At 59.7% G+C, this 54,534-nt stretch carries 59 protein-coding genes and 6 tRNA genes (2 of these 65 running past the window's edge); 27 read left to right on the forward strand and 38 right to left on the reverse strand.

Annotated elements, in window-relative coordinates:
• Window positions 1-214: the 5' portion of a DUF2790 domain-containing protein gene (locus CAF92_RS20065; protein ID WP_158090608.1), read on the reverse strand. The gene continues 47 nt to the left of window position 1, outside the view; only the first 214 of its 261 coding nucleotides appear in the window; its start codon is at window positions 212-214; its stop codon lies beyond the left edge, outside the window.
• Window positions 215-495: 281 nt separating this feature from the next.
• Here CAF92_RS20065 and CAF92_RS20070 point away from each other — a divergent pair, with 281 nt between their 5' ends.
• A complete protein-coding gene (locus CAF92_RS20070; protein ID WP_085601724.1) occupies window positions 496-1,314 on the forward strand; it encodes an alpha/beta fold hydrolase in 819 nt (272 codons plus the stop codon).
• A gap of 40 nt (window positions 1,315-1,354) precedes the next feature.
• Here CAF92_RS20070 and CAF92_RS20075 read toward each other — a convergent pair whose 3' ends face one another.
• The 5 genes from CAF92_RS20075 to CAF92_RS20095 form a co-directional block, all read right to left on the reverse strand.
• Window positions 1,355-2,860, reverse strand: a complete 1,506-nt coding sequence (locus CAF92_RS20075; protein WP_085601767.1) for a DHA2 family efflux MFS transporter permease subunit — start codon at window positions 2,858-2,860, stop codon at window positions 1,355-1,357.
• Between the two features lie 53 nt (window positions 2,861-2,913).
• Complete coding sequence (locus CAF92_RS20080; protein ID WP_085601725.1) at window positions 2,914-4,062, reverse strand: HlyD family secretion protein; 1,149 nt, start codon at window positions 4,060-4,062, stop codon at window positions 2,914-2,916.
• The gene (locus tag CAF92_RS20085) at window positions 4,059-4,607 is read right to left on the reverse strand and encodes a helix-turn-helix domain-containing protein (RefSeq protein WP_085601726.1); all 549 of its coding nucleotides are present in this window, start codon (window positions 4,605-4,607) and stop codon (window positions 4,059-4,061) included. The genes CAF92_RS20080 and CAF92_RS20085 overlap by 4 nt, the downstream gene beginning before the upstream one ends.
• A gap of 165 nt (window positions 4,608-4,772) precedes the next feature.
• Window positions 4,773-5,240, reverse strand: a complete 468-nt coding sequence (locus CAF92_RS20090; protein ID WP_085601727.1) for a heme-binding protein — start codon at window positions 5,238-5,240, stop codon at window positions 4,773-4,775.
• 58 nt (window positions 5,241-5,298) lie between these two features.
• On the reverse strand, window positions 5,299-6,861 hold the full coding sequence (locus CAF92_RS20095) for an MFS transporter (protein WP_085601728.1): 1,563 nt from the start codon (window positions 6,859-6,861) through the stop codon (window positions 5,299-5,301).
• Window positions 6,862-7,100: 239 nt separating this feature from the next.
• Here CAF92_RS20095 and CAF92_RS20100 point away from each other — a divergent pair, with 239 nt between their 5' ends.
• Window positions 7,101-7,451 carry a putative quinol monooxygenase gene (locus CAF92_RS20100; RefSeq protein ID WP_085601729.1) on the forward strand — a complete coding sequence of 117 codons (351 nt, stop codon included), beginning with the start codon at window positions 7,101-7,103 and terminating at the stop codon, window positions 7,449-7,451.
• 38 nt (window positions 7,452-7,489) lie between these two features.
• Complete coding sequence (locus CAF92_RS20105; RefSeq protein ID WP_346641731.1) at window positions 7,490-8,380, forward strand: LysR substrate-binding domain-containing protein; 891 nt, start codon at window positions 7,490-7,492, stop codon at window positions 8,378-8,380.
• Window positions 8,381-8,402: 22 nt separating this feature from the next.
• Here the strand turns inward: CAF92_RS20105 and CAF92_RS20110 are convergent, their stop codons facing one another.
• Complete coding sequence (locus CAF92_RS20110; protein ID WP_085601731.1) at window positions 8,403-8,906, reverse strand: Lrp/AsnC family transcriptional regulator; 504 nt, start codon at window positions 8,904-8,906, stop codon at window positions 8,403-8,405.
• Between the two features lie 138 nt (window positions 8,907-9,044).
• Here CAF92_RS20110 and CAF92_RS20115 point away from each other — a divergent pair, with 138 nt between their 5' ends.
• Window positions 9,045-9,980, forward strand: coding sequence for a DMT family transporter (locus CAF92_RS20115; protein WP_085601732.1), 936 nt, complete (start codon window positions 9,045-9,047; stop codon window positions 9,978-9,980).
• 88 nt (window positions 9,981-10,068) lie between these two features.
• On the opposite strand, the gene CAF92_RS20120 is transcribed toward CAF92_RS20115, so the two are convergent.
• On the reverse strand, window positions 10,069-11,154 hold the full coding sequence (locus tag CAF92_RS20120) for an L-dopachrome tautomerase-related protein (protein ID WP_085601733.1): 1,086 nt from the start codon (window positions 11,152-11,154) through the stop codon (window positions 10,069-10,071).
• Between the two features lie 96 nt (window positions 11,155-11,250).
• Between CAF92_RS20120 and CAF92_RS20125 the strand changes: the two genes are divergently transcribed.
• On the forward strand, window positions 11,251-12,141 hold the full coding sequence (locus CAF92_RS20125) for a LysR family transcriptional regulator (protein ID WP_085601768.1): 891 nt from the start codon (window positions 11,251-11,253) through the stop codon (window positions 12,139-12,141).
• A 36-nt stretch (window positions 12,142-12,177) separates the two neighbouring features.
• Here the strand turns inward: CAF92_RS20125 and CAF92_RS20130 are convergent, their stop codons facing one another.
• The 6 genes from CAF92_RS20130 to CAF92_RS20155 form a co-directional block, all read right to left on the reverse strand.
• On the reverse strand, window positions 12,178-12,966 hold the full coding sequence (locus tag CAF92_RS20130; protein ID WP_085601734.1) for a glycine betaine ABC transporter substrate-binding protein: 789 nt from the start codon (window positions 12,964-12,966) through the stop codon (window positions 12,178-12,180).
• Window positions 12,967-12,977: 11 nt separating this feature from the next.
• The gene (locus CAF92_RS20135) at window positions 12,978-14,075 is read right to left on the reverse strand and encodes a major royal jelly family protein (RefSeq protein WP_244155261.1); all 1,098 of its coding nucleotides are present in this window, start codon (window positions 14,073-14,075) and stop codon (window positions 12,978-12,980) included.
• 81 nt (window positions 14,076-14,156) lie between these two features.
• Window positions 14,157-15,164, reverse strand: coding sequence for a zinc-binding alcohol dehydrogenase family protein (locus CAF92_RS20140; RefSeq protein ID WP_085601736.1), 1,008 nt, complete (start codon window positions 15,162-15,164; stop codon window positions 14,157-14,159).
• A gap of 181 nt (window positions 15,165-15,345) precedes the next feature.
• Entirely contained in the window at window positions 15,346-15,864 is a 519-nt protein-coding gene (locus CAF92_RS20145) for a carboxymuconolactone decarboxylase family protein (RefSeq protein WP_085601737.1), read from the reverse strand.
• 38 nt (window positions 15,865-15,902) lie between these two features.
• On the reverse strand, window positions 15,903-16,667 hold the full coding sequence (locus tag CAF92_RS20150; protein ID WP_085601738.1) for an SDR family oxidoreductase: 765 nt from the start codon (window positions 16,665-16,667) through the stop codon (window positions 15,903-15,905).
• A 25-nt stretch (window positions 16,668-16,692) separates the two neighbouring features.
• The gene (locus CAF92_RS20155; protein WP_085601739.1) at window positions 16,693-17,487 is read right to left on the reverse strand and encodes an SDR family oxidoreductase; all 795 of its coding nucleotides are present in this window, start codon (window positions 17,485-17,487) and stop codon (window positions 16,693-16,695) included.
• 105 nt (window positions 17,488-17,592) lie between these two features.
• On the opposite strand from CAF92_RS20155, the gene CAF92_RS20160 reads away from it, so the two are divergent.
• From CAF92_RS20160 to CAF92_RS20175, 4 genes are all read left to right on the forward strand, one after another.
• Entirely contained in the window at window positions 17,593-18,537 is a 945-nt protein-coding gene (locus CAF92_RS20160; protein WP_085601740.1) for a GlxA family transcriptional regulator, read from the forward strand.
• A 66-nt stretch (window positions 18,538-18,603) separates the two neighbouring features.
• Window positions 18,604-19,152: a TetR/AcrR family transcriptional regulator gene (locus tag CAF92_RS20165; protein ID WP_085601741.1), complete on the forward strand. Its 549-nt coding sequence runs from the start codon at window positions 18,604-18,606 to the stop codon at window positions 19,150-19,152.
• A 165-nt stretch (window positions 19,153-19,317) separates the two neighbouring features.
• A complete protein-coding gene (locus CAF92_RS20170; protein ID WP_085601742.1) occupies window positions 19,318-20,178 on the forward strand; it encodes an N-acyl homoserine lactonase family protein in 861 nt (286 codons plus the stop codon).
• Window positions 20,179-20,301: 123 nt separating this feature from the next.
• Complete coding sequence (locus tag CAF92_RS20175) at window positions 20,302-21,522, forward strand: MFS transporter (RefSeq protein ID WP_085601743.1); 1,221 nt, start codon at window positions 20,302-20,304, stop codon at window positions 21,520-21,522.
• Between the two features lie 63 nt (window positions 21,523-21,585).
• On the opposite strand, the gene CAF92_RS20180 is transcribed toward CAF92_RS20175, so the two are convergent.
• From CAF92_RS20180 to CAF92_RS20210, 6 genes are all read right to left on the reverse strand, one after another.
• The gene (locus tag CAF92_RS20180) at window positions 21,586-22,431 is read right to left on the reverse strand and encodes an alpha/beta fold hydrolase (RefSeq protein WP_085601744.1); all 846 of its coding nucleotides are present in this window, start codon (window positions 22,429-22,431) and stop codon (window positions 21,586-21,588) included.
• A gap of 163 nt (window positions 22,432-22,594) precedes the next feature.
• The gene (locus tag CAF92_RS20185) at window positions 22,595-22,882 is read right to left on the reverse strand and encodes a hypothetical protein (protein WP_085601745.1); all 288 of its coding nucleotides are present in this window, start codon (window positions 22,880-22,882) and stop codon (window positions 22,595-22,597) included.
• Entirely contained in the window at window positions 22,879-23,859 is a 981-nt protein-coding gene (locus CAF92_RS20190) for an integrase domain-containing protein (RefSeq protein WP_085601746.1), read from the reverse strand. The genes CAF92_RS20185 and CAF92_RS20190 overlap by 4 nt, the downstream gene beginning before the upstream one ends.
• Before the next feature lie 896 nt (window positions 23,860-24,755).
• Window positions 24,756-26,078, reverse strand: a complete 1,323-nt coding sequence (locus CAF92_RS20200; RefSeq protein WP_085601747.1) for an integrase arm-type DNA-binding domain-containing protein — start codon at window positions 26,076-26,078, stop codon at window positions 24,756-24,758.
• A 160-nt stretch (window positions 26,079-26,238) separates the two neighbouring features.
• Window positions 26,239-26,314 (reverse strand) — tRNA-Thr (locus CAF92_RS20205).
• A gap of 71 nt (window positions 26,315-26,385) precedes the next feature.
• Window positions 26,386-26,796: a pilin gene (locus tag CAF92_RS20210; protein WP_085601748.1), complete on the reverse strand. Its 411-nt coding sequence runs from the start codon at window positions 26,794-26,796 to the stop codon at window positions 26,386-26,388.
• 216 nt (window positions 26,797-27,012) lie between these two features.
• On the opposite strand from CAF92_RS20210, the gene CAF92_RS20215 reads away from it, so the two are divergent.
• The 4 genes from CAF92_RS20215 to yacG are packed head-to-tail and all read left to right on the forward strand — an operon-like array spanning window position 27,013 to window position 29,910.
• A complete protein-coding gene (locus CAF92_RS20215; protein ID WP_085601749.1) occupies window positions 27,013-28,221 on the forward strand; it encodes a type II secretion system F family protein in 1,209 nt (402 codons plus the stop codon).
• A 2-nt stretch (window positions 28,222-28,223) separates the two neighbouring features.
• Window positions 28,224-29,090, forward strand: a complete 867-nt coding sequence (locus tag CAF92_RS20220) for an A24 family peptidase (protein ID WP_085601750.1) — start codon at window positions 28,224-28,226, stop codon at window positions 29,088-29,090.
• The gene (gene coaE / locus CAF92_RS20225; RefSeq protein WP_046616198.1) at window positions 29,090-29,713 is read left to right on the forward strand and encodes a dephospho-CoA kinase; all 624 of its coding nucleotides are present in this window, start codon (window positions 29,090-29,092) and stop codon (window positions 29,711-29,713) included. The genes CAF92_RS20220 and coaE overlap by 1 nt, the downstream gene beginning before the upstream one ends.
• Entirely contained in the window at window positions 29,710-29,910 is a 201-nt protein-coding gene (yacG, locus tag CAF92_RS20230; protein ID WP_046616199.1) for a DNA gyrase inhibitor YacG, read from the forward strand. The genes coaE and yacG overlap by 4 nt, the downstream gene beginning before the upstream one ends.
• A gap of 248 nt (window positions 29,911-30,158) precedes the next feature.
• Here the strand turns inward: yacG and CAF92_RS20235 are convergent, their stop codons facing one another.
• Window positions 30,159-30,866 (reverse strand): energy-coupling factor ABC transporter permease, encoded by a 708-nt coding sequence (locus CAF92_RS20235; protein WP_046616200.1) that lies wholly within the window; start codon window positions 30,864-30,866, stop codon window positions 30,159-30,161.
• A 133-nt stretch (window positions 30,867-30,999) separates the two neighbouring features.
• On the opposite strand from CAF92_RS20235, the gene CAF92_RS20240 reads away from it, so the two are divergent.
• From CAF92_RS20240 to CAF92_RS20250, 3 genes are all read left to right on the forward strand, one after another.
• Window positions 31,000-31,629, forward strand: a complete 630-nt coding sequence (locus CAF92_RS20240) for a DUF1780 domain-containing protein (protein WP_013970766.1) — start codon at window positions 31,000-31,002, stop codon at window positions 31,627-31,629.
• A 133-nt stretch (window positions 31,630-31,762) separates the two neighbouring features.
• On the forward strand, window positions 31,763-31,936 hold the full coding sequence (locus CAF92_RS20245; RefSeq protein WP_013970765.1) for a DUF3094 family protein: 174 nt from the start codon (window positions 31,763-31,765) through the stop codon (window positions 31,934-31,936).
• Between the two features lie 84 nt (window positions 31,937-32,020).
• On the forward strand, window positions 32,021-33,316 hold the full coding sequence (locus CAF92_RS20250) for an NAD(P)/FAD-dependent oxidoreductase (protein ID WP_085601751.1): 1,296 nt from the start codon (window positions 32,021-32,023) through the stop codon (window positions 33,314-33,316).
• Between the two features lie 177 nt (window positions 33,317-33,493).
• On the opposite strand, the gene CAF92_RS20255 is transcribed toward CAF92_RS20250, so the two are convergent.
• The 8 genes from CAF92_RS20255 to rluD all read right to left on the reverse strand — a co-directional run bounded on the left by CAF92_RS20255 (window position 33,494) and on the right by rluD (window position 38,849).
• A tRNA-Lys gene (locus tag CAF92_RS20255) sits at window positions 33,494-33,569 on the reverse strand.
• Window positions 33,570-33,574: 5 nt separating this feature from the next.
• Window positions 33,575-33,651: transfer RNA gene (locus CAF92_RS20260), tRNA-Pro, on the reverse strand.
• A 47-nt stretch (window positions 33,652-33,698) separates the two neighbouring features.
• Window positions 33,699-33,774, reverse strand: a tRNA-Lys gene (locus CAF92_RS20265).
• Window positions 33,775-33,780: 6 nt separating this feature from the next.
• Window positions 33,781-33,857, reverse strand: a tRNA-Pro gene (locus tag CAF92_RS20270).
• 4 nt (window positions 33,858-33,861) lie between these two features.
• Window positions 33,862-33,937: transfer RNA gene (locus CAF92_RS20275), tRNA-Asn, on the reverse strand.
• A gap of 396 nt (window positions 33,938-34,333) precedes the next feature.
• The gene (gene clpB / locus CAF92_RS20280) at window positions 34,334-36,898 is read right to left on the reverse strand and encodes an ATP-dependent chaperone ClpB (RefSeq protein ID WP_085601752.1); all 2,565 of its coding nucleotides are present in this window, start codon (window positions 36,896-36,898) and stop codon (window positions 34,334-34,336) included.
• Window positions 36,899-37,149: 251 nt separating this feature from the next.
• Entirely contained in the window at window positions 37,150-37,890 is a 741-nt protein-coding gene (pgeF, locus tag CAF92_RS20290; RefSeq protein WP_046617025.1) for a peptidoglycan editing factor PgeF, read from the reverse strand.
• Entirely contained in the window at window positions 37,887-38,849 is a 963-nt protein-coding gene (gene rluD, locus CAF92_RS20295; protein ID WP_046617027.1) for a 23S rRNA pseudouridine(1911/1915/1917) synthase RluD, read from the reverse strand. Before rluD ends, pgeF begins: the two co-directional genes overlap by 4 nt.
• Before the next feature lie 147 nt (window positions 38,850-38,996).
• On the opposite strand from rluD, the gene CAF92_RS20300 reads away from it, so the two are divergent.
• The 10 genes from CAF92_RS20300 to CAF92_RS20345 all read left to right on the forward strand — a co-directional run bounded on the left by CAF92_RS20300 (window position 38,997) and on the right by CAF92_RS20345 (window position 48,864).
• Window positions 38,997-40,016, forward strand: a complete 1,020-nt coding sequence (locus CAF92_RS20300; RefSeq protein ID WP_015268855.1) for an outer membrane protein assembly factor BamD — start codon at window positions 38,997-38,999, stop codon at window positions 40,014-40,016.
• Window positions 40,017-40,110: 94 nt separating this feature from the next.
• Entirely contained in the window at window positions 40,111-40,341 is a 231-nt protein-coding gene (locus CAF92_RS20305) for a PP0621 family protein (RefSeq protein WP_046617024.1), read from the forward strand.
• 242 nt (window positions 40,342-40,583) lie between these two features.
• Entirely contained in the window at window positions 40,584-41,348 is a 765-nt protein-coding gene (locus CAF92_RS20310; protein WP_085601754.1) for a FadR/GntR family transcriptional regulator, read from the forward strand.
• 90 nt (window positions 41,349-41,438) lie between these two features.
• Window positions 41,439-42,641, forward strand: coding sequence for an ABC transporter substrate-binding protein (locus CAF92_RS20315; protein WP_046617022.1), 1,203 nt, complete (start codon window positions 41,439-41,441; stop codon window positions 42,639-42,641).
• 65 nt (window positions 42,642-42,706) lie between these two features.
• A complete protein-coding gene (locus CAF92_RS20320; protein WP_039614952.1) occupies window positions 42,707-43,567 on the forward strand; it encodes a branched-chain amino acid ABC transporter permease in 861 nt (286 codons plus the stop codon).
• Window position 43,568: 1 nt separating this feature from the next.
• Window positions 43,569-44,588, forward strand: coding sequence for a branched-chain amino acid ABC transporter permease (locus tag CAF92_RS20325; protein WP_085601755.1), 1,020 nt, complete (start codon window positions 43,569-43,571; stop codon window positions 44,586-44,588).
• Window positions 44,588-45,340 (forward strand): ABC transporter ATP-binding protein, encoded by a 753-nt coding sequence (locus CAF92_RS20330; protein ID WP_085601756.1) that lies wholly within the window; start codon window positions 44,588-44,590, stop codon window positions 45,338-45,340. The genes CAF92_RS20325 and CAF92_RS20330 overlap by 1 nt, the downstream gene beginning before the upstream one ends.
• The gene (locus CAF92_RS20335) at window positions 45,340-46,035 is read left to right on the forward strand and encodes an ABC transporter ATP-binding protein (protein ID WP_085601757.1); all 696 of its coding nucleotides are present in this window, start codon (window positions 45,340-45,342) and stop codon (window positions 46,033-46,035) included. The genes CAF92_RS20330 and CAF92_RS20335 overlap by 1 nt, the downstream gene beginning before the upstream one ends.
• A gap of 140 nt (window positions 46,036-46,175) precedes the next feature.
• The gene (locus CAF92_RS20340; RefSeq protein WP_085601758.1) at window positions 46,176-47,453 is read left to right on the forward strand and encodes a Zn-dependent hydrolase; all 1,278 of its coding nucleotides are present in this window, start codon (window positions 46,176-46,178) and stop codon (window positions 47,451-47,453) included.
• A 1-nt stretch (window position 47,454) separates the two neighbouring features.
• On the forward strand, window positions 47,455-48,864 hold the full coding sequence (locus tag CAF92_RS20345) for an amidase (RefSeq protein WP_085601759.1): 1,410 nt from the start codon (window positions 47,455-47,457) through the stop codon (window positions 48,862-48,864).
• Between the two features lie 114 nt (window positions 48,865-48,978).
• On the opposite strand, the gene thiO is transcribed toward CAF92_RS20345, so the two are convergent.
• The 5 genes from thiO to CAF92_RS20370 are packed head-to-tail and all read right to left on the reverse strand — an operon-like array spanning window position 48,979 to window position 51,806.
• Window positions 48,979-50,076: a glycine oxidase ThiO gene (thiO, locus tag CAF92_RS20350; RefSeq protein ID WP_085601760.1), complete on the reverse strand. Its 1,098-nt coding sequence runs from the start codon at window positions 50,074-50,076 to the stop codon at window positions 48,979-48,981.
• A 54-nt stretch (window positions 50,077-50,130) separates the two neighbouring features.
• Entirely contained in the window at window positions 50,131-50,520 is a 390-nt protein-coding gene (locus CAF92_RS20355; protein ID WP_085601761.1) for a type IV pilin protein, read from the reverse strand.
• A gap of 1 nt (window position 50,521) precedes the next feature.
• Complete coding sequence (locus CAF92_RS20360) at window positions 50,522-50,986, reverse strand: hypothetical protein (protein WP_046617014.1); 465 nt, start codon at window positions 50,984-50,986, stop codon at window positions 50,522-50,524.
• Window positions 50,983-51,627: a PilW family protein gene (locus CAF92_RS20365; RefSeq protein ID WP_085601762.1), complete on the reverse strand. Its 645-nt coding sequence runs from the start codon at window positions 51,625-51,627 to the stop codon at window positions 50,983-50,985. Before CAF92_RS20365 ends, CAF92_RS20360 begins: the two co-directional genes overlap by 4 nt.
• Window positions 51,624-51,806 carry a prepilin-type N-terminal cleavage/methylation domain-containing protein gene (locus CAF92_RS20370; RefSeq protein ID WP_046617012.1) on the reverse strand — a complete coding sequence of 61 codons (183 nt, stop codon included), beginning with the start codon at window positions 51,804-51,806 and terminating at the stop codon, window positions 51,624-51,626. The genes CAF92_RS20365 and CAF92_RS20370 overlap by 4 nt, the downstream gene beginning before the upstream one ends.
• Window positions 51,807-51,915: 109 nt before the next feature.
• Between CAF92_RS20370 and CAF92_RS20375 the strand changes: the two genes are divergently transcribed.
• Complete coding sequence (locus tag CAF92_RS20375) at window positions 51,916-52,431, forward strand: GspH/FimT family pseudopilin (protein WP_046617011.1); 516 nt, start codon at window positions 51,916-51,918, stop codon at window positions 52,429-52,431.
• 133 nt (window positions 52,432-52,564) lie between these two features.
• Here the strand turns inward: CAF92_RS20375 and ispH are convergent, their stop codons facing one another.
• The 4 genes in view from ispH to ileS are tightly spaced (at most 14 nt apart) and all read right to left on the reverse strand, a layout consistent with a single transcriptional unit that may run on beyond the window.
• The gene (ispH, locus tag CAF92_RS20380) at window positions 52,565-53,512 is read right to left on the reverse strand and encodes a 4-hydroxy-3-methylbut-2-enyl diphosphate reductase (RefSeq protein WP_013970753.1); all 948 of its coding nucleotides are present in this window, start codon (window positions 53,510-53,512) and stop codon (window positions 52,565-52,567) included.
• A gap of 14 nt (window positions 53,513-53,526) precedes the next feature.
• A complete protein-coding gene (gene fkpB / locus CAF92_RS20385; protein WP_003258215.1) occupies window positions 53,527-53,964 on the reverse strand; it encodes an FKBP-type peptidyl-prolyl cis-trans isomerase in 438 nt (145 codons plus the stop codon).
• Complete coding sequence (lspA, locus tag CAF92_RS20390) at window positions 53,957-54,472, reverse strand: signal peptidase II (protein ID WP_025337596.1); 516 nt, start codon at window positions 54,470-54,472, stop codon at window positions 53,957-53,959. Before lspA ends, fkpB begins: the two co-directional genes overlap by 8 nt.
• Window positions 54,465-54,534: the final stretch of an isoleucine--tRNA ligase gene (gene ileS / locus CAF92_RS20395; RefSeq protein WP_085601763.1), read on the reverse strand. The gene runs 2,762 nt beyond the window's last position; only the last 70 of its 2,832 coding nucleotides appear in the window; its start codon lies beyond the right edge, outside the window — the gene reads right to left on this strand; the stop codon is at window positions 54,465-54,467. The genes lspA and ileS overlap by 8 nt, the downstream gene beginning before the upstream one ends.

The following is a 54,534-nucleotide window of genomic DNA, read 5'->3' on the forward strand; positions in this document are numbered from 1 at the left end:
GCTCTACCCCCGCGTGATCACGGTACACCAGCTTCACCGTTTCCAGCGCCTGTGAAGTTTCGGACTGAACCACAACGTCTTGCGAGATTACTTTATCCACGTCAATCACATCACCGTAGCGGTACTGGTGAGCTTCTGCGTCCGGATTGTTGTCTTGTGCTACCGCGAAAGCGGCTGGGGTCACTAAGGCGAGTGCAACAATGAATTTTTTCATGATCATCTCCAATTTGCATTGAGCGGCGTGTCGCTCGTTTGGTGGCGGGATCTATTCGACTCCCTTGATGACCATGCTATTGGCGAAGCTGCTCGAGCTCTTTCGCTTTCGGCTCAGGTTCTTGTCCAATTATCTCAGGTAGCTCAGCACACCGCTTTGTCGATACGTCCGACCTTCCAGAGTGTCTGAAAACATGACCTTTTTTGTCATTTTTGGATCAGTGGATGAGCGGCACGATGTCGGCTCATTTTTGACGCAGCGAAAATTGAGACTATCTAGCCATGCATAGACGATTCATTGAAATAGACGGTGCCAAGATGAGCTACGTTGATGTAGGCCAAGGTTTTCCGGTTGTACTTGGCCATAGCTTTCTCTGGTCTGCTGACATGTGGCAGCCCCAGATTGCGGCTCTTTCCCAATATTTTCGGGTGATCGTCCCGGAGCTCTGGGGACACGGCTGCTCGGACGCTCCTCCTACTCAAACAGTAGACATGAGCTCTTTGGTTCGTCAGCACGTCGCCCTGCTTGATGCCCTGGACATTGAACAATGTCACCTGGTCGGCTTGTCAGTCGGAGGCATGTGGGGCGCTCAGTTGGCCCTTGAGCATCCCGAGCGCGTCGACCGCCTGGTACTGATGGATACCTTTCTTGGTGCAGAGCCCGAAGAAACTCGATTGAAATACTTCGGCTTGCTGGATGTTGCCAGTGCGGCAGGGGTCTTTCACGACGCCTTGCTAGATGTGGTTTTACCGATCTTCTTCCACGCAGGCGGAGAGACAGTGCCGGATGTTCGCGAGGATTTCCGTGCATCCCTCAAGGCCTGCAGCGCCGAGCGTATTCGCGATAGCCTTGATCCAATGGGACGGATAATTTTCGGACGGCCAGATCTTCTATCGGCAATTGCCAACTTGGAGAGCGATCGAACGATCGTTCTCTGTGGTGATCAGGACATACCTCGTCCGCCAGAAGAAGCAAATCTCATGGCGCGCACCATCAGTTGCTTAGCAGCACAAATACCTGGCGCTGGCCACATCTCCAACCTGGAGAGTCCACAAGTAGTCACTGACTTTCTCCTCAACTGGCTGCCAACCAAGCATTAAGCCGCTAGGGCTGCTATGCAGCCCTTTACCGACCTGCGCTTCAATGATCTGCTGACGGTTGCGCCGGTGGGGCGATTTTGCGCATGAGTGGTACGAGAGTGACCGCGACAATGAAGCAAAGCATGATTGCCAAGAACGCGTCGGCGTATGACAGCGTTTGGGCCTCACGCCAGGTCAGTGCCCAGAGCTGGTGCAGTACGTACGGGGTGGAATCGGAACTGTTCTGGCCATAAGCCTGGGCATTTTCCTGAAGCTGTTCCAGCCAGATGTTCAAGTTTTCATTGCGTACGTTCAGGTGCTCCGCAAGACGTAAGAAGTGAAGATTCGTCCGGTCGTTGAGAATGGTGGCGCAGGCCGCAATGCCGATTGCGCCTCCCAGATTCCTCATCAGGTTGAATAGTCCAGCGGCAAGCTTAAGCCGGGCGGGCGGCAGCGCTCCAAGAGTCAACGTTACAGTGGGCGGTACAGTCATTTGCTGAGCGAAGCCGCGAATGGCTTGCGGTAGCAAAAGCTCCTTGGCCCCCCAATCATGAGTGATGGGTGAGAAGTTCCACATTGATATGGCGAAAAGCGCGAGCCCCAGCATCATTACCCAGCGAAGGTCGATTCGATTAGCCAGAAAAGCGTAAACGGGGATAGCCAGTAGCTGAAACACGCCTGTGGAAAAAATTGCCAGTCCGATATCCAACGCGCCATAACCGCGGACCCGTCCAAGGAACAAAGGGGTCAGATAGACCGTAGCGAAAATCCCTATCCCTGTGATGAAGGAGAACAAGCACCCCAAAGCGAAGTTGCGATCCCGTAGCGCTCGTAGGTCAACGATCGGAGCCTGGATTGTCAGGCAACGCCACACAAACAAGGCACCGCTGATGCAAGCAATCCAGGACGTCAACAGAATGGTGCGATCACTAAACCAATTCCATCGCGCTCCTTCTTCGAGCGTGTACTCGAGGCACCCGAGGAACAGTGCCATCAACACAATTCCCACGTAATCGGCGCCTTTCAACAAACCTGGATTGGGGCGGTCCACATTGACCAGCAACGGCACGGCGATGGTGACGAAGATGCCCGGAAGCAAATTTAGGTAGAAGAGCCAATGCCACGAGAGGGCGTCGGTAATCCAGCCTCCCACTGCGGGCCCAAGAGTGGGAGCCAATGATGCCACCGCTCCAATCACTGCGGCGGCGATCACGCGCTGCTTACCTGTGAAGTAGATGAATGCCGTGGTGAACACCAGCGGGATCATCGAACCGCCCATGAAACCCTGCAGGGCTCTGAAGACGATCATGCTCTGGATGTCCCAAGCCAGAGCGCACAGAAGGCTGGTAAGGGTGAAGCCGGCGGCCGAGGCGGCGAACAGCCAGCGAGTGCTCATCACTTGGGATAACCACCCTGAAAGCGGGATCACGATGATCTCGGCGATCAGGTAAGCCGTCTGTAACCAGGCAGTGTCATCCGCACCTGCCGACAGGCCTCCGCCAATGTCCTTGAGCGAGGCAGAGACTATCTGGATGTCAATCAAGGCAATGAACATACCCACGCACATGCACGCAAAGGCGACGACCTTCTGTGGCGTGCTTGATGCTGGCAGCCCGCTGCTCACAGGGAGCCTACTCGTTCGCGTGCGGAATCAGGCGCCGCAGGTGCCAAGCTGTCGGCGTTGGTGTCGACTTCGGTGATCACCGACAAGCCGGGACGCAGTACACCGAACTCTGCATCGCTATCCTGAAGCAGAATTCTCACGGGTACACGTTGAACGATTTTGGTGAAGTTGCCAGTCGCGTTTTCTGGTGGAAGGATGCTGAACTGCGCCCCAGTAGCGGGGGCGATGCTCTCAACCCGCCCATGGAACACTCGCCCAGGCAGAATATCGGCCTGGATGCGTGCCGGCTGTCCTACGCGCAAGCTTGATAGCTGATCTTCCTTGAAATTTGCATCCACCCACAAACCTCGGGCTGGTACCACCGACACTACCTGGCTGCCGGCTGCGGCATAGGCCCCCACTTTGGCTCTGCGATTGCCGATGTAACCATCTACAGGCGAGCGTAGTTCGGTGTAGCCAACATCCAGTTGGGCCTGCTCGCGGGCCGCCTCAGCCTGTACAAGAGCAGCTCTGGCCTGCTCGCGCTGGGTCTCGATGACAATGAGTTGCTGCTGCGCAGCCACTACGCCGGCTACGGCATGGTTCTGTTCGGCCTGGGCTGTCTTCCAGATGGCATCGGCGTGCTGAGCATTCTCCAGTGAAACCGCATGGCTGTTCAGCAGGACTTGAGCCCGGGATTTGTCCTGCAAAGCTCGTTCAGTTTCCGCCTGGCGCGCCTGAAGCTGCGCCTTGGCTTGGCTGATCAGTGAGTGCTGGAGCTGTTCCGTAGCGTTCAAATTGGCCAGGCTGGCACGCTGAGCTGCAACTGCACCCTCGGCCTTTGCCAGAGCAGCTCTGAAATCGCTGGCATCGATACGAACCAGCAGATCTCCGGCTTTAACGAACTGGTTGTCCGCTACAGCTACGTCCTTGATGTAGCCCGGTACCTTTGCACTGATCACTGTCACGTCCGCGCCGACGTAGGCATCGTCAGTACTTTGAAGGAAGCGGCCTATCGTCCACCAATGGAACAAGAACGCTGTTGCCACAACAATGGCAAACAGCAAAGCGGCCAGCTTGAGCAGCTTTTTGCTGAGTTTTGGTCTCACGCGAGTGGGGGGCGCGGCCTGCGCGTTCTCGATTGGGGATTCAACGGAAGCGTTCATTGCTGTTCGCTCCTGGTCGAGTTTGGTTGCGGGAAAGGACTGACCCAAAGCTTCTCGTGTCGATAACCTTCACCGGCCTCCACGCGCCAGTGAGTCAGGGGGTCTGCATCGGGCGCGATATGCAGACGGTGGTCTTCAACGGTAATCGACTTACCAGTGTTGCTGTCCATCAAAGTCAGTGCGACAGGCTCGCCAGTTTCTACATCGGCCAGATAGACCTTTTTCGAACCCTCAGCATGTTTGGCACCCCACATCATCAAGGTCAGGAGTACCGGGCGAAGATCGCGCCCCGCTTCTGTTAGAAGGTACTCAAAGCGGGGTGGATTGTTTTGATAAGGCCGGCGCTCCATCAAGCCAGCGGCGACCAGATCGCTTAGTCGTCGGGTTAGCGTGTTGCTGGCAATCCCCAGGCTGTGCTGGAACTCATCGAAGCGACGCAATCCATAAAACGCGTCTCTGAGTACCAACAGGCTCCAACCGTCGCCGATGAGTTCAAGTGCGCGTGCCACTGGGCATGGCATCGACTGGAAGCTGGCTTTTTTCATGGTTCGCCCCGAGCGTGGACCGGATGTATGAAATCACTATTCCACTATGACTTTCATTATGCAAGTCACTTTGATTGAAATGTGATCCGGCTTTGGTACCTCCGTGCTTAGGAGCCTGTGATTAAAGCGGCACTGAGCCGCTTTCGCCCTTGGGAGTGTTCGCTTTCACTGCTCTAGAGCGGCCATGGCGATTCTGATGTCATGCTCAGGTGTGTCGCCGCTAACGCCTATAGCACCTACGACGACTCCATTGGATTTAACTGGTAGACCTCCCTTCATCATGACGAAACCTGAGGTGATCGCTGCCGCCCGACCGCTATTCACGCTGGTTTCCAAGTCATCTGAAGAGCGCTTGAAGATTGCCGCAGTCTTTGCCTTTCCTTGGGCCAGTTCTATCCCGGCTACTACTGGAGCACCATCCATTCTTGCGGTGAGGATCGGCCATCCACCGTCGTCAACGATCGCGATGGAACACGGCCATCCATGCTGGGCGGCATAGGCCTGGGCTGCGGCAGATAGCTGCTTGGCTTCCGTTAAGCTAAGGGTCGGCTTTGTAGTGGGGGCTGTTGTCGGTTCTGCAAGCACGCCGGAAGCTGCAAGAGCTGCAGCAACCACAGTCAGTCTCCGGATCATTTTTGATAGTCCTTTTGCTCTCGGTCGAGAAATCAGCTGTCGGAGGAGATGATTGGAATCATTGGTTTGGTTTCATGTTCAGAGTTGGCATGACGCCAGAGTTTGGCAGCGGCCGGCGTAGGTAGATGCCAACGATCAACGCAGCAAGCATTCCCAGAATTCCGGCCACGAATAGCATCTGGGAAAAACCTTGCATGAAAGCGAGTTCGGCAGCGACGCGGACAACTGCCTTGGATGCTTCCGGAATGGTTTCTAAGGCACTGTGCAAATCACCTGCTGCGGTGCTCAACGCAAGCCTTTCTGCTTCAAAGGACAGTTGAGGGGCTATCGTCCTGAGCGAGTCCGTGAGTGCATCCCTCGTGAACACCACGAGCAGTGCTCCATAGACCCCAATGGCAAGACTGATGGCCGAGAATCGCATTGTTGTGCTCATGCCTGAACCCATGCCTAGGCGATCTGGAGGGATACAAGCCATGATGTTTTTCTGAGTGTCGCCGTTCAACAATCCAGCACCGGCACCAAGCACCGTGCTTGCCATCGCGAAGAGCAGATAGCTACCGGAGGTGGCTACCATGGCGCAAAGAACGTTACCCAGGCCCACCAGCAGCAGGCCTATGCTCATGATCGTGGCGGGGTGAATGTTCTTCGGCAAATAGGCACCTACTCGCGGCATCAGGAACATGGCCAGAGCAAATGGCAGCATCCCGAGTCCCGAGTTTATGGCCGAAAAGCCTAGGCCAGCCTGCAGGTAGAATGGCAGGAGGGTCATCATGACCTGCGCGCACGCGGCATACGAAAACATGCCCAGCAGCGCAGCGTTAAAGCGGGCATGCTTCATCAGGTCGAAGTCGACCATGGGGCGTGGATGACGCTTCTCGAAAATTACGAACAGCACCATCAGCAGTAGCCCTGCAGTCAAGCGCAGGGTAGTTGCTGTTGATTGCCACCCCGCGCGGTTGGCTTCAATGAGGCCCCACATAATGCAAGCCAAGGAGGCGCTGAACAGCAACGCTCCAACTGGATCAAGTCGTGACGCCTTTTTGTTGCCAGACTCTGGAATCAGACGATGCACTGCCCACATGAGCAACAAGCTCACCGGAACGTTCAGCCAGAAAATCCATCGCCATCCGATCGTAGTGGTGATGAGCCCACCAAGGAGCGGAGCGCTAGTAATGACGATCCCCATTGTGGTTCCCCAAAATGCCCATGCTTTGGCACGAGCTGGTTCGCTGGGGAAGCAATGGCCGATGCTTGCCAGTGCAGACGTTAGGAGTAAGGCTGCTCCTACACCCTTGAAAGCGCGGGCTACATCCAGGAGCAACAAAGTCGGAGCAGCTGCACAGGCAGCCGATGCCGCGGCGAAAATTGTCAGACCAATCTGAAGCGTTCGTTTTCTACCGAACCTGTCGGCCAGGCTTCCTGCAGGCAACAAAAGAGCTGCGAAGCTCAGTAGGTACGCGCTTACAACCCATTCAATATCGGTAAGGGTGGCATTCAGCTCGCGAGCAATGGTCGGTAAGCTCACTGCGACAATGTTCGTGTCGAGGATGATAAGCGCACATACTGCGGATGCCGTTGCGAGGATCAATCCTGGATGTTTGTAGGTCGGTTCGCTAGCCAATTTTCGCACTCCTGGATGGTCAGTCCTCGATTTTATCTGGCAGTAATCGATCAAGATCTCTCATCGATGAACGATTTCGTTAGCTAAAAACTAACGTAGGTATGACGGCTGTGCGCTGGCCCGCGATAGAAGGGTTTCCGGGACTTTCGTCAATTTGTTGAAACTGTTTCACTACCCTTTGGGTTTCACGTGCTAGTGGAATTGATCAAGCTAAGGCATCAACAAACTGAGTGCTCGCCATGACTAGTACGATTACCGTTGTAGCGCATATCACCGCAGATCCATCATCAGTAGCAGAGGTTCACAGCGCCCTGCAAATAGCTGTCGAAGCGACGCAGTCAGAGCACGGGTGTCTTCATTATCGTCTTTTTGAAAACATGGACACTCAAGGCCACTGGACCATGCTTGAGCTTTGGCAAAATGATGATGCGCTGACTCAACATACACTCGGTGAGGCGTTTAAAAATTTAAGTGCGGCTATCGACGGCAAAGCGAGTGTACAGGTTTACCGCTTGGCTCCAGCTGCTTCCGCTGTACAGGTGGAGTCTGTTGTAAACCCAAACTTCTGGCTTGGAAACGGTTTGCCATGAGCTTTAAGCTAACGTAACGGCTAAGTTTGGTTTCGGACTTGTTCGGTTCTCAGGTGAGACATAAAGTAGTGGAAATCAGACATTTTAAGTATTTTTTGGCGGTAGCTGAAGCCAGTCATTTTACTAGGGCCGCATTTCGCCTAAATATCGCCGTTCCAACGCTGAGTCGACAGATCAAGGAAATGGAGGAAGAGTTAGGAGTTCAACTTTTCGTCCGAGCACAGCGCCAAGCGACTTTGACCGAAGCGGGTAAGGCGTTGCTTACAGAGGCTCGTGATGTTGTCTATCGATTTGATATCGCTCAAGAGCAAGCGCAACGCGCCGGGCGGGGTGAAAATGGGCACATCGAAATAGGATATGTTGCCTCGGCAGTGTTCAATGGAGCATTGCAGAGGCATACGACGACGTTTAAGAAGGATTTCCCCGGCGTACAATTGTCCTTGCGCGAATATCCTATGGTAGAGCTTCCTCGGCTAGTGGCGGAGGGGCGCATTGATCTCGCCTACGTGCGAGCGCCCATGGTACTTCCGGCTGAGTTGAAGGTCGCGCATCTAGATGAAGAAGGTTATGTGCTTGCGTTACCTTGCTCGCATCCGCTCACCTCTCGTCATTGCATCGATCCTGGTGATCTGGGTGATGAGTTGTTCATATTGCCAGAGCAGGTCTCCGGGACGATCACAGCCGGCAGTTTGGGCGCGTTCGTCCCAAAGCTTGGGCCCCAGCCCGGGAGCTTAGTCGCGGTATTGGCTCTGGTGGCACTGGGACAAGGGGTCTCTATCGTGCCGAAATCGGCAGCCGTCGCAGTGAGTCTACCTGGAGTTACCTTCCGCCCCGTTAATGGTTTGGAGGAAGTGTCTTGGCTAGGCTTGGTGAGCAGGCGGCACGAGCAAGCTCAACCAATCAGAAACTACCTTTCACTCCTCGGTTGAGGAGTGAGAGAAAGGATGAGCGTTAGTTGTTACCCGCTGAAGCGCGCCCTCTCAAATGATTCGTGGGCAGTGCAGTCGTATATTTAACTTGGCTAAGTGCGAAACTCGACTTGATGCTTGCCACAACGGGTATGGTGGTCAAGCAGTCAAGCAGTAGCGCCTGATACTTTGTCAGGTCTTCGCTTACCACCCTCAGCATAAAGTCCGCCTCGCCGCTCATCAAATAGCACTCCATCACCTCTGGACGCTCCCTGATTGCGTTCGTAAATACTTCTAGAGACTGTTTGTCCTGAAGTTTGAGCGACACGTGTACGAATACATTTATTGCAAGACCGAGCGCTGCAGGATCAACTAGCGTTACGGCCCCTCGTAAGACCCCACTTTCCTTCATCTCTGAGACACGTCGCCAGCACGGCGATGTTGAAAGCCCTACCATTTCAGCGAGTTCTGCATTGCTTAACTCCGCATTTTCTTGGAGTGCATCAAGGATGCGCAGGCTAGCGTCATCGAGCTTCGAGCGGCTCATGGTAAATTTTTCCTCTTCATGAGAGCTTTCCAATGAAATGTACCGGTATTTCTACTTCTGAGGAAGAGATAGGTACGTTTTTTCGCTTGCCCAAAAATATCATGGTGCTACGTAACTAGATTGCAACGAGGTGGCACCATGCGCGCTTCAACTCAGCAAGTGTTTAAGACCCGCTCCAAAAATTTCGGGATATCTTCGACTTACGTTTGGCTTGGTGTCATGGTGCTCCTGTGGGGAAGTAGCTGGCCGGTTACCAAGCTTGCATTGCATGACGTACCTGCGCTCTGGCTGGCTACCATTCGTTTCGCCAGTGCCGCGGTCTGTCTTTTTGTCTATCTGGTTGCGAGAGGACAGCTCAAGCTCCCCGTTAGAGAGGATGTGCCAATCATCGCAAGCGTGGGTTTGTTGCAGATGATGGCTTTCACAGGTCTGGGTATGGTGGCGATGGTTCATGTCGACACTAGCCGCGCTGTGCTCTTGGCATACACAACGCCACTGTGGTGTGTGGTTGTCGCCTGGGTCATGTTCCGTGAAATGCCCTCCAGGTTGCAGATTGCAGGGCTTGTCATAGGGATGTCAGGGATCGCGGCTGTGTGCTCCCCAGGAGAGCTCGAATGGACAAATCAGGAAACAGTGTTGGGGGCAATATTCCTGCTTCTTGCAGCGGTCAGCTGGGCGATTGTCATCCTTCATGTGAAACGTCATCGGTGGGTGACCCCGCCTCTGGCGCTTGCCCCGTGGCAGATGCTCTTGGCTACCATACCATTGGCGATTGCAGCCTATGTCAGCGAAGGCTCACCGACATCCCTTGTCCTGGATAGGAAACTCGCTGAGGAATTGTTCTTCATCGGTCCGATTGCGACATCGGCGTGCTTTGTGATTTCTGCGGAGTACGGACGGCGAATTTCGACGTTTGGCATGTCAAATTTCACCCTTGGGGTACCCCTGATTGGAACAGTGTTCTCTTGCTTGGCTTTTGGTGCGACCGTTTCCACCATGTTCCTTGCCGGGCTCGGCCTTGTGGTTTTGGGGGTCGTGGTCTCTGCATTAGCTTCGCGCTCCCGCCGGACCTGAACCATAACGTTTGGCGAAGGCTTTTCGATAAACCCGTTTCAGAGTTCGCAATGCGTAACGCATTAGCTCTGAAACGGGTGCAGTGAGGTTACTTAGGGTCTATGCGATAGACGCTCAGTGGTCGCTCGACCTTCGATGCGCCATGGTTGAACAAGCCTACTCGATCGACTTGCGCTGCCGGCAAGTACAATCTGCCCTGGTTGTCGAACGCGGGTGCATCGACCCAGTGCAGGCGAGTGTCCTTTGCAATGGTCTGAATGGTGCCGTCAGTGGCGATTCGCTTGACGCTATCTTCAGCTAGGTCACTGAAGTAGAAATTGCCCTTGCTGTCCATGACTGTCCCACCGACCGGCGGCAGATCTCGCCAGAACTCGACATGTTGGATGAGCTCAACTTCAGGCACGTTGGCATCATCCAGCCAGCGCGTTTCAATCTTGTGCCAAGGGCCTTCCAACGGTGCGAAGTAGAGCCATTTCCCGTCCGGGGATACCTCAAGGGGATCGGAATGCACCCTCAATGCCGTCCCATCTGGCGCTCTGACTACTTTGCCGCTCAGGATAATGTCGCGGTTCTTGGGCGCGCGTACAGCAGGACTGGTCGTCAAGACGCGCCGGGCTTTGTTGGTTTCGAAGTCCAAGACAACGATGCCAGGAACGCCAGCGTCCGTCAGGTAGGCATGCTTGCCATTGAGTCGGATATCGTCGATGTAGCTATGTTCTTGAGCGATGCTGCTGTCGAATGGGATGACCTTGATCACTTCGCCGCTTTTTAGGTCAACGACCACGACCTTTGCACCACCTGGAATGACTTTGCCGCCGAAGTCAGTTACGCCTGCATCGACTATCCACAGCCGGCTGTTGTCATCAACGCGCATGGCATTGACATTGACGAAGCGCTGTTCGGCTGGAATGGTCGCGTCATTGCTATTCCAGCGCTCGTTTGGAAAGGGATGGGGCTGGCCAGCTTGGTCCAGCTTCGATACGGATGGCCCCGCTGAGCCAGTCCATTTTGGGCCGGATACGTATAGGCTTCCGGCGCTGTCCACGGCCACCGCATTCCATACAGCATTTACCGATTGGGCTACCACGTGAAGGGTTGGCGGCACCTCGGCGTGGGCGACACCGATAAAGCCTGCCATCACAGCTGTTAGTGCAAGTCGTTTAGGGAAGTTCATTGCAAGTTCCTGTTTGAAGGGCTGGGCAATGATCTTTTTTCCCATTACGCTGAAAAACCTCGCCACCACGTAAAGAATTTCGTCAAAGTGAAGAAAATCATACGAATCGATGATCTGCAGGTCTTCGTATCGTCGGCTGCTGCGGGTAGTTTCTCCGCCGCGGCGCGGTTGCTCGACATCTCGCCCGCCTTGGCGAGCGGTGCCATTCAGCGTCTGGAAAGCAACCTGGGCGCGAGATTGTTTGTTCGCTCGACGCGTCGGTTGAGATTATCCGATGATGGCGAGCGCTACTTGCCGCACGCGCGGCAAGCCTTGGAAGCACTTGATAATGGCGAGGTGGCGTTGACCCAGGGCCGTGACGAAATCGCTGGCACTATTCGCTTGTCGATGCCATCTGATATCGGCAGGAATGTGTTGCTTCCGTGGCTTGATGAGTTTCAGCAAACGCACCCCATGGTACGTCTGCAATTGCGGGTTAGTGATCAGGTGGCCGATCTGGTTGGGGAACATCTGGACGCTAGTATCAGGTATGGGCAGTTGAGTGACTCGGGCCTGGTGTCCTTGGCACTCGCACCGATGAACCGCAGAACAGTCTGCGCCTCGCCGGCGTATCTCGCGCGTCATGGTATGCCGGAATCTCCTGAGGCGTTGAGCGGGCATAATTGCCTGAGATATGTGATGGGCGAGCAAACCTACGAGCGTTGGAGCTTCAATTTCCCACAGGGAGTGCGGACGGTTCAGGTGACAGGTGATCGGATCAGCGATGATGCCGATATTGTTCGACGCTGGGCTGTCGCCGGATTGGGGATCGTTTACAAGTCCAAGCTCGATGTTGCTGAGGATCTTCGTAGCGGCCGCCTGGTTGAGCTATTCCCGGAAAGCTATGGGCAGCCGGCACCGCTTCAGCTGGTATGTGCCCATCGCACATCGCTCACGCCGGCCATCCAATCGCTTAGAGCCTTTCTGGCAAAACGTTTCGAAAGCTAGTCGGGCAGTGGCGGGGCACCGGGCCCCGCTATTGATTCAAGCTTGCGCCGGTGCTGACTGACGGGAGAGCCAAATGTCTGCAGCGTCCAAGGCTGAAAGCTTTTTGTGACGGATAAGAAAATCAAGCTCACTGACCGCGGCATTGCCAGGTTGTAGCGAGATTAGGTCCTCAATCAGTTCTTTCGGCATCTTTTGCACAACGTCACTGGCGGCAATGAGCGTTGCTTGATCTTCACCACCCAACAGCCCGAGCGGTTCATCCAGGGCTCGGATTTTGTAGGCATGGTGCAGATATTGAGGATGCCACAGCGGCACGACAAACCATTCCCGCTCGGCATAGGATTGCTCATAACGATTGAAGCAATCGGCCTCGGTGCCTTGCGCAAAAAAGTAGCCTTCAGCATCCAACTCGTATTGCGTCACCATGGCTTTGGAAAAGCGACTGATACCAGCACCAGGGTTTATGCCTTGGATGCGGCGGCTCATCCGCTGGGCAACATCCGGCCTCAGCAGGTCTGCAATCGTAGCGACCTGATCCTCCGGTACATAATCAGGCACACCCCAAATGCAGAACGGGTTGTAAAGAACTCCAAGGGAAGTGCTCGGTTTCTTGCAAGCTGCCAGGTAGGCACCGTGGCTGGCTGGCAGCCAGGCTGATACGAGCATCTCTACCTGTCCTTCGCTGTACAACCGGAACATTTCCTCATGAGGCGCTGTGCTGACTTCCACCAGATAACCATGTCGCTCTAGCGTGCGCTGCACAAGCGCTGCGCTAGCGGCATGGAAGCTGAGGTCGATGTAGCCCAAGCGAATGTGCTTTTGCATGTCATTCCTTATCAATGCGTTTGCGCAGGCTTGGCGTCGATCTTGACGCGCATCAGGCTGTAAGGCTTCACCCGTTTGTCTTGGCCATCGTTGAAGCCAGGTGAGCGGTGCAGCTGGTTGGCAGTGAAGTACAGATACCCGTCTGGGCCGATCGACAAGGTATCCGGCCAAAGGACTCGCGAATCCTCGACCACGGTTTGCCAAGTGCCATCGGCAAGGCGTTTGCGGATGGAGTTGTGCTCATAATCGCCCGCATAGACTGCACCGTCAGCATCAGCCTCAAGACCGTCGGAGGCGCCTTTTTCACCCAGGTCCACAACGGCTCGTTCAAGTTCGGCTTCGCTTACATTGGGGTCTCGCAACAAAGCCGTTGGAACCGAATACAGGTGTCGACTCGAAAGCGGGCAGAAGTACAGCGTCTTACCATCGCTCGACAGGGCGATGCCGTCCGAGGCTACGGTCAGCAGTCCTGATTTACCCTGCGCGTCGCGGGTGATGAGTGCTGGTTTCCCTTCGATGACAGGTCGGAACTCAGGGTCTACGGAAGTTGATTTGGCCCCGCTAAGGCGACGGGTTGCCGTACCGCTGGCCAGGTCCAGGACGATGATTCCGCCTGGCCCTTTTACCGACGAATCGGTGACGTAAGCGGTACCTTCTTTACCTACGCGAAAATCAAAACGTACGTCATTCACATAGGTTGTTGGCAGAATCACTTCACGCGGGAACACAACTGTTTTCACGATCTTGTTGGTGTTCAAGTCGATTGCGATCAGCTTGGCTCCACCTGCCTTGGGCTCGGAGAAGCCGGGAGCGGCTGTATCCAATACCCAGACACGCCCTTGACCGTCAGCTACGACGCTCTGCACGCTGATGAACCCGGCGGCCGGATCCTTGGCGTTTTCGACATTCGTTTTCAGGTCCGGGTAAGGAACCAGATGGCCCTGTCTGATCTCCGCCACAGTGTAGGGTACGTCATCTCCCCAACGAGGGAAGTTGATGAAGATCCGACCCGTTTCGGTGACGGTCACGCCTGTAGGCATGGCGCCATTGAAAGCGAAAACACGTTCGGGGTTGGTGCCTGTGCCCGAGGCGGTATCGGCCATGGCCATTGCACTGAGCGAGACCGCGACAGCCAGGCCAGTGGCTTGGAAGAAAGCTTTCATATGCTTGTCCTTGAGCGTATCAGCGGGTTAGAAGCCTTCGAGAACGATCTTGCCTTTGGCTTTGCCGCTCTCGATCAGCGCATGGGCGCGCTTGAGGTTATCTGAGCTGATTTTGCCGAAGTGTTCCCCAATGGTGGTCTGGATGACGCCGTTATCGACCAGCTCGGAAATTCTGTTCAGCAACTGATGCTGTTTGATCATGTCTGCGGTTTGATACAGAGAACGCGTGAACATGAGTTCCCAATGCAGCGAAAGCGATTTGCGCTTGAGTGGCATGACGTCCAGTTGTGCTGGGTCATCAATCAGCGCCAGTTTGCCTTGTGGGCGAAGCACTTCAACGATCTGGGGCAGGTAGGTTTCGGTATGGGTCAGGCTGATGACGTAGTCGACCGGGTTGAGTTTCAGGTTTTCAAGCTGCAGCGGGATCGAGGCGGAGTGATCAATCACATGGTGGGCGCCCAGTTCCCGTACCCAAGACTGAGTCTCTGGCCGCGACGCTGTACCGATGACAGTGAGTTGGGTAAGTTTGCGGGCCAGCTGGACCAGGATGGAGCCAACCCCACCACCGGCGCCGATGACCAGCAGGCTTTGCCCTTTACCACCGTTCTCCTGAACGCCCAGTCGATCGAACAACAGCTCCCAGGCAGTAATGGAAGTCAGCGGCAAGGCTGCGGCACTGGCATTGTCCAGGCTACGTGGTTTTTGGCCGACGATGCGCTCATCCACCAGGTGAAATTCGCTGTAGCTACCAGGGCGATCGATAGCGCCGGCGTAAAATACTTCGTCGCCAACGTTGAACAATGAAACGTCGCTGCCCACTTCACGGACGATACCAACGGTATCCCAACCCAGCACTTGGACCTCTTGGCTGGTATTGCGGGCTCGCACCTTGGTATCTACCGGGTTCACCGCAATCGCCTTCACTTCTACAAGCAGATCTCGAGCACCTGGGGTGGGCTTCGGCAGGTCCGTTTCGAACAGGGAACGAGCGTTTTGGATTGGCAAACCAGCTTCTTGGAAAACTACGGCTTTCATATGAGGTTGTCCTTTACAGGTCAGAGAGTGATGTCAGGCTAACTCCCTTCGTGAGCCTCAAAAACTAGCTAACCCGAGGAAGACTTTCGCCGTTTCGCTGAAGGTTGAGGCGATCAGCCATTCGAGGAATGGCTGATCGCCTTGGAAGGAGCGCACGCGTCGCTCAAAGTCAGGCGTCGGGTCAGATCGCTTTCGGTGGGAAGTCGATGTCTGTTTTCGCCACGTTGTTTAGGTAGTTCGTCAAGGTCAGCAGGGAGACTTGCGCGATGACGTCGACGATTTTTGCATCGTCCAACCCTGCTTCCCGTGCGGTTGAGAGATGCTCGTCACTCACTTGGCCGCGGCTGAGGGTGACAGCCCGAGCCAGTGCAGCGACTCCATTCAGCGTGCCAGCGCGCGCCGCCAGCAAATCATCAGCGTTCAGTCCGGTCTTCCCACCGAAGAAGCTGTGAGCCGCGACGCAATAATCGCATCCGTTAACTTCCGAGGCCGCCAGTGCCGCTACTTCACGTTCGGCAGGTGTCAGGCTGTTCTTGCTAAGCGCCTGTGCCAGAGCGAGATATCCACCCAAGGCTGCTGGAGAGTGAGCCAGGGTAGCGAAGGCGTTAGGGATGAACCCCAAGCCTTTTTCAATGCCCTGAAGGGCAGTGCGCGCAGCGGCTGGAGCTTGGTCAAGGGTCAAAGCAGCAATTCGGGTCATGATTTTGCTTCCTTCCAGGTTGTCCAATGCGTTTATGTTCAGGCGACAGGGATAGGGTTTTCGGCCAGAGCCTGGTTGAACTGGTTGATCAGTTCATGCTCGTTTGGCCCTTGGTTGGCGCGTACTGGTACGACGCGGTCAACCAGGACTTCGGTTGTCGCTGTTTCCAGTTTTTCCAGGGTTTCCTGGATGAATTCGTCCAGCGGCATGGCGCGTTCATCACCACTTTTGTGGATCAGATCGGTGTCTACCCATGGCGGTGCGATTTCCAGAACCTTGACGCTGGTATCGCGCAGGGCAAAACGTTGCGACAGCGAGTAGGAGTGAATCGCAGCTTTGGTCGCCGAATAGAGGGCTGTCGCGGCCAGTGGCAGATAGGCCAGTACCGAGCTGTTGTTGATGATGTAGGCATCGGGTTGGCGCTTGAGATGCTCTACAAACGCTGCGCTAACACGCACCGGGCCCAGCAGGTTGGTTTGCAGCAGCCCTACAGCCTGCTCATCGTCATAATCCCCAGAGCCTGGGTTGTCGAAAGGCATGATGCCGGCATTGTTGATGATGACGTTCAGCGAGGGATGCCGACGGATAACCTCTTGTGCAACGTCCTTGATCTGCTGGTGATCATTGATATCAAGCTGAACGGTGTCGATGCCGGGATTGGCGCTGGCGATTTCATCCAGCAACGATTGGCGTCGGCCCGCGATGATGACTTTGTTTCCACGCTGGTGGAACGCTTCGGCCAGAGCGCGGCCGATGCCCGAGGTGCCGCCAGTAATGAAGATGGTGTTTGCGCTAGTTTTCATGTTTTGTATCCTTTCAATTGATTGATTAAACGTCGTAACGCGGAGCGAGTTTGTTGCTGGAGAGATGTCCGAAGAGCGCCTTGCGGCTGCTTTCGTACAGCTCGAAATGCTGTATGTCCTGCATGGAAGGGATGGAGATCAGGACACCGTTGTCGAAGTCTTGAAGGGCGCCATCCACCAGGTCGCTTGCTGACATCACGATGTTGGGATCGAGGTTCTCGACGGGCAGCCCCCCGATCTCCCAGAAATCGGTAGCCGTAGCTCCTGGCAGTACCGCCTGAATCTTGATGCCCTGTTCTGCCAGCTCTTTGTGCAGCGACTGTGTGAAGGCCGTGACGTAGGCTTTGCTCCCGCCATACACGCCATTCAGAATTTCCGGTGCCAGGCTGACGATTGATGAGATATTGATGATTGCGCCCTGTTGGCGAGCGCTGAAGCCTGGAACTGCGGCGTAGGTCAGTCGAGTGAGTGCCGTGACGTTGAGGCTAATCATCTCGGCCATTCGCTCCACGTCGCTGTCCAGCAAACGGGTGTGAGTACCGATGCCTGCGTTGTTAACCAACAGATTGATGCTGGCGTCTTCGCGCAATTTGCGTTCCACTCGCGCCAGGTCCGCTGCGTTGGCCAGGTCTGCGGGGAAGACTTCAACGCTCTGCTGAGTCTCGTTGGTGATGCGGCTCGCAAGAGCGTTCAGGCGATCACGATTGCGGGCGACCAGTATCAGGTCATAGCCACGTTGAGCCAGGCGGTCTGCGAAAACTGCGCCGATGCCGGTGGATGCGCCTGTGATCAGGGCGGTGCCTTTGTATTCCTGAGTCATGGTCCAGCTCCGTTGTTTGGGTGTGGAGCCATGATGCAAAAAAACAGATTTGTCTTAAACGACGCATATGGTCATGTTTTAGGACATCACAATCGGAGCACGGTCATGCATCGAATCGGCTACTTGGTCACGGACGGATTTCAGGTGATGTCTCTGGCCACCCAGGCGGTTTTTGAATTCGCGAACATGGTCGCGGGCGAGCCTGTGTACCGGATTCAGAACTACTCGGTGTTAGGAGGGACCATTCGATCATCCTTGGGTATGCACATCGATACGCTGGCTTTGGATGATCCAGGGCTTGCAGATAGCTGGATGATCACAGGGACACTCACTCCGCTTACGCCTCCCGCTGCCGAGGTTCTGTCCCGCGTGCAGGGATTTGCCCAGAGCTCTAGGCGCATCGCGGGCATCTGCACAGGAGCGTTCGTCTTAGCTCAAGCGGGTGTCCTCGATAACCGGCGTGCGACTACTCACTGGGCATATGCCAAGACTCTTCAAAGCATGCACCCGAGCATTGAGGTGGAAGAGGATCGCATCTTCATTGTGGACGGCCCTGTTTGGACCTCTGCAGGAATGACCGCAGGCCTCGACATGGCATTGGGGATGGTGGAGAAGGATTTGGGAACGGAGCTCGCGAAATCGGTTGCTCATAAGCTCGTAATGCACCAGCGCCGATCGGGAGGGCAGTCTCAGCACTCTGAGTTGCTTGCTCTGGCGCCCAAGTCTGATCGCATTCAGAGCGCTTTGGATTATGCACGTAAGCATTTGAACAGGGCATTGAGTGTTGAAGAGCTCGCGGAGGTTGTTCATCTGAGCCCAAGGCAATTCACGCGCGTCTTCACTGCCGAAACCGGTCAATCACCTGCTAAAGCGGTGGAGAGCCTACGACTAGAGGCAGCTCGGCTAATGATCGAGCAGAGTCGCCATAGCCTGGACACGGTAGCAAGGGAAACCGGGTTCAGGGATCGTCGACACATGCGCGAGGTATTCATCCGAGGTTTTGGGGTTCCCCCGCAAGCAGTTCGCCGCGATGCGAGGCGAGTCGGATAGAAAACGCTTTCCTATTAAACCGAACGGTTCGATACTGGGGTCATGTCGATCGTTTAGGTACCGAAAATGGGACGCCCTCGAAAATTCAATCGTGAGACGGTTCTGGAGAAGGCACTGCCCGTGTTTTGGCAGTACGGCTACTCCGGCACCTCTCTTCATCATCTTGAGCAGGCTACGGGTGTGAATAAGTCAGGCCTGTATTCAGAATTCAAGGATAAGGATGATCTGTTTCTGAGCGCTTTGGCGTATTACTACGCAAACCGCGGAGCACCAGAAATCCTGACTGCTCAGCCGCAAGGATGGGCGAATATCGAGCGTTTTCTTCGGCTTGGCGACCCTCAAGATAACGGGTGTATGGGCTGTTTTTCGGTCAATGCTTTACGAGAGTTTCCCGTGCTTTCCGACCAGGTCCGTCAACTGCTCGTGAATTGTCATCGTCGCTTGCTCCCGGAAATCGCTGACAACGTAAGGGCTGAGAAGACACGACTGGCTCCAGAGGTTGTTGCGGACATCATCATGGTGTTTTTCTCTGGTGTGTGCGTTGAAAGCTGCTTGCCTGCTGATGGGGCTGGCGATCGGGTCGACCATTTCATGGCCGCGTTGCGGGCTCTCTAAACGAATTCCATCACCTTTTTGAACTGAATGGTTTTTTTCTCTTGCGCCAGCGTCTGGGTCGCCCTATATTGAACCGATCGGTTCTTAACAGGACAGAGCGAGACGGCACTTACCCGTTCTGACGCTCTGTCTTAACCCAAGCGTCGCCCCGCAAGGAGAATCACCATGGCACTGAAGATCCATCCTATTAACCTCGGAAACATGCAGATGGATTCGAGTGGTCTGGTCATGTTCCGGAACCCCGGCGAGCAAGTCACCATCTCGGTTCTGGGTTTTCTTATTACTGGAGGGGAGGAACCGATCCTGGTCGATACGGGGTCACGTAATGCCCAGCAGTATGAAGAATATGGACTGACGTACGAAGTGACGCCGCAAATGACGCTTGAATACCATCTGGCCCAGCATGGGTTGCGGATTAACGACATCCGGCACATCGTCCACACGCATGCTCATATCGATCACGTCGGCATGACTGATCTCTTCCCGATGGCGACTACAGTCGGCATCTCCCGTCGTGAGCTGGAGTTCGCTGCATCCGGCATCATGGGACCGCTCATGTACACCGCGGCTGATACCAAGCATTTGATTGATCGTCTCCACACTCGAGGCGCAATTCGCCTGTTCGATGTCGACGGTACGTTCGAAGAAGAGGTTATCCCTGGCGTAGCAGTTCGACTGTCTGGGGGACACACGCCAGGCTCGATATCGGTCTTGGTCGAAACTGACGAAGGAATGGCGAATATCTGCGGCGACATCGCCTATGACATCCACGACCAATTGATTGAGCCCATTCTCGATCAAGCGTCCCATGAACCGACGATCACAGCGAACCGGGCCATGTCCACACTGGATGAAAAGAAAGCTCTCAAAAGGGCGCTTGCAGATAGCAAATTTCTGCTTCCAAGTCACGACGCGCCTGCCTTGATCAAGGGCGGAAAAGTCGTAGGGCGTATGCTCGATGCCATTTCTAATCCACAAGCTGACGTTACAAAAGCGATTAACTATTCGCTTTTGGCCTCAGTGTGACGCATGGCTTTCATAACCTTTGCACGCGCTCGCCCTTGGCGAGCCGTGCGCTTCGGGACTGGAACACTGGTATTTGCGATGGGCGTATGCCTGTTGATCAACCGCTTACTGTGAGCACAAGTCATGAACCAGATTCTGATAACCCCTGGAGTAAGCGTTGCCAATGACGACAAGCAGCGTCTTGGCCCGCGAACTCGGTTTGGGCTGCTTGCCTCCATCACAGTGACTTTCCTGGCTGGATCCAGCGTACCTACACCGTTGTATCCGATCTATCAGGACCAGTGGCATTTCACTGCGATGGGCATCAGCTTTATCTTCAGTATTTATGCCATATCAGTACTCGCCGGACTGCTAGTGTTTGGACGGCTGTCCGACTATGTCGGTCGTCGATCAGTACTGTTGTGGACGACTGTTTTGCAATTGGTGGCCATGTACATGCTGGGTGTAGCTGATGGCTTCACGGATTTAGTGCTTGGCAGGCTGATTCAAGGCGTGTCGACAGGGGCTGCAGTTCCAGCGGTAGGCGCAGCCTTGATTGACCTCAACCACAAGCGCGGCGCGGTCGTGAATGCCCTCACTCCCGCCATCGGCAGCGCTGTTGGCGCTCTGATGGGTAGCGTATTCGCACAGGCATTACCGTACCCCACTCATACCGTGTTCGCGGCGCTAGCTTTTATTTTGGTCATTCAGGGCGTTGGTCTACTCATCATGAGGGATGTCCGCGCAAGAATACCTGGGGCTGCCCGGTCACTGATGCCTCAATTCCGCATACCCGTGCATGTGCGCGGACCAATGATCATTGCATCGTCGTTATTCGTTGCTGGCTGGGCTGTCGCCGGTTTTTTTGCTTCGATGGGACCACGGTTAATTGAGCAGCTCTTTGCGCTACCCGCGTCATGGGCAGGAGGATTGGTGTTGGCGGCTTTCGCTGGAAGTGGGGTAGCTGCGATCGGGACATTCGTTAATCGGTCAATGCATACCCTCTCCTGGATTGGTGCGCTGGGGCTGTTGACCGGTATGGCTATGGTCTTAGCCTCATTAATCACCGGTTCGCTCACACCCTTTTTCTTTGGCGTTGTGATTTCAGGAGCTGGCTTTGGTGCTGGTTTTCAAGGTGGCATCCGACTGGTTTTATCCAAGTCACGCGCCGAAGAGGTCGCGGGTGTGTTGTCCGTTGCCTTCCTCTGTTGCTACCTCGGTATGGGGGTTCCGGCGATGATCGCTGGGTACGCGGTAGCTAGCGGATACGGCATCTTCGATACCGCAATAGTTTTTGCCGTTCTGGTAATGAGTCTTTCATTCGTAGCGGTTTACAGGATGATGAGCGGTGGCAGTAAGGTATGACGCTAGTAGAAAAGTAGAAAAGGCCACATGAAGTGGCCTTTTCTGTGTGCGGCTTCTGGTCAGCTACTCCGCGACGAATGCCCCGATGTGCCGGGCAGTGGCGATAGGGTATTGCATGTGAGGGCCATGCCCGGCATTCGGCAAGCTAAGTTGGGTCAGCGATGGAAGTTTCTTGGTCAGCGCCTGCCAGTTCTCTACAGGGAATACGATGTCGTGATCGCCGCCTATGTGAAGAACTGGGATGTTGGTGGTCTTGAGGACCTGCAGTACCGCTTCTACGGGGAATACCGGGTTCTTGGGAGCGTCGCCGAGTTGCTGTGCAGCCCAGGCAACTGGCACCTGCGGACTACGATTTTGGGTTCTAGACGCCAGTCGCGACCAGGCGAGCTCAGCCGCTGTTCGACTCTGATCTGAGGTTGGCTCGAAGAACAGTTTCACAAAATCTTCGAAGTCATTTTCACGTCGTGCAAGCTCATAAAACAGAGGCTCGCCCGTTTTCACCAACTGGCCAGGAGGCGTTGTGCCCAGCAGTACCGCGTGGCTCACCAGCTGCGGGGCTTGCGCCAGAACAATTTGTGCAGCAATACCGCCAAGGGACCACCCTCCAATTACGACGCGGCCCAGGCCAAGGGCGTGAATCAACTCGATGGCATCCTTTGCCAGAGAGCCTGGGTTATAGCTCGGCTCACCTGTTGACTGGCCCAGACCGCTGTAGTCGAAGACTGTTACCTGGAAGCCTTGCGTGACCAGATTATCGAGGAACAAAGGGTCCCAATCATCCATGGTACCTCTATAGCGAACCAGCAAAACCAAAGGTTTGCCAGCGCCGATGGTACGGTAAGCAATCCGGCGACTGCTGACATCAACGAAACGAGTTTCTGCTTCAACGCTTTTGATCGAGGTGGTCATCAGGGCCTGCTCCTTGGTTTGGTGTGATCCAATCCTGAAGGTTCGTTGTCCGAGGCGGTACGTCGTTTATGGTTGTTTTTCAGGACATAGTGGCTTTGTACGCGCATGCGAAAGGCTTGATTTGTATGACCGCTTAGGGTCGAAAGCGGTGGGTCGTAATCCATCAAAACTTAGCTTGGCATTTGAAGATCCACGGCTTTTCTAAACGACGAGCTAGCAGCCGCACAGTCAGCAGGTAGTAATACCGAGTCGCCTCACATCGTCTAGCCAGGCGATGCTCAAGAAACCATGACACATGTTTTCTCCGCCATGCCCAAGGTGTTTCGAGCTGCCACCGTTCAGCTATCTCCGCTTGGATGAGCTTTGCTTGCCGAAAATGGCGCTGCCGCGTTGCGTATGAACCCGTCAGCACCGCAGACAAGAACAGTTCCATGTCGAATGGCTTGCTCATGCGCGCCCTCCAATGTAGGCAGCTACCACATCGATTCGACCGTGCCCCAGCTCGTAGCTGATTCGCCACCGGGCCTCACGATCAAGGTTTCTATCTACCTGGCAACATTGGCCGCCGTTGATTGGCGCGGGGTGTTGGGTGATCTGCTCGTAGCGCTCACATGCGTACGCCGCTCTTAGCTCATGGAAGCCTTTGAGATTGTGTGCATGCAGGATGTCCCGCGCAGGGCGAATGATTTCTTGCAGAAGATTCAGGTAACTTTCGTGTGGCGCAATCAGGTTGCTGCTACCCGCAGGTGACACCTGCCGTGCAAACCCAAGCGCACCTACAACATGGTCGTCCACCGCAATCCAGCGTGGCGCCGAGGCGCCAGCTCGGCCACCTTTCGTGCCGTCCTGAATGTTGATTCTGCCTAAGTCTTTAGCCTCACGACTTAACCGTGGCAGGTCAGCCAGGATAGCCTCACGCAGGCGCATGCTGGTGGCTCGTGCCAACAGAACAATCGCTGCGGCCCGTTGCTGATGATCTCGACAAAGCGCATCGACGATCTGCTTAACCTGTTCGCGGTCTTGGCCTTGCGGAGCCGATTGGCGAACTCCGGTGCGCTGCATTCCCAACGCCTTGCTCGGACTGGGCAATTTCACACACTGATCACCGCGCAGCGCCGCCATTGTCCTGTTAACGCTGGATAGGCGGTTTTGTGCGGTGCTGATGGCGAGGCTACCGCACTCAACCGCATCGCGCAGGTACGCCGCATAGTCCGCCAATACCTTCCGATCAATCTGCCGCGCATCATTGATACCGGGCCCTTGTTCGGAGCGGCACCATCTGACGAATGCCTGCCACCGATCACAGTGTGCCTTCACCGTGCCGTAGTGGCCGCCGCCGAACATGTCTTTCAACGCCTGCGGCCCTGCATAGCTCAATTGCCTGCCGTAGCCGAAATTACGGCCATCGCGCCTACCCACCAATGCCATGTCGAATCACCTCATCGCCTGGTCTCTGATCCTCGCCCCACGTCATCCCGCCAAGAATGTTGAGTGTTATCAGGGATCAAGGCCCCTGCGACCTGTGGGGATGTCCTCTAACGCGGGACTGGCGGCTCCTTACGACCGGGAGCAAGGGCATCTCATGATCTGGCCTCCTGAACACCGTTACCGGTGGGCGGGTGGAGGCTGCATTGGCTGACGAGACCAGTGCCTGAAGATCCTGAGCCAAGTGCAAGCAGCAATGCGATGACCGGGGCATGCCTGACTGTCAGTCAGGTGCAGTCCGTTCCTTGGTCTGCGGCACCATCATCTGCAGCGCTGTTGCTGGTGACATCGGCGTTTGTCACGCCGATTGTCACGAGGGGGAATGCCGCAAAGCCTTGTGCGATCAGGGCTGCAGCAGTGGTAGAAGTGCCCGTCTCTTTCCACAGAAAGAGACGGGCACAGGTTGGCGCAAGATTCGGCCAAGCGGATAGGTTGCTGCAGAGCAGCGAGGAACGGTGTATCTGGCGCACGAGAGCCATATGTGTAAGAGCATCCATCACATGGGTAGTGACCGGGCGAGCTGCCGGATGCGAATCGCCCTTGGGGAGAACCACCGCAGGAGCGGCGTGACCTTGAAGGTTCGGGTCACCTGGGGTGCTGTCAACGACAGCCTTTGCACTGTCTTTTCTACGCCCGCAATCCGGGAGGGTCAAGCGACTCGCCCGCCGGATTTTGCAGTTGGAAATGGCATGGGGCGTGGGCGGAATCCCGTGGTTTGCAGTGGCAGATCGGGTGCTTTTGATTTTTCAGATGAGGTCCATCCAAACAGGGCGGCTTTGCAGCCCTGTTTGGATGGACCCGCGTGGAAAGCGGATCACCGAAATTTCAAAGCCGTGCGCTCACTCGACTGCGCCACGCCTTGCTCTCAGGCTAGAAACGTTTGCCCCGGCCTGATTCGCGAACTCATGCGGCGAGATATGCTCCTGCCGGTTCGCTTCGAGGTAACGGCTCCACCAACTCATGATCATTCGCCGTTCCTCCAGGAACTCGGCCTTGTGGATATACGCCGCCCGAACGTTGTTGCGCTCCCTGTGGCTCATCTGCCGCTCAATAGCCGTCTCTGACCAAAGCCCGGATTCGACCAAGGCACTGCACGCCATGGACCGGAAGCCATGCCCGCAGATTTCAGTCTTTGTGTCGTACCCCATGTTCCGCAACGCGCTGTTGACCGTGTTCTCGGACATAGGCTTCCACGAGCGGGCGTCACTGGTGAATACCAGGTCGAAGTACCCCGTGATCGCATGAATCTGTTCGAGCAACGCCACCGCTTGCGGCGACAGCGGGACCAGATGGATGTCGCCCGCCATTTTCGTACCTCTGGTCGAATACGGAACGCCGTCCAATGCGGGCCGCGTGTCAGGTATCTCCCATATGCCGCGCTTCAGGTCGAACTCACTCCAACGTGCGAAGCGCAGTTCGCTGGAGCGTACGAACACATGCAGCGACAACATGACGGTCAGCCGAGTGAGAGTACGTCCCTTGTAGTTCTCGATGCGGTCCATCAACTCAGGCAGACGAGACAGCGGGAGTGCAGGTCGGTGCGTAACCCGGGGCGCGCTGATGAAGCCCTCAAGGTCATATGCCGGGTTCACCGTGATCAGCCGCAGCCGCTTTGCCTCACGCATGATGCTCTGCAGGTAGTTTTGTACCCTCAAAGCCACATCAATCGTGCCGCGCTTCTTAATTGCCTCAAGCGGCTGCATGAGGTCGAAGGTATCCAGATCAACGATGGCGCGTGCGCCTAGCAGCGGGAATACGTGAGTCTTCAAACGACTCAGCACGGTCCTCGAATGGCCAGGCGCCCACTTCACGGACATTTCCTTATGCCAGTCCAAGGCAACGCGTTCGAATGTGTGTCCTCTGACAACCGCTTCGGCCTTGGCCTGCTGCTTGGAGGCGATCGGATCAATGCCTTCCGCCAGCATCCGCTTAGTCTCCAGACGCTTCTGCCGAGCATCCGCGAGCCCGATGACGGGGTAGTTGCCAAACGAGGTCAGCCCCTCTCGCCCATCCGGTTTCACATACCGGAAGCGCCAGCCTTTGCGGCCATTGGGGTAAACGAGGAGGTAAAGACCGTCACCATCGAAAAGCTTGTAGGGGCGGTCAGTAGGCCTGGCCGAGCGGCAGGCGGTGTCGGTCAGGGGAACAGTAGTACGAGCCATAAGGGTAAACCCCTTTATCGAATCGACTTTATCCCAAACGTTACCCCTAAATCGGCTGGCAGCTGTCGGATTCCGACGGAACGCCATAACGAAAAAACCCGCCAGAAGGCGGGTTTACGGGGATTCCAGAGATTTTGGTAGCCTTCGCTGGAACCTGAACTGGTGCCGGAGACAGGAATCGAACCTGCGACCTTCGCGTTACGAGTGCGCTGCTCTACCGACTGAGCTACACCGGCGTGTAGCGCAACGTACCACTGCTCGCACCCGTTACGCAAACCCCTGTTTCCGCTAGTTTATTGCCCCACCCTCAAGGCGCCTTGCACCCCTTCGGCGCCAGGTCTTCTTCGATGTCGGTCATACACGCCCACCCGGTAGCCGAACGCGTCAGGGTCAGTGCCTTGCCCAGCACAGTGGCCGGCGCATCCACCAGCGTGCAAACGATGCTCCCGCTGCCATCCGCCGCCTTGCCGCTAGCCGTGATCGCACAGTGCGCCGTCGCCGGCTGGCCACCCAACGCGGCCACATCCGCCACATCCTTCCCATCATTCAACCGCAGGTCCATCGCCGTCTTCAGCGCGCTGATCTCCAGCAATCCGGCCGCGGCCTTGGAGCGTGACTGGTGGTTGGTGTACATCGGTAAGGCGATGGTCGCCAGAATGCCGATGATCGCGACGACGATCATCAGTTCGATCAGGGTGATACCGCGTTGCCCTTTCATGAACGTTTTCCTTTTTGATACGCGTACTCGTTGAGGTCAGGCTCGACCCCGGCTGGCAGCGGCGCAGTAGGCCTGAACAGACACCTTTTGTCACCCCTGCCCGCTCGGGCGTCGTCTTCGCTGAACTACTCTAGTGAGCATCTCGGACGCACGCCCTTGCATGGGCGCGGCAAGCTGTTTCCAGGCTTGTCGCACGGGCAGAAAAAGGACCTTTGCATGACCCAATCCACACTCCTCTACACCTGGCACGGCACCGACGCCAACGGCGCGCCGGTCAGCGGGCAAACGTCCGGGCGCAGCCCGGCCTATGTGCGTGCAGGGCTTATCCGCCAGGGCATCAAGGTCGCCAGTTTGCGGCCTGCCGGCGGGCTGACATTCAGTTTGCCGAAACGGCGGGCAAAGGCCGACCCGGCGGGGTTCAGCCGGCAGTTGGCGACCCTGCTCAAGGCTGGGGTGCCGCTGCTGCAGGCGTTCGAGGTGATGGGGCGCAGTGGCTGTGATGCGGCGCAGGCGGCATTGCTGGATAGGTTGAAACAGGATGTGGCCTCGGGCCTGGGCCTGGCGGATGCGTTGCAGCGCCACCCGGGGTGGTTCGATGCGTTGTACTGCAACCTGGTGCGGGTGGGGGAGCAGTCCGGCACGCTCGACCGGCAGCTGGACCAGCTGGCAGGCATGCTGGAGCAGCGTCGGGTGCTGCACAAGAAGGTGCGCAAGGCGATGATCTACCCGTTGCTGCTGTTGCTGACGGGGCTGGGGGTGTCGGCGATCCTGTTGCTGAAGGTAATACCGAAATTCGAGAGCATGTTCTCTGGCATGGGCGTGGCGCTGCCGGCATTTACCCAATGGGTGATCGACTTGTCCACAGGGCTGAGCCGGTTTGCGCCGTTGTTGCTGGTGATGGGCTTGGTCCTGGGCTTTGCCATGCGCAAGGTCTACCGGCAGCACGCGCCAGCGCGCCTGTGGATATCTCACCGGGTGCTGGGCTTGCCGGTGTTCGGCTCGCTGCTGGGGCAGGCGGCGCTGGCGCGGTTTGCGCGTAGCCTGGCAACGTCCTACTCCGCCGGGGTGCCGTTGCTGGATGCGCTGGGCACGGTGGCCAGGGTCAGTGGCGGCGATCTGCATGAACAGGCGGTGTTGCGGCTGCGCCAGGGCATGGCCAATGGGCAGGGGCTGCACCAGGCGATGGCCGCTGAGCCGCTGTTTCCGCCGCTGCTGGTGCAACTGACGGCCATCGGGGAGTCCAGTGGCACGCTGGACCAGATGCTGGAAAAAGCCGCCAGCCATTACGAGGAACAGGTCAGCCAGGCGCTGGACCAGTTGACCAGCCTGCTGGAGCCGGCCATCGTGCTGGTCCTGGGCCTGCTGGTGGGCGGCCTGGTGGTGGCGATGTACCTGCCGATCTTCCAGTTGGGTAGCTTGATCTGAACATGACTTTATGGACTTTGCTGGCTGAGCAGCCAGCGTACTTTCTCACCCTGGCCACGGTGCTCGGCCTGCTGGTGGGCAGTTTTCTCAATGTGCTGGTGTACCGCCTGCCTATCATGCTGGAGCGGCAATGGCAGCGTGAGGCGCAGGAAATGCTGGAATTGCCGATCACGCCACACGAGCGTTTCGACCTGTGGTTACCCGCCTCGCGCTGCCCGCATTGCGCGCATCGGATTCGCGCGTGGGAAAACATTCCGGTCATCAGCTACCTGGCCTTGCGCGGGCGTTGTTCAGCCTGCAAAACCCGCATCAGCCCGCGCTACCCGTTGGTGGAGGTGGCCAGCGCGCTGCTGTCGCTGGTGGTAGCCTGGCGCTTTGGTGCTTCGCCCGAGGCCTTGCTGGCGCTGCCGCTGACCTGGTGCCTGCTGGCCCTGAGCCTGATCGATGCCGAGCACCAGTTGCTGCCGGATGCCCTGGTGCTGCCGATGCTGTGGCTGGGGCTGATCGTCAACGCCTTTGGCCTCTACGTCCCGCTGACCAGTGCGCTGTGGGGCGCGGTTGCCGGTTACCTCAGCCTGTGGACGGTGTACTGGCTGTTCAAGCTGGTCACTGGCAAGGAGGGCATGGGCTATGGCGACTTCAAACTGATGGCGCTGATCGGGGCCTGGGGGGGCTGGCAGGTGTTGCCGTTGACCCTGCTGCTGTCGTCGGTGGTGGGGGCGCTGGCGGGGCTGTGCCTGCTGCGTCTGCGCCGGCATGCCATGGGCACGGCAATCCCGTTCGGCCCTTATCTGGCGATTGCGGGGTGGATTGCCGTGCTCTGGGGTGATGAAATATACGCTTCATACACACAACTGCTTGGATTCTGATGACCACTGCGGCCTTTACCCCCTGGATTCTCGGCCTGACCGGCGGCATTGGCAGCGGCAAGAGCGCTGCTGCCGAGCGTTTTGTCGAGCTTGGCGTGCACCTGGTCGATGCCGACCAGGCGGCGCGCTGGGTTGTCGAGCCTGGCCGCCCTGCCCTGGCCAGCATCGTCGAGCGCTTTGGCGCCGGTGTGCTGCAGGCGGACGGTCAACTCGATCGTGCGGCCCTGCGCCAGCTGATCTTCGCCGACACGGCGCAGCGCAAATGGCTGGAGCAATTGCTGCACCCGCTGATCGGGCAGGAGATTTTCAGCTACCTGGCCAAGGCGGAATCGCCGTATGCGGTGTATGTGTCACCGCTGCTGATCGAGTCTGGCCAGTACCAGAAGACCCAGCGGGTGCTGGTGATCGATGCGCCGCAGGAACTGCAGGTGGCACGTACCCTGGCGCGTGACAACACTAGCGCCGAGCAGGTGCAGGCCATTCTCAAGGCCCAGCTGGCCCGTGAGGAGCGCCTGCGCCATGCCGATGATGTGGTGGTCAATGACGGCGACCTGGCCGCGCTGCATGAGCAGATTGACCGCCTGCACCACTTTTACCTGACTTTACGAGGAGGCCAGCCATGAGCCAGCCATTGACCGTCGATTGCCCGACCTGTGGCGCACCTGTGGAATGGAACGAGAAAAGCCCGTTCCGGCCGTTCTGTTCGGACCGTTGCAAGCTGATCGACCTGGGGGCCTGGGCGGCGGAGGAGCACAAGATTCCGGGGGCGGAAGACTCCGAGGATGAACTGTATTCGGGGGACCTGGAGCCGCGGCATTGAGCCGATAGCAAGGTGGCTTTGCGGGCCTCTTCGCGGGCATACCCGCCCCCATAGAACAACACATGAATCATTGATTTTGCAGGGTTCTGTGGGAGCGGGCATGCCCGCGAAACGGCCAACGCGGTGTATGGCACCGGCTCCGCCGGTGTTCGCGGGCACGCCCGCTCCCACAAGGGACTGTGAACGCTCTTGAACATTGTTCCCTGTGCGACAGCGCAGCCCGAAGGGCTGGGTAATCTCCCACACAATCACCGCTCATCCTCCTTCCACGGCGCCTGCAGATACCGCGTGCGGTTGAAGGTTTCCAGCCACTCCGGGCAAAACACCACCAGCGCGCTGATTACCGTGCCGTTGATGAACGCTTCGGGGAACATCATCAGCCACAGGTAGCCGACAAAATCGCTGAGCCACTCCGGCATGGCGAAGCGCTCGTCAAGCCACAACAGCCCCAGCGCGGTCGACAGGCAGGCCAGCACGGTCAGTGCCGCCGGGAAGAACCCTGAGCAGAAGATATACACAAACAGGTTCCGCGGCTGGGCACGCTCGACGCCTATCGCGCACGCCTCGGCTATCAGTACCGGCAGGCCAACCAGCAACAAGCCATTCACCCCTAGCGCCGCCAGGTCCTGACGCCCCAGCGCCAGCAATCCGAGCTGGGCCATGAACCCACCCAGCACCGCCAGCGGCCAGTCCAGCAACAGCGTGACCGCCGTCATGCCTATGAAGTGGTACGACACACCGGTATCGAAATCGCGCCGCACCAACCATAAGGCAAACAGGCAGAACACCGTACCAAACAGCAGATGCTGGCGGCGTCGGTCAGTGAACAGCTCAACCCAGCGCACCTGGCTGACCGCCCAGATCAGCAACGGCACATATCCCAGCCAGCCAAGCGTAAGGGTGGTGCCGGACAACACCTGCGCGCTGATCACCTGACGAATGCCCCTTGCAGCCATGTGGATAACGCCGAGTCTACACCCATTCTGCGTTTCATCTGGCGGGGCTAGCGCAACAGTGCGCCGGTACCGGGCTGATTTCTGCGCACAAACAGCATCTTATCGTCATCGATTAGCGGCTAAGCTTGTCTGCATGGATGACTCAGACTACCTGCGCCTGCTTACCATCCAGGCGGAACAAGCCAATGCCTTTCTCTCCAACGCCCGCAAGTGGGAGCGGGAGCGTTGGGTGTGCCAACGCCTGTTGCAGGGGCTGAACATCCCCTACCGCAGCGAGGACTTCACCCCGGCCGGGCAGGAGCCGCCAGACGTACTGTTCCGCGACGCGGCGTTCGAGGTGTTTTTCGTGCTCGACGAGGGCCGCCGGCTGAACGATGAATGGCGCGAAGAACTGCAGCGCCGGCGCAGTGCATTCTCCCTGGCGCAACTGGTGCGCCGCGAAGCGCGCCCGCGGCGCATCAGTGCCACCGAGCTGCTGGGGCGGCTGGCACCGACCTTGCGCAAGAAAGCGCACAACTACCGGGAACGCGGGCTGGAGCTGAACGAACTGGACATCATTGCCTTCGCCAGCCTCAAGCGCGAAGTGCTGGACCTCAACACCCACTTCCCGCCGCCTACCGAATACCTGCGTCAGGGCTGGCGCTCACTGTCACTGGTCGGGCCGACATTTGCCCGGGTGCTGTTCGCCCACCCCGACGCGCCGGACTTCCTGCGCGGCAACCTGGGCCGCAGCATTGTTTTCGACGTGGGCATCAGTCTTTGATCCAGTGCAGCGAATGTTTGCGATGGCGTACACTCGGCGCCAGATATAGAAAGCATTATCATTTGTTTCAAGCGCTTGCGTGAACACTGTAGCGTTTACGCAGTCACAAACGTCTACCTGACGAGGCCCCACCATGACCAGCCGCCTGAATCCGGAAGATCAGCGTCGTGTCGATGAGTATTTGCGAGCCCCCCAGCACCAAGTCGAGCGCAGGCCCTTCCGGCCGTGGCTGCTCCTTGTGCTGGTGGTGGCCGTGACCATCGGGTTGGGTCTCATCAGCCGCCTGCTCAGTGGACTGGTGCTATGAGCTGCTTTGCGCTCGCCCTCCCCTCGTGCAGTTTGCGGCCGGCCCCCGGGGCCACGAATTCCGTAAACCTTATGAGATATCCCCATGACTCATCGCATCGTGATTGTCGGCGGCGGCGCCGGCGGCCTGGAACTGGCGACCCGCCTGGGTAAAAGCCTGGGCAAGCGCAAGCAGGCCGAAATCACCCTGATCGACGCCAACCTCACGCACATCTGGAAACCGCTGCTGCACGAAGTGGCCGCCGGCTCGCTGAACTCCTCGGAAGACGAACTGAACTACGTGGCCCAGGCCAAGTGGAACCACTTCAACTTCCAGCTGGGGCGCATGAGCGGCCTGGACCGTGAAGGCAAACAGATTCAACTGGCCGCCACCCTCGACGAAGAGGGGCGCGAGCTGCTGCCTGCGCGCACCCTGGGCTATGACACCCTGGTCATTGCCGTGGGTTCCAACACCAACGACTTCGGCACCCTGGGCGCTGCGCAGCATTGCCTGTTCCTCGACACCCGCAAGCAGGCCGAGCGTTTCCACCAGCAGTTGCTCAACCACTACCTGCGTGCCCATGCCGGTGATGTGGCCAGCGAAAAAATCAGCGTGGCCATCGTCGGCGCCGGTGCCACCGGTGTGGAGCTGGCAGCCGAGCTGCACCACGCGGCGCACGAACTGGCGGCCTATGGCCTGGACCGCATCCAGCCCAAGGACATGCACATCACCCTTATCGAGGCGGGCCCGCGCGTTTTGCCGGCACTGCCAGAGCGCATCAGCGTGCCGGTGCACAAGACCCTGGAAAAGCTCGGGGTGAAGGTGATGACCAACGCCGCCGTCAGTGAAGTGACCGAGGATGGCCTGAAAACCAAGGACGGTGAAGTGATCCAGGCCAGCCTGAAGGTGTGGGCGGCAGGTATCCGTGCACCGGGTTTCCTCAAGGACATCGATGGCCTGGAAACCAACCGCATCAACCAGCTGGTGGTACGCCCTACCCTGCAGACCACGCGCGACGACAACATCTTTGCCTTCGGTGACTGTGCCGCCTGCCCGCAACCGGGTAGCGACCGCAACGTTCCGCCACGTGCCCAGGCGGCGCACCAGCAGGCTTCGATGCTGGCGCAGAGTTTGAAGGCGCGGCTGGAGAACAAGGCGCTGCCGACCTATGAGTACAAGGACTACGGTTCGCTTGTGTCGCTGTCACGCTTCTCGGCGGTGGGCAACCTGATGGGTAACCTGATGGGCAGCGTGAAGCTTGAAGGGTGGCTGGCGCGGATGTTCTATGTGTCGCTGTACCGGATGCACCAGATGGCGTTGTACGGGTTCTTCCGTACGGCGTTGATGATGCTGGGTAGCAAGATTGGCCGGGGTACCGAGCCGCGCCTGAAACTGCACTGACAGACATCAGCATGCCCTGTGGAAGCGGGTTTACCCGCGAATGCGATGGTGAACCTGCTGCCGCATTCGCGGGTGAACCCGCTCCCACACAGGACTGTGTGGGCCCAAGAGCGCATTCTTGTGGGATAAATTCAACGCAAAAAAAAGGGCATCTCATGCGAGATGCCCTTTTTTTCATGGTGGGTCGTGTAGGATTCGAACCTACGACCAATTGGTTAAAAGCCAACTGCTCTACCAACTGAGCTAACGACCCGGAAATGGTCGGGGTGAGGGGATTCGAACTCCTGACATCCTGCTCCCAAAGCAGGCGCGCTACCGGACTGCGCTACACCCCGTGATACTTAAAGAAAAAGGGCATCTCGCTTGAGATGCCCTTTTTACATGGTGGGTCGTGTAGGATTCGAACCTACGACCAATTGGTTAAAAGCCAACTGCTCTACCAACTGAGCTAACGACCCGGAAAATGGTCGGGGTGAGGGGATTCGAACTCCTGACATCCTGCTCCCAAAGCAGGCGCGCTACCGGACTGCGCTACACCCCGAGATTGGCTCCGCGACCTGGACTCGAACCAGGGACCCAATGATTAACAGTCATTTGCTCTACCGACTGAGCTATCGCGGAACTGAACTTCGGCACATCTTTACAGCTTCGAAGCTTGTGTTAGCTTCGGTCTCTTCGGCTACCCGCTTTCGCGTTGCAGCTGCTGAGGCCGGCTATTCTACATTCTTCGTTTTGCTTGTCAACCACTTTTTTTCATTCAACTTACTGATTTGTAAGTTGTTTTGCGGTCACCGATGTTGCTGATGATTCGCTTAGTGCCTGACAACGCGGCGTATATTAGGGGCACCCGATTTTAGATGCAAGCAAAAATTTCAAAAATTTCAGCAAGTTATCCAGGAAGCCGGAAAGGCCCGGATTTGCTGGGGCTGTGAGGGCCTCTTCGCGGGTGAACCCGCTCCCACAGGTATTGCACAGGTAAAAAAAGCCCCGCAGATGCGGGGCTCATGGTGAAACAGATCAAGCGAAGACGATTTCGTCGCCTTCCACCTTGGCGGTAATCGCCGTCCCCGGCATGAACTTGCCTGCCAGGATCAACTGCGCCAACGGGTTTTCGATCCAGCGCTGGATGGCCCGCTTCAGCGGCCGAGCGCCGTACACCGGGTCGTAACCCACGGCAATCAGCTTGTCCAACGCCTCCGGGCTCAGGCTCAGCGACAGTTCGCGCTCCAGCAGGCGGCTGCGCAGGCGGCCCAGCTGGATTTCGGTAATGCCGGCAATCTGCTCGCGGCCCAGCGGCTCGAACACCACCACTTCGTCGATACGGTTGATGAACTCCGGACGGAAGTGCGACCCCACCGCGTCCATCACCGCCGCACGCTGTGCCTCGCGGTCACCCACCAGTTCCTGGATCTGCGCCGAGCCCAGGTTGGAGGTCATCACGATCACGGTGTTGCGGAAGTCCACGGTGCGCCCGTGGCTGTCAGTCAGGCGGCCGTCTTCCAGCACCTGCAGCAGCACGTTGAACACATCCGGGTGGGCCTTCTCCACCTCGTCCAGCAGCACCACCGAGTATGGCTTGCGCCGTACCGCCTCGGTCAGGTAACCGCCCTCTTCATACCCGACATAGCCTGGCGGGGCGCCGATCAGGCGAGCCACGGAATGCTTCTCCATGAACTCGGACATGTCGATGCGCACCATCGCCTCTTCGGTGTCGAACAGGAACTCGGCCAGCGCCTTGCACAGCTCGGTCTTGCCCACGCCGGTCGGGCCAAGGAACATGAACGAGCCACTCGGCCGGTTCGGGTCGGACAGCCCGGCACGTGAACGACGCACGGCGTTGGCCACCGCGGTTACCGCCTCGCCCTGGCCGATCACGCGCTGGTGCAGCAGCTCTTCCATCTTCAGCAGCTTTTCACGCTCGCCTTCGAGCATCTTGGCTACCGGGATACCGGTCCACTTCGACACCACTTCGGCAATTTCTTCCTCGGTGACCTTGTTGCGCAACAACTGGTTTTCGGTCTTGCCGTGCTGGTCGACCATCTGCAGGCTGCGCTCCAGGTCCGGGATCACCCCGTACTGCAGCTCGGCCATGCGGCTCAGGTCGCCTTTGCGACGGGCGGTCTCCAGCTCCTGGCGGGCCTGCTCGATCTTTTGCTGGATCTGCGCCGAGCCCTGCACCTCGGCCTTCTCGGAGGCCCAGATTTCTTCCAGGTCGGCGTACTCACGCTCCAACCGGTCGATTTCCTCGGTCAGCTTCTCCAGGCGTTTTTTCGCCGCTTCGTCTTCTTCCTTCTTCAGCGCCTGCGATTCCACCTTCAGCTGAATCAGGCGACGGTCGAGGCGGTCCAGCACTTCCGGCTTGGAGTCGATCTCCATGCGGATACGGCTGGCCGCTTCGTCGATCAGGTCGATGGCCTTGTCCGGCAGCTGGCGGTCGGTGATGTAGCGGTGGCTGAGCTTGGCCGCGGCAATGATGGCGCCGTCGGTGATGGCCACCTTGTGGTGCACTTCATAGCGCTCCTTCAGGCCACGCAGGATGGCGATGGTGTCTTCCTCGCTCGGCTCCTCGACCAGCACCTTCTGGAAGCGGCGCTCCAGGGCCGCGTCCTTCTCGATGAACTGGCGGTACTCGTTCAGCGTGGTGGCGCCAACGCAGTGCAGCTCGCCACGGGCCAAGGCCGGCTTGAGCATGTTGCCGGCATCCATTGCGCCCTCGCCTTTGCCGGCGCCGACCATGGTGTGCAGCTCGTCGATGAACAGGATGATCTGGCCTTCCTGCTTGGACAGCTCGTTCAGCAGGCCTTTGAGGCGCTCTTCGAACTCGCCGCGGTACTTGGCACCGGCAATCAGCGCGCCCATATCCAGCGCCAACAGGCGCTTGCCCTTGAGGCCGTCGGGCACTTCACCATTGATGATGCGCTGGGCCAGGCCTTCGGCGATGGCGGTTTTACCTACGCCTGGCTCACCGATCAGCACCGGGTTGTTCTTGGTACGACGTTGCAGTACCTGCACGGTACGGCGGATTTCGTCGTCACGGCCGATCACCGGGTCCAGCTTGCCTTCTTCGGCACGCTTGGTCAGGTCGACGGTGTATTTGTCCAGCGCCTGGCGCGATTCCTCGGCGTTGGCGTCGTTGACGGCCGCGCCGCCGCGCAGGTTGTTGATGGCATTTTCCAAGGCCTTCTTGGTCACGCCCTGGCTCAACAACAGCTTGCCGAGCTTGCTGTTCTCGTCCATGGCGGCCAGCAGCACCAGCTCGCTCGAAATGAACTGGTCACCCTTCTGCTGTGCCAGGCGGTCAGCCTGATTGAGCAGGCGCGCAAGGTCCTGCGACATGTTCACGTCGCCGGTGGGGTTCTGGATTTTCGGCAACTGGTCGAGTTCTTTCACCAGTGCCTGGCGCAGGCTGTTGATGTCGAAGCCTACCTGCATCAGCAGCGGCTTGATCGAGCCGCCCTGCTGCTCGAGAAGTGCCTGCAACAGGTGCACGGGCTCGATGGCAGGGTGATCCATGCCAACGGCCAGGGATTGGGCGTCGGATATTGCAAGCTGCAGCTTGCTGGTCAAACGGTCTATTCGCATGGGGGTACCTTCCTTTAAAGGGCAGGTCGGAGCGATGGACAGCGCCTGTTTGTGAAGAAACCTGCCTGAGATGACCTTATAGATAAGGCTGATTCTGGAAGATTCAAGCGTAGCGGGGTTGACCGGGGTCAACCTGTTGGATTAGTGCTGGGCCATTCGCGGGCATGCCCGCTCCCACAGGGAATCCGCAACCTTTTAAACCTGTGGTGTACCTGTGGGAGCGGGCGTGCCCGCGAAGAGGCCAGTGCAGGCTAGCGCGGCTCCAGCCACACCAGGGAAGCAAACCGCCCACCCTGCGGGGTACGGCGATAGGAGAAGAACCGCTCATCGCTGACTGTGCACAAGCCACCGCCGTAAACAGCAGTCACCCCACGCGCCGCCAAACGGATACGCGCCAGCTCATAGATGTCGGCCATCAACTTGCCCGGCCGGGCACCATCGACAAAGGCCCTGGCCGCTTCCGGGTGCACCGCCGTAAAGGCATCGCGCACCTCAAGCCCCACTTCGAACGCCTGCGGGCCAATCGCCGGCCCCAACCACACCAGCACCTCTTCGGGCGGCAGTGCCAGGCGATCCAGGGTGGCCTCCAGCACACCACCGGCAAGCCCGCGCCAGCCAGCATGCGCCGCGGCCACGCGGGTACCGGCCCGGTCGCAGAACAGCGCAGGCAGGCAATCGGCAGTCATAACGGTGCAGGCAATACCAGGCTGGTCGGTCCAGCTGGCGTCGGCCTCGGCCACCACGGCCGGGTCAGCATCCGCCACTACCAGCCCATGCACCTGCTTGAGCCAGGCCGGCTGGATGGCGAATTCGTCGCTCAGGCGCCGACGATTCTCAGCCACCGCGGCAGGGTCGTCCCCTACATGGTCGCCAAGGTTGAAGGTTTCATAAGGCGGCAGGCTGATGCCGCCCTGGCGGGTGGTGACACAGGCGCGCACCGAGGCCGGGGCCGGCCAGTCGGGGAGCAGCAGCGACTGCGTCAGGCCACTCATCCGACAAAGCTCTCGCGGTCCTGGTTCAGCAGCGACAGCAACCAGACGAAGTCATCCGGCAGCGGCGATTCCCACTTCATGACTTCACCGGTAATCGGGTGGGCCAATGCCAGGAAGCGCGCATGCAGTGCCTGGCGCGGGAAGGTTTTCACCGCCTCGACCATGGTCGGGCTGGCTGCCGGCGGAATGCGGAAGCGCCCGCCGTAGGTCTGGTCGCCGACCAGCGGGAAGCCAACGTGAGCCATGTGCACGCGAATCTGGTGGGTACGGCCGGTTTCCAGCTTGACCCGCACATGGGTGTGCGAGCGGAAGCGCTTGAGCACACGGTAGTGGCTGACTGCCGGCTTGCCGCCGTCGGTGACCGCCATGCGCTGGCGCATGCCGCCGTGGCGGCCGATCGGGGCGTCGATCTTGCCGCCGGCGGTGACCACGCCAATCACGATGCACTCGTAGATGCGGCTGACCTTGCGCGCCTGCATCTGCTCGACCAGCCGGGTCTGCGCCTGCAAGGTCTTGGCCACCACCATCAGGCCGGTGGTGTCCTTGTCCAGGCGGTGGACGATACCGGCGCGTGGTACGTTGACGATGTCAGGCACGTGGTGCAGCAGTGCATTGAGCAAAGTCCCGCTGGCATGCCCGGCGGCCGGGTGCACAACCAGCCCGGCAGGCTTGTTGATCACCATGATATGGTCGTCTTCGTAGACGATATCCAGCTCGATATCTTCGGCGACCCACTCGCCCTGGGCCTCTTGCTCGGCCTCCAGGACAAGTTGCGAGCCACCATGGACGAGGTCTCGAGGGCGCACCACGGCGCCATCGACCGTCAGGCGGCCTTCTTTGATCCACGAAGTCAGCCGGGAACGCGAGTACTCGGCGAACAATTGGGCGGCGACCTGGTCGAGGCGTTGACCGCCCAGTTCGGACGGCACCTCTGCGCTAAGTTGAATGATCTCGGACATGCTCGATTCGGCGGGCGCACAGCCTTTGGTTTCGGCTGCGAGCTTGTGGTTAAATACGACTTCTTTTGTCCCGGGGTTGGCCGGGGCGCTCATCATAACAGGACGGCACCGCCCAAGACAGCGGCCGTCAAAGGGACGCAAGCCGCCATGCAAGTGAAACACCTGCTGCTGATCGCCATCCTCGGGCTCACCGCGGCCTGTTCCTCCAATAAAGAAGTGATTGACGAGAACCTCAGCGAGGCCGAGCTGTACCAGCAGGCACAAGCTGACCTGGACAACTCCAGCTACACCAGCGCCGTGAACAAGCTCAAGGCCCTGGAGTCGCGCTACCCGTTCGGCCGCTATGCCGACCAGGCCCAGCTCGAACTGATCTACGCCAACTACAAGAACTCCGAGCCCGAGGCTGCCAAGTCGGCTGCCGAGCGCTTCATCCGCCTGCACCCGCAGCACCCGAACGTCGACTACGCCTACTACCTCAAGGGCCTGACCTCGTTCGACCAGGACCGTGGCCTGGTGGCGCGCTTCCTGCCGCTGGACATGACCAAGCGTGACCCGGGCGCTGCCCGCGACTCGTACAACGAGTTCGCCCAGCTGACCAGCCGCTTCCCCAACAGCCGCTACGCGCCAGACGCCAAGCAGCGCATGATCTATCTGCGCAACCTGCTGGCCTCGTACGAAATCCATGTGGCCGACTACTACCTGAGCCGCCAGGCCTATGTAGCCGCCGCCAACCGTGGCCGCTACGTGGTGGAGAACTTCCAGGAAACCCCATCGGTCGGCGACGGCCTGGCAGTGATGGTCGAGGCGTACCAGAAGATGCACCTGGACGAACTGGCCGCCACCAGCCTGGAAACCCTCAAGCTCAACTACCCGGACCACCCGAGCCTGGTAGATGGCGAGTTCCAGCCAAAGCAGACCGAGTCTGATGGCCGCGGCTGGCTGTCCAAGGCGACCCTGGGCCTGATCGAAACCGACACCCCGCTGCCGCCGGGCGAAACCCGCGCCAACCAGGACGTGGTCAAGCAGTTCCAGGACGCACGTGACGAAATGCCACGTGAGTTGCTGCCGACTGACGAGAACGGCGACCCGATCGTGCCGGAAGGGCCGAAGGAAGCCGAGAAGGACCGCTCCTGGTTCAGCTACATGACCTTTGGTCTGTTCGACTGATACGCAGCGGTACATGAAAGGGAGGCCTTGGGCCTCCCTTTTTTATTGGCCGCGTCCTAGACTGTCGGCTTCTTCAACCGACAAGCTGGACACCATGGTTCGCCTACTTTTCTGGATCGCCCTGATCGCCGCCGCGTTCTGGCTGTGGCGCAAGTTCAAAGCCAGCCAACAGTCGCACCCCGAGGCCAAGCTGGACGCGCCGCTGAAGATGGTGCGCTGCGCCCATTGCGGCGTGCACCTGCCCAATGACCGGGCGCTGCAGCAGGGCAACGAGTGGTATTGCAGCCAGGCGCACCTGCAGCAAGGCCCAGGCCGCCAGAACTGAACCTGAATCACCTGACCCCCTTCGCGGGCACGCCCGCTCCCACAGGAACCCTGCAGGCCTTGAGCCTTTTGCAGTACCTGTGGGAGCGGGCGTGCCCGCGAAGAGGCCAGTGAATCCAACATCACTTATCCCTCCCCGACCCTTTCGCACCATTTGCGACCCCACCCCCGCCGCCAGCATTGACCCACCCCGGCAAAACTCGCTAAATCCTATTTATCCGCATAAATATGAAAAATAGCGAAATGCTCAAACCCAAACGCAAACGCCAGAAGCTGTCCGATGTGATCGTCGAATCGGTAAAACGCTCGATCGTCACCGAAGCGCTGCACCCCGGCGACCGCCTGCCCACCGAGCGTGAGCTGATGGAGCATTTCGAGTGCTCCAAGGGTACCGCCCGCGAAGCGCTCAAGGCCTTGGAGGTGGAGGGCCTGGTCAGCACCCGCACCGGCCCGAGCGGCGGCGCCTACCTGAATGAAGTGGGGACCGAACCTGCCAGCCGCGCGCTGCGCAACTACCTGCATTTCCAGCACCTGGACGGCGAACAGGTCTACCAACTGCGCAAGGTCATCGAGGTGGAGCTGGCGGTATCGGTAATGGGCAAGCTGAGCGAAGCCGACTACACCGCGCTGCAGGCCAATATCGATTTCTGCAGCACCCCGGAAGACAGCGAGGAAGGCCAGCGCGAACAGCGCCTGGCGGAGCTGGAATTCCACACCCTGCTGGCCGACCGCTGCCCCAACCCGTTGCTGCGTTTCATGGCGGTGTTCCTCAACGACCTGCTGCGCGACCTGGTGGTGCTGAAAAAGGCCTACCTGCCCAAACGCCAGCAGTTCGCCGCTGCCAACATCGCCTACCACAAGCAATTGCTCATCGCCCTGCGCGCCAGCGACGAGCCCGCCGTACGCCGGCTGATGCACGAACACATGTGCGACGCCGAACACCACATGACCGCGCTGGAAGGCGAGGTTGCCCGCAACTTCCTGCTGGAGTTCGAACACAACCACTGATCCGCCTGGAAAGAGGCCTGCACACAGGCCCGGCCGTACCCGCTTTGTCATTGCCACTCCTGCCTAATAACCACAACCAAGGAGTTACTCATGCAAAGACGTACCCTGCTCAAGGCAGGCCTTGCCCTGGGTGCCTTAGGGAGCCTCCCCCTGGGGGCGCACCGGGCATTCGCCGACCAACCATTGACCTTCTATGGGCTCAAGTCCATGTCTGGGGCCTTCGCCAGCTACGGCAAGTACGCCGACATGGGTTCGCGCCTGGCCATCGCCGAGTACCCGCAACTGCTCGGCCACCCGCTCAAGTACAAGGTCATCGACACCGAAGGCAACGCCGGCAAGGCAGTGCGCAAGGTGCAGGAAGCCATCGGCCAGGATGGCGCCCGCTTCTTCCAGGGCTGCACGCTGTCGTCCTCGGCTCTGGCGGTGTCGAAGGAAATCCACAAGGCCGGCGGCGTGTTCATGACCCCGGTCGGCGCCGACGAAATCACCGGCAAGGACTGCAATGCCTCGACCTTCCGCTGGTCGGTGCCCACCTACGGCGCCATCCGCGAAACACTGGTGCCGATGATCCGACAGCTGCCACAGGCCAGGCGCTGGTACACCATCACCCCGCAATACGTTTTCGGCGATGCCCTGCTGGACAACGCCCGCAAGGTGTTCGCCGAGCTCGGCGTGGAACACATCGGCAACAGCTACCACTCGCTGCAGGAGCAGGAGTTTTCCGGCTACCTGACCAACGCCATCGCCGCCAGGCCTGACGTGCTGGTGCTGCTCAACTTCGGCAGCCAGGCGTCCAACGCCTTGCGCCAGGCAGTGAACTTCGGCATCAAGGAGCGCATGAAAGTGCTGATTGTGTGGTCCGCCGGCCTCGACCAGTTCCAGGAGCTGGGCAGCGACGTGCTCGAAGGCGTGTACCTGGGCGCGCAGTACTGGCACCAGGTCGATACCCCACTGAACAAGCAGCTGGTCGCAGCCACCCGCAAGGCCTATGGCATCAACCCCAACTACCCGCTGGCAGCCGACTACATCGGCACCAAGGTCATGCTCGAAGCCATCATCAAGGCCGGCAGCCTGGATGGCGCCGCCGTCTCCGCGGCGTTGCAGGGCATGCGCTTTCAGGGCCCCACCGGCGAAGAACTGATCCGCCCGGGCGACCACCAGGTGCTCAAGGATTACTACCTGCTGCGCGGCAAGCCCCAGGGGCAGATGCGCGACGAGGACGACCTGGCCGAAGTCATCAGCTCGGGCCGCTCGTTCGTCGAAGTCGACCACACCGGTTGCGCCCTGGCCTGAAGCCGCGGCGTCAGTCACAAACACTCGTACAGGCAGCCGCACCGCGCGCTGTCGAGGGCACGCTCATGCTCGATTTGTACCTGTTCCAACTGCTCAACGGCCTGGGCCTGGGGATGATTTACTTCCTCATCGCCGTGGGCCTGACGATCATTTTCGGCCTGCTCAACTTCGTCAATTTCGCCCACGGCGCGTTCTTCTTGCTGGGCGCATACCTGTGCTACACCGCCGTGGCCATTACCGGCAACTTCTGGCTGGCCCTGCTGATCGCACCACTGGTGGTGGCGGCGCTGGCCTGGGCGGTCGAGCGCCTGTTGATCAAGCGCATCTACCACCTGCCGCACACCTTCCAGATCCTCGTCACCCTCGGTATCGCGCTGATCATCCAGGAAGCCTCGGTACTGATCTGGGGCCCGGTGGGCAAGAACATCGCCGTGCCGCCGGAATTGCGCGGGGTGCTGATCGTCGGTGACTTCATCTACCCCTACTACCGGCTGTTCCTTATCGGTTTTGCCGCGCTGATCGGCCTTGGCCTGTGGCTGCTGCTGGAGCGCACCCGCTTCGGCGCCCTTGTGCGGGCCGGCAGCGAAAGCACCGAAACCGTGTCACTGCTGGGCACCAACATCTTCCGCCTGTTCTCCCTGACCTTCGCACTGGGCGTGGGCCTGGCCGGCGTGGCGGGCGTGCTGTTCGCACCGCTGCGTGGCGCCCAGCCCTTCGTCGGCCCGGAAATCCTCGGCATCGCCTTCGTGGTGGTGGTGATCGGCGGCATGGGCTCGTTCGGCGGTGCCCTGGTCGGCGGCCTGCTGGTGGGTGTGGTGCAAAGCATGATGACCAGCCTCTGGCCGCAAGGCGCCAGCCTGATGATCTACGGCGCCATGGCCGCAGTGATCCTGGTCCGTCCCTATGGCCTGTTCGGGAGAGCCTGAGATGAGCGAGAAAAACCCATTGCCAGTCGCCAAGGGGCGCGCCCCGGCGCTGCTGTTGCTGGTGGTCGCCAGCCTGGTGGCGCTGCCGCTGTTGCTGCCATCGGCCACCCTGGCCACCGAGATCCTGATCTTTGCCCTGGCGGCGCTGGCCTGCAACCTGCTGCTCGGCTACACCGGCCTGCTGTCGTTCGGCCAAGGCATCTTCTTTGGCGTGGGCGCCTATGGCGCGGCGCTGCTGATGATCCACCTGCAGTGGGGCATGTTCGCCGCGCTGCTTGGCGCAGCCGTGTTCGGTGCCTTCCTGGCGCTGCTGGTAGGCGCCCTGGCGATCCGCCGCACAGGTATCTACTTCGTCATGCTGACCCTGGCCTTCAGCCAGATGGCGTACTTCCTGGCCTACACCCTCAGCGGCTGGACCGGCGGTGACAACGGCCTGCTCGATGTGCCCCGGCCCAACATCGAAATCGCCGGCCATGTGCTGGTCGATCTGGCCGACCCACGGCACTTCTATGTGTTCGTCGCGGTGCTGTTCCTGCTGATCTTTGCTGGCGCCCTGCGGGTGATCCGCTCGCCATTCGGCAGCACCCTGCTGGCCATCCGCGAAAACGAGACCCGCGCTGCAGCAATCGGCTACGACACCCGCCACTTCAAGATCCTGGTGTTCATGCTGTCGGGCGCCATTACCGGTATCGCCGGGGCGCTGTACGCCATGCTGCTGCACTTTGCGCCGCTGTCGAACATCGACCTGATGATGAGCGAGAACATCCTGATCATGACCATCGTCGGCGGCACCGGCTCGCTGTTCGGCTCGCTGCTGGGGGCCGGCGCCATTGTGCTGCTGGGCGATGTGCTGTCGGAGCTGTGGCCGCGCTGGCTGATGCTGCTGGGGGTGATCCTGATCCTGGTGGTGGTGTTCATGCGTGGCGGCCTTTGGGGCGGCCTGGCCGAACTGGGCAAGCGCCTGCTGGCTAACCGCAATGCCGATGACAAACCCCAGGCCAAGACCAAGGAGACCCTGTGATGAGCGACTACCTCCTGGAAACCCGCCAGCTGGAACTGGCCTACGGCCCTTTCAAGGCAGTTGCGGGCGTCGACCTCAAGGTTCGCGCCGGCTCCATCCACACCATCATCGGCCCCAACGGCGCCGGCAAGACCAGCCTGTTCCACTGCCTGACCGGCGAGCGCCAGGCCACCGCGGGCAAGATACTGTTCAACGGCCAGGACATCATCCGCAAGCCTTCCCACGGGCGCGTGGCGCTGGGCATGGCCCGTTCGTTCCAGCTCACCAGCCTGTTCCAGAACCTGTCGGTACGCGAGAACCTGCGCCTGGCCGCCCAGGGCCGCGATGGCCTGGGTGCGCTGAACTTCTGGCGCAGCGTCGAGCACAAGCGCAGCCACTGGGACACCGCCGACCAGGTGCTGGAGCGCCTGAAGCTCACCGTCCGCGCCGAGACCCTGGCCGGCGAGCTGTCGCACGGCCAGCAACGGGTGCTGGAGGTGGGCATGTCGATCTGCGCCAAACCCACCCTGCTGATGCTCGACGAACCCACTTCGGGCATGGGCATCGACGACATCCCGGTGATGACCGACTTGATCAGCGACCTCGGCCGCGACCACACCGTGCTGCTGATCGAGCACAACATGAGCATCGTCATGTCGATCAGCCAGCGCATCACGGTGATGAGCCACGGCCAGATCCTGGTCGAGGGTACCCCTGAACAGGTGCGCAACGACGAGCGTGTCCGCACCGCCTACCTTGGAGAGGCCGCCTGATGCTCAACGTCGATTCGATCCATTCCTACTACGACAAGAGCCATGTGCTCGAAGGCGTCTCGCTCAAAGTGGAAGCTGGCGAACTGGTGACCCTGCTGGGGCGCAACGGCGCCGGCAAGACCACTACCCTGCGCAGCATCCTCGGCATCGTCCGCCCACGGCAGGGGCAGATCAGCTTCGACGGCCAGCAGTTGGTCGGCCGCGAAATCTTCGATATCGCCCGGCTTGGCATTGCCCTGGTGCCGGAGCACCGCGGCATCTTTCGCCAGCTCAGCGTGGAGGAGAACCTGAGGATTGCCGTTCGCAAGGACAGCCGCTGGCAGCTGGAAGACGTGTACGGCATGTTCCCGCGGCTGAAGGAACGGCGACGCAACGGCGGTTTCGCCCTGTCCGGCGGCGAGCAGCAGATGCTGGCCATCGCTCGCGCCCTGCTCAACGGGCCCAAGCTGCTGATCCTCGACGAGCCCACCGAAGGCCTGGCCCCGGTGATCGTCGACGAACTGGTGAGGATTCTGCGGCGGATCAAGGACGAAGGCCTGTCGATCCTGCTGGTGGAGCAGAACCTGATGGTCTGCGATGCCCTCGCCGACCGCCACTACGTGCTGGAGCAGGGCCGCGTCGCCTACCAGGGCAGTGCGGCGCAGTTCCGCGAGGACCCGAGCATCAAGAACCGTTACCTGGCCCTGAGTGCCTGATACAGGCCTCGTTTACCTGTACTGGCCTCTTCGCGGGTAAACCCGCTCCCACACCTGAAGGCAGTGATGTCCCTGTGGGAGCGGGCAAGCCCGCGAAGAGGCCAGTACAAGCAACCCAGTCATTTCAGGAGAGATGAACCATGAACACCCGCATCGTTCCCTCGCAGCACCTGCTCGGCCAGGGCCCGCTGGTCAACCGCGAACGCCTCTGGCAATCGCTGATGGACCTGGCACAGCTCGGCGCCACCGCCAAGGGTGGAGTATGCCGCCTGGCCCTGACCGACCTCGACCGCCAGGCCCGCGACCTGTTCGTGCGCTGGTGCGAAGACGCCGGCTGCACGGTCAGCATCGACGCCATCGGCAATATCTTCGCCCGCCGCCCGGGGCGCAACCCGGCCCTGCCGCCAGTCATGACCGGCAGCCACATCGACACCCAACCCACCGGTGGCAAGTTCGACGGTTGCTACGGGGTGATGGCCGGCCTCGAGGTGCTGCGCACCCTGAACGACCTGGACCTGACCACCGAGGCCCCGCTGGAAGTGGTGGTATGGACCAACGAGGAAGGCTCGCGCTTCCCGCCGTGCATGATGGGCTCGGGGGTGTTCGCCGGTAAGTTCGGCCTGCAGGAGACCTTGGCCAAGGTCGACGACCAAGGCCTGTCGGTAGGCGCGGAGCTCCAGCGCATCGGTTACGCAGGCCCACGCGTGCCCACCGGGCATGCGGTCGGTGCCTACTTCGAGGCGCATATCGAACAAGGTCCGGTGCTGGAAGACCAGCGCACCACCATTGGCGTGGTCCAAGGCTGCCTGGGACAGAAATGGTTCGACCTGGTACTGACCGGCGTCGAGGCCCATGCCGGCCCCACCCCGATGCACCTGCGCAAGGATGCCCTCGTCGGCGCCGCCGAGGTGGTGGCTGCGGTCAACCGCGTGGCCCATGCCCACCAGCCGCATGCCTGCGGCACCGTCGGCTGTCTGAACCTGCACCCGGGCTCGCGCAATGTCATCCCCGGCCGGGTGCAGATGACCATCGACCTGCGCCACCTCGACCCCGAGCACCTCGCCACCATGGTCAGCGAAGTACGCGCGGCCATTGAAACCAGCACGGCAAGGCACGGGTTGAGTTACGAGCTGACGCCAACCGCCGACTTCCCGCCGCTGTATTTCGCCGAGCAGTGCGTGGACGCCGTGCGCCAAGGCGCGCGGGAGCTGGGCCTGAGGCACATGGATATCGTCAGCGGCGCCGGCCACGACGCGATCTTCCTCGCCGAACTGGGCCCGGCCGGGATGATCTTCGTGCCCTGCGAGGGCGGCATCAGCCACAACGAAATCGAAAATGCCGCGCCACAGGACCTGGCCGATGGCTGCGACGTGCTGCTGCGCGCCATGTTCCAGGCCGCCACCCAGGGAGCCCATTGAGATGACCCAGAAAACCGCGATTGGCGAGTTCACCGCCGTCGAACTGCTCGAATTGTACCAGCGCCGCCAACTGTCACCGGTCGAGGTGATCGACGATGTGTTGGCGCGCATCGACCTGCACAACCCGGCAGTCAACGCCTATTGCCATGTCGACGGCGAAGGTGCCCGCGTCGCCGCCCGCGCCAGCGAACAGCGCTGGCAGCGTGGCGAGCCCTGCGGCCGGCTGGATGGCGTACCCGCCTCGATCAAGGACCTTACCCTGACCCGTGGCATGCCCACACGCAAGGGCTCGCGCACCACCTCGGGCGCCGGCCCGTGGGAAGCCGATGCGCCCTTCACGGCCTTCATGCGCGAAGCCGGCTCCGTGTTGGTGGGCAAGACCACCACGCCGGAGTTCGGTTGGAAGGGGGTGACCGACAACCCGCTGTACGGCATTACCCGCAACCCGTGGGATACCCGGCTGACCGCCGGCGGCTCGTCTGGTGGCGCCGCGGCAGCAGCCGCGCTGAACCTGGGCGTGCTGCACCAGGGCAGCGATGCCGGCGGCTCTATTCGAATCCCTTGCGCCTTTACCGGCACCTTCGGCATCAAGCCGACCTTCGGCTACGTACCGCAATGGCCGGCCAGTGCCATGACCGTGCTGTCGCACCTGGGGCCGATGACGCGCACCGTCGACGATTCGGTACTGATGCTCGACTGTGTAGCCCGCCCCGATGCGCGTGACGGGTTGGCCGGCGCCCCCAGGCAGGCGCCGTGGCTGGGCCAGGACCAAGACCTGAGCGGCCTGCGCATCGCCTACAGTGCCAACTTCGGTTACGTGCAGGTCGACCCGCAGGTCCAGGCACTGGTGGCCCAGGCCGTGCAGCGCCTGGCACGGCTGGGCGCACAGGTTGAGGAAGTCGACCCAGGGTTCGGTGACCCGCTGGAGACGTTCAATACCCTGTGGTTTGCCGGGGCGGCGCGGTTGGCCGGTGCGTTCAGCGATGAACAGCGAGCGCTGCTTGACCCAGGGCTGCGCCGGATTGCCGAACAGGGAGCGCGAATCAGCCTTGGCGAATACACCCAGGCCCTGGAGGCACGGGCAGATTTGATCGCGAAAATGAATGCCTTCCACCAGCGTCATGACGTACTGGTATCGCCGATGCTACCGCTGGTGGCATTCGAGGCCGGGCACAATGTGCCGCCTGGGTCGAGGATGACGCAGTGGATGGAATGGACGCCGTTCAGCTATCCCTTCAACCTGACTCAGCAGCCGGCGGCTTCGGTGCCGTGCGGGTTCACCCGCGAGGGGTTGCCGGTGGGGCTGCAGGTGGTGGCCGGGCGCTTTGCCGATGAGCAGGTGCTGCGGGTGTGCAAGGTCTATGAGCAGCATTACCCTAGCCGGCACTTGCAGGCACCGATTACCGGCTGAAATGTCTACTTGCCTCTCCGGCCCTTTCGCGGGTAAACCCGCTCCCACAGGGATCGCACAGTTTTCGAAACCTGTGATGTACCTGTGGGAGCGGGTTTACCCGCGAAGAGGCCCTCAGTTCAATCGCCCGGCTGGCGCATACGGCGCCGGGTCAATGATCGGCTCTGCCCCGGTCAACAGGTCGGTAAACAGCTGACACGAAGCCGGCGCCAGCACCAGCCCGTTGCGGTAATGCCCGCAGTTCAACCACAACCCCGCATGCCCCGGCACCGGCCCGATATACGGAATACCTTCCGGCGACCCCGGCCGCAGCCCGGCCCAGTGCGCCACCACCGTGGCCCCCTCGAGCTCAGGCAACAACTCCACCGCCGAGGCCCTCAGGCTCTCCAACGCCTCCTCGGTCGGGGTCTTGTCATACCCGGCATACTCAAGCGTGCTACCTACCAGAATATGCCCATCCCGCCGAGGGATCGCATACCGCCCCTTGGCCAGCACCATGCTCGGCAGGAAGTCTTCGACACATTTGAACAAAATCATCTGGCCCTTCACCGGCTCCACTGGCAGCTCCAGGCCGAGCGTACGCAGCAGGTCGCCACTCCAGGCGCCGGCACTGAGCACCACCTCATCCGCCGCAAGCACGCCGTCTGCCGTCTGCACACCGGTCACGCGGCCGCCTTGCTCGGCGAAACCGGTAATCTGGCAGTGCTCTCGCAAGGTCACGTTGGGCAACGCCAGCAACGCAGCCTTGAGCGACTTCACCAGGCGCGGGTTGCGCACGTTGGCCACGCCGGCCATGTAGATGGCACGCTTGAAGCCCGGGCCCAGCACCGGCACCGCGTCATAGGCCGCCGAGATATCCACGGCACTCAGCGGCCGCTGCTCACGCTCGGCCCAGGCCAGCGCTTCGGCTTCGTCGTCCAGGTCGAGCCAGTACAAGCCGGTGGTGTGCACCTCGGGATCAACGCCTGTGCTGGCGAACAAACGCTCGCCCAGCTGTGGATAAAAGTCTTGCGACCAGTGTGCCAAGGCGGTCACGGCCGGGCTGTAGCGCCACGGGTACAGCGGCGAGACGATGCCACCGCCGGCCCAGGACGACTCGCGGCCGACTTCCCCCTGATCACACACCACCACCTGCCCGACCTTCGCCGCCAGGTTGAATGCCGTCAGCAGGCCAATCACCCCGCCACCGACCACCACTACTTGCTTGCTCATCTGTCGATCCAACACCTGAAGTAAATCCGCGATGCGCCGGGCATCATTCAATCTTCAGCTTCCCCAGCAGTGCACACTGTCTTCGACGGCACCCGGATTGCGCTGCACGCCGGCCTGGTCGAGCTGGAAATCGCCACAGCGGTCCTGCGCCATCAGCCCGCTCGGCAGCCGCCGGGCGCGCAGCGTGAAGGTGTCGCTGTCGCGCTGGGCCTGCAGGCTGTAATAGCGGGTACCGCCAGGCAAGGCAGGGTCGCCCTCGGCGTAATGGCCAGTGCGTACGCGGTGGCGCTCCAGGCGCAGGGCGGCGTCATGCAGCAGGCCAACCACTTCGCTGCGCGCGGCTCGCCGTAGCTGGTCGCTGTAACTGGGGTAGGCAATGGCTGCCAGAATGCCGGTCACGGCCAGCACAATCAACAGCTCGATCAGGCTCAAGCCTTGCTGCATGTCAGTCTCCTCGCAATCTCTGGCGCCAGGCAATGCGCCGGGTCGTGTCCTCACCCATGGCATAGACCGCTTCCAGCACATGCCGTGACTGGGTTTGCAGGCTTACGGCGGTGACGCGGTACAGGGTGACCTGCTGCCCTTCCGGCATATGCGCGGCGTATTCGCTGGTACCCAGATTCTGCAAATGGAAGTAGCCGGTTGGTGTGCGCTGCCACTGCCCCTTCAGGTCATGCGGTCGAGTTGGTGGTGGGCACGCTTCACAAGGGTCGGGGGGAGCCCGTTCGAGCTCCCCAGCCCCTGCCAGCAACGTGGCCTCGGCCTGCTCCAGCGCCAGCAGGCCTTCGCTCAGATAGCCGGTCATCCGCGTTTGCGCCAGCGCATCACGCAGGGCGGATGCCGCAAGCAGCCCCAGCAGCAGGCTCAGGACCAAGGCCAACAACAGGACAATGCCACGCTGACGACTCATGAGGCCGGCACCGGGTTGCGGATTGCGACGCTCAGTTCATGGTGCTGTTCGAGTTCGAGCGTGGGTTCGTAAAGCGTCAGGGCAATATCCACCCCCTCACCCTGTGCCATTTGCACACGCTGCAAACGCATTGACCGCACATTTTCAACCAGCGGCTGGAAATTGCTGTCGTTGCGTTTGAATCTCAGCGTATTGCCCTTGAGTTGGTAGACATATCTGCTGATGGGGTAAACCTGTGGGTAGCCCTCCTTCAACTCATCGTCCACAGACACTTTGCTAGTACAGTCCGTGTGCAGGAACCACTGCGGCCCCCCGGCTTGCCCAGGTAACTCCGCAACGACCAGGCTGAGGGTGGTTGCTTCGACTTCCATCGGCCGGGCGAATGCGTGCTCTGCGCTCGTACTGCCGAAGTGCTTTGGCTGCAGTCGCAAGCAGCCGAACATCCCGGTCATGCGGATATCCTGGGCCATTCGCAGCAATGCCAGGCGAGCCTCATCCTGCATGCGTACTGCCGTGCTTTGCAGCCGCCAGGTATGGTGGGCCGAGGTAAATAGCTGGCTGGCCGCCACCAACAGCAGCAACCCGATGGTCAGCGCCAGCATCAGCTCAAGCAAGCCGAAACCACGTTGGGCGCGGCTCATGGTCGCGCCCTTTCATGCTCACTGTGCGCCGCCATTGCCGCCTGCCCATCGCGGCGCGCGTCCTCCGCAGCCTGCAATGCCTGCAGTTGCAGGCCTGCCGCTGCGAACATGCCCACGGCCACCACACCCACCGCCAACAACACTTCCAGAAGCGTCATGCCTCGTTGTCTTGCGTGCATCCCTGCACCTCCTGCGACTTTTCCTGCAATTGCATTGAACCCGGGCGACTGGACCGCCAGTCCAACGACCGTGAAGCTACAGCCAAGCACTTCCAGGGAGGAATGCACGGTGAAGCAACGAGGTGTAACACTGATTCAAATGTTGTCGGCCTTGGGCGTGGCCGTATTGCTGACACAGCTTGGCATGCCGGCCTACGCCAGGTTGAGCGACGACCTACACAGGGCGGCAGCCGCACGAGACCTGGCGCAGGCGCTGCGCAGTGCGCGCAGCCATGCCATGTTGCAAAACCAGCCGGTGCTGGTGCAGGCATTGGACGGTAATTGGGGAAATGGTTGGCGGGTGATGCTGGAGCATAACCAGCAGGTGCTGCGTGAGCAGCGCCTTTCACGGCCACTGAAGATCACGAGCAACCGCGGCGAGCAACTGAAATTCAGTGCGCAGGGGGTTCCGCTTGGGGCAACCGGTAATTGGTTAGCTTCAACGATGGAGATTTGCGAGCGCTTGACCGCAACTAGCCAGTATCAAGTGGTGATGGCATCGACTGGCAGGGTCAACGTACAGATGGGAGAGCCAAAAAAATCCCGATGCAAAGACACCACTAGCAGATCAGCGCGGTCAACGTAGGAGCGGCCTTGTGTCGCGAACGGGCCGCAAAGCGGCCCCGGCAATATCAGCTCTAACGCTGAAATCCTGGGGCTGCTTTGCAGCCTGCTCGCGACACAAGGCCGCTCCTACAGTGGGATCGCGCAAACTGCGGTCAGATCAGCGACCGAACCCGCAGCTCCTTGGGCATGGAGAAGGTGATGTTCTCTTCCCGCCCATCCAGCTCTTCAGCACCGGTAGCGCCCCAGGCCTTGAGCTGCTCGATCACGCCACGCACCAGCACCTCAGGGGCCGACGCACCGGCAGTGATGCCGACCCGCGCCGTCTGGTCGAACCAGCCACGCTGCAGGTCCTCGGCACCGTCGATCAGATAGGCCGGGGTGCCCATGCGCTCGGCCAGCTCGCGCAGGCGGTTGGAGTTGGAGCTGTTCGGGCTGCCGACCACCAGTACCACGTCGCACTCGTCCGCCAGTTGCTTGACTGCGTCCTGGCGGTTCTGGGTGGCGTAGCAGATGTCGTCCTTGCGCGGGCCGCCAATGTTCGGGAAGCGCGCACGCAGGGCGTCGATGACGCGGCTGGTGTCGTCCATCGACAGCGTGGTCTGAGTGACGAACGCCAGGTGGTCCGGGTCCTTCACCTGCAGGTTGGCAACATCCTCCTCGTCTTCGACGAGGTAGATGGCGCCACCGTTGCTGGCGTCGTACTGACCCATGGTACCTTCGACTTCCGGGTGCCCTTCGTGGCCGATGAGGATGCACTCACGGCCGTCGCGGCTGTACTTGGCCACTTCGATGTGCACCTTGGTCACCAGCGGGCAGGTGGCATCGAACACTTTCAGGCCACGGCCAGCAGCTTCCTGGCGCACGGCCTGGGAAACCCCGTGGGCACTGAAGATGACGATGACATCGTCCGGTACCTGGTCCAGCTCTTCGACGAAGATGGCACCGCGGTTGCGCAGGTCTTCCACCACGAACTTGTTGTGCACCACTTCGTGACGCACATAGATCGGCGGGCCGAAGACTTCCAGCGCGCGGTTGACGATCTCGATCGCCCGGTCGACCCCCGCGCAGAAGCCGCGAGGGTTGGCGAGTTTGATTTGCATGCTCGGCTCCAGGCTTACAGGGCCTTCACCTCGAGGATCTCCACCTCGAAGGTCAGGGTCTTGCCAGCCAATGGGTGATTGAAGTCGATGGTCACCTGGTCGTCATCGAACGCTTTGACCACACCCGGCAGCTCGGTGTTGGCGGCGTCGTTGAAGATGATCAACAGCCCTTCGGACAACTCCATGCCCTCGAACTGGGACCGCGGCATGACTTGTACGTTCTGCGGGTTGGGCTGGCCGAAGGCGTTTTCCGGGGCCACCACCACGGTACGCTTGTCACCGCCCTTGAAGCCGAACAGGGCGTTCTCGAAACCTGGCAACAGGTTGCCATCGCCAACCTTGAAGGTGGCCGGGGCCTTGTCGAACGTGCTGTCGACGGTGTCGCCGTTTTCCAGGTGCAGCGCGAAGTGCAGGGTGACTTCGGTGTTCTGGCCGATACGGGTGTCAGTCATGGACCGGATCCTCGGACTTCTTGCTCTTGAACATATCCAGCGCCAGCATCACCGCACCAACGGTGATGGCGCTGTCGGCCAGGTTGAAGGCCGGGAAGTAATGGCGGTTCTGCCAGTGCACCAGGATGAAGTCGACCACATGGCCGAGCACGACGCGGTCGTACAGGTTGCCGATCGCGCCACCCAGCACCAGCGCCAGCGCCACGGCCAGCCAGGTCTCGTTGCGCCCCAGGCGCTTGAGCCACACCACCAGCACGGCACTGACCACCACGGCGATCAGGGCGAACAGCCAGCGCTGCCAGCCGGAGCTTTCCGCCAGGAAGCTGAACGCCGCGCCGGTGTTGTAGGCCAGGGTCCAGCTGAAGTAGTCAGGGATGACTACAACCTGCTGGTACATGGTCAGGGCATTGTTGAAATACAGCTTGGTGGCCTGGTCGAGGACCAGTACCACCAGGCTCAGCCAAAGCCATGCAAGGCGCCCGAAGCGCCCCGCTGCAGGGTTAGGCATAGTGACGCACCTCGCCCGAGCCGCTCAGGTTGTCGACGCAACGTCCGCAGATTTCCGGGTGC

This window comes from Pseudomonas sp. B10(2017) (genome assembly GCF_002113295.1).
GTDB classification, from domain to species: Bacteria; Pseudomonadota; Gammaproteobacteria; order Pseudomonadales; family Pseudomonadaceae; genus Aquipseudomonas; species Aquipseudomonas pudica.

Excerpts from the sequence above, each read along its gene's own strand:
- CAF92_RS20190 (WP_085601746.1), bottom strand. The coding sequence starts at position 23,859 with ATGGCATTGGTGGGTAGGCGCGATGGCCGTAATTTCGGCTACGGCAGG.
- CAF92_RS20355 (WP_085601761.1), bottom strand. The coding sequence starts at position 50,520 with ATGCAGCAAGGCTTGAGCCTGATCGAGCTGTTGATTGTGCTGGCCGTG.
- CAF92_RS20235 (WP_046616200.1), bottom strand. The coding sequence starts at position 30,866 with ATGGCTGCAAGGGGCATTCGTCAGGTGATCAGCGCGCAGGTGTTGTCC.
- CAF92_RS20250 (WP_085601751.1), top strand. The coding sequence starts at position 32,021 with ATGACTCATCGCATCGTGATTGTCGGCGGCGGCGCCGGCGGCCTGGAA.
- CAF92_RS20150 (WP_085601738.1), bottom strand. The coding sequence starts at position 16,667 with ATGAAAACTAGCGCAAACACCATCTTCATTACTGGCGGCACCTCGGGC.
- fkpB (WP_003258215.1), bottom strand. The coding sequence starts at position 53,964 with ATGACTGACACCCGTATCGGCCAGAACACCGAAGTCACCCTGCACTTC.
- CAF92_RS20115 (WP_085601732.1), top strand. The coding sequence starts at position 9,045 with ATGCGCGCTTCAACTCAGCAAGTGTTTAAGACCCGCTCCAAAAATTTC.
- CAF92_RS20370 (WP_046617012.1), bottom strand. The coding sequence starts at position 51,806 with ATGCACGCAAGACAACGAGGCATGACGCTTCTGGAAGTGTTGTTGGCG.
- pgeF (WP_046617025.1), bottom strand. The coding sequence starts at position 37,890 with ATGAGTGGCCTGACGCAGTCGCTGCTGCTCCCCGACTGGCCGGCCCCG.
- CAF92_RS20335 (WP_085601757.1), top strand. The coding sequence starts at position 45,340 with ATGCTCAACGTCGATTCGATCCATTCCTACTACGACAAGAGCCATGTG.
- CAF92_RS20345 (WP_085601759.1), top strand. The coding sequence starts at position 47,455 with ATGACCCAGAAAACCGCGATTGGCGAGTTCACCGCCGTCGAACTGCTC.
- CAF92_RS20215 (WP_085601749.1), top strand. The coding sequence starts at position 27,013 with ATGACCCAATCCACACTCCTCTACACCTGGCACGGCACCGACGCCAAC.
- CAF92_RS20120 (WP_085601733.1), bottom strand. The coding sequence starts at position 11,154 with ATGAACTTCCCTAAACGACTTGCACTAACAGCTGTGATGGCAGGCTTT.
- CAF92_RS20155 (WP_085601739.1), bottom strand. The coding sequence starts at position 17,487 with ATGACTCAGGAATACAAAGGCACCGCCCTGATCACAGGCGCATCCACC.
- CAF92_RS20160 (WP_085601740.1), top strand. The coding sequence starts at position 17,593 with ATGCATCGAATCGGCTACTTGGTCACGGACGGATTTCAGGTGATGTCT.
- CAF92_RS20340 (WP_085601758.1), top strand. The coding sequence starts at position 46,176 with ATGAACACCCGCATCGTTCCCTCGCAGCACCTGCTCGGCCAGGGCCCG.
- CAF92_RS20145 (WP_085601737.1), bottom strand. The coding sequence starts at position 15,864 with ATGACCCGAATTGCTGCTTTGACCCTTGACCAAGCTCCAGCCGCTGCG.
- yacG (WP_046616199.1), top strand. The coding sequence starts at position 29,710 with ATGAGCCAGCCATTGACCGTCGATTGCCCGACCTGTGGCGCACCTGTG.
- CAF92_RS20360 (WP_046617014.1), bottom strand. The coding sequence starts at position 50,986 with ATGAGTCGTCAGCGTGGCATTGTCCTGTTGTTGGCCTTGGTCCTGAGC.
- CAF92_RS20210 (WP_085601748.1), bottom strand. The coding sequence starts at position 26,796 with ATGAAAGGGCAACGCGGTATCACCCTGATCGAACTGATGATCGTCGTC.
- CAF92_RS20240 (WP_013970766.1), top strand. The coding sequence starts at position 31,000 with ATGGATGACTCAGACTACCTGCGCCTGCTTACCATCCAGGCGGAACAA.
- ispH (WP_013970753.1), bottom strand. The coding sequence starts at position 53,512 with ATGCAAATCAAACTCGCCAACCCTCGCGGCTTCTGCGCGGGGGTCGAC.
- CAF92_RS20100 (WP_085601729.1), top strand. The coding sequence starts at position 7,101 with ATGACTAGTACGATTACCGTTGTAGCGCATATCACCGCAGATCCATCA.
- CAF92_RS20300 (WP_015268855.1), top strand. The coding sequence starts at position 38,997 with ATGCAAGTGAAACACCTGCTGCTGATCGCCATCCTCGGGCTCACCGCG.
- coaE (WP_046616198.1), top strand. The coding sequence starts at position 29,090 with ATGACCACTGCGGCCTTTACCCCCTGGATTCTCGGCCTGACCGGCGGC.
- rluD (WP_046617027.1), bottom strand. The coding sequence starts at position 38,849 with ATGTCCGAGATCATTCAACTTAGCGCAGAGGTGCCGTCCGAACTGGGC.
- CAF92_RS20200 (WP_085601747.1), bottom strand. The coding sequence starts at position 26,078 with ATGGCTCGTACTACTGTTCCCCTGACCGACACCGCCTGCCGCTCGGCC.
- CAF92_RS20135 (WP_244155261.1), bottom strand. The coding sequence starts at position 14,075 with ATGGCCATGGCCGATACCGCCTCGGGCACAGGCACCAACCCCGAACGT.
- CAF92_RS20325 (WP_085601755.1), top strand. The coding sequence starts at position 43,569 with ATGAGCGAGAAAAACCCATTGCCAGTCGCCAAGGGGCGCGCCCCGGCG.
- CAF92_RS20070 (WP_085601724.1), top strand. The coding sequence starts at position 496 with ATGCATAGACGATTCATTGAAATAGACGGTGCCAAGATGAGCTACGTT.
- CAF92_RS20170 (WP_085601742.1), top strand. The coding sequence starts at position 19,318 with ATGGCACTGAAGATCCATCCTATTAACCTCGGAAACATGCAGATGGAT.
- CAF92_RS20130 (WP_085601734.1), bottom strand. The coding sequence starts at position 12,966 with ATGCAAAAGCACATTCGCTTGGGCTACATCGACCTCAGCTTCCATGCC.
- CAF92_RS20320 (WP_039614952.1), top strand. The coding sequence starts at position 42,707 with ATGCTCGATTTGTACCTGTTCCAACTGCTCAACGGCCTGGGCCTGGGG.
- CAF92_RS20110 (WP_085601731.1), bottom strand. The coding sequence starts at position 8,906 with ATGAGCCGCTCGAAGCTCGATGACGCTAGCCTGCGCATCCTTGATGCA.
- CAF92_RS20365 (WP_085601762.1), bottom strand. The coding sequence starts at position 51,627 with ATGAGCCGCGCCCAACGTGGTTTCGGCTTGCTTGAGCTGATGCTGGCG.
- CAF92_RS20175 (WP_085601743.1), top strand. The coding sequence starts at position 20,302 with ATGAACCAGATTCTGATAACCCCTGGAGTAAGCGTTGCCAATGACGAC.
- CAF92_RS20085 (WP_085601726.1), bottom strand. The coding sequence starts at position 4,607 with ATGAAAAAAGCCAGCTTCCAGTCGATGCCATGCCCAGTGGCACGCGCA.
- CAF92_RS20245 (WP_013970765.1), top strand. The coding sequence starts at position 31,763 with ATGACCAGCCGCCTGAATCCGGAAGATCAGCGTCGTGTCGATGAGTAT.
- CAF92_RS20075 (WP_085601767.1), bottom strand. The coding sequence starts at position 2,860 with ATGTGCGTGGGTATGTTCATTGCCTTGATTGACATCCAGATAGTCTCT.
- CAF92_RS20220 (WP_085601750.1), top strand. The coding sequence starts at position 28,224 with ATGACTTTATGGACTTTGCTGGCTGAGCAGCCAGCGTACTTTCTCACC.
- lspA (WP_025337596.1), bottom strand. The coding sequence starts at position 54,472 with ATGCCTAACCCTGCAGCGGGGCGCTTCGGGCGCCTTGCATGGCTTTGG.
- clpB (WP_085601752.1), bottom strand. The coding sequence starts at position 36,898 with ATGCGAATAGACCGTTTGACCAGCAAGCTGCAGCTTGCAATATCCGAC.
- CAF92_RS20315 (WP_046617022.1), top strand. The coding sequence starts at position 41,439 with ATGCAAAGACGTACCCTGCTCAAGGCAGGCCTTGCCCTGGGTGCCTTA.
- CAF92_RS20080 (WP_085601725.1), bottom strand. The coding sequence starts at position 4,062 with ATGAACGCTTCCGTTGAATCCCCAATCGAGAACGCGCAGGCCGCGCCC.
- CAF92_RS20180 (WP_085601744.1), bottom strand. The coding sequence starts at position 22,431 with ATGACCACCTCGATCAAAAGCGTTGAAGCAGAAACTCGTTTCGTTGAT.
- CAF92_RS20140 (WP_085601736.1), bottom strand. The coding sequence starts at position 15,164 with ATGAAAGCCGTAGTTTTCCAAGAAGCTGGTTTGCCAATCCAAAACGCT.
- thiO (WP_085601760.1), bottom strand. The coding sequence starts at position 50,076 with ATGAGCAAGCAAGTAGTGGTGGTCGGTGGCGGGGTGATTGGCCTGCTG.
- CAF92_RS20165 (WP_085601741.1), top strand. The coding sequence starts at position 18,604 with ATGGGACGCCCTCGAAAATTCAATCGTGAGACGGTTCTGGAGAAGGCA.
- CAF92_RS20305 (WP_046617024.1), top strand. The coding sequence starts at position 40,111 with ATGGTTCGCCTACTTTTCTGGATCGCCCTGATCGCCGCCGCGTTCTGG.
- CAF92_RS20330 (WP_085601756.1), top strand. The coding sequence starts at position 44,588 with ATGAGCGACTACCTCCTGGAAACCCGCCAGCTGGAACTGGCCTACGGC.
- CAF92_RS20310 (WP_085601754.1), top strand. The coding sequence starts at position 40,584 with ATGCTCAAACCCAAACGCAAACGCCAGAAGCTGTCCGATGTGATCGTC.
- CAF92_RS20185 (WP_085601745.1), bottom strand. The coding sequence starts at position 22,882 with ATGAGCAAGCCATTCGACATGGAACTGTTCTTGTCTGCGGTGCTGACG.
- CAF92_RS20090 (WP_085601727.1), bottom strand. The coding sequence starts at position 5,240 with ATGATCCGGAGACTGACTGTGGTTGCTGCAGCTCTTGCAGCTTCCGGC.